At 42.6% G+C, this 56,521-nt stretch carries 55 protein-coding genes; 51 read left to right on the top strand and 4 right to left on the bottom strand.

The features are described from left to right. From AX660_RS17645 to AX660_RS17740, 20 genes are all read left to right on the top strand, one after another. On the top strand, nt 1-902 hold a 902-nt coding region (locus AX660_RS17645), incomplete at its 5' end, for a DegT/DnrJ/EryC1/StrS family aminotransferase (RefSeq protein WP_068379669.1). Further along, a complete protein-coding gene (pseF, locus tag AX660_RS17650) occupies nt 899-1,618 on the top strand; it encodes a pseudaminic acid cytidylyltransferase (protein WP_068379672.1) in 720 nt (239 codons plus the stop codon). The genes AX660_RS17645 and pseF, both read left to right, overlap by 4 nt. Further along, the gene (locus AX660_RS17655) at nt 1,611-2,699 is read left to right on the top strand and encodes a glycosyltransferase family protein (protein ID WP_068379675.1); all 1,089 of its coding nucleotides are present in this window, start codon (nt 1,611-1,613) and stop codon (nt 2,697-2,699) included. Before pseF ends, AX660_RS17655 begins: the two co-directional genes overlap by 8 nt. Then, entirely contained in the window at nt 2,692-3,744 is a 1,053-nt protein-coding gene (pseI, locus tag AX660_RS17660; protein ID WP_068379678.1) for a pseudaminic acid synthase, read from the top strand. Before AX660_RS17655 ends, pseI begins: the two co-directional genes overlap by 8 nt. 25 nt (nt 3,745-3,769) lie before the next feature. Continuing rightward, nucleotides 3,770-4,825, top strand: coding sequence for a UDP-2,4-diacetamido-2,4,6-trideoxy-beta-L-altropyranose hydrolase (pseG, locus tag AX660_RS17665; RefSeq protein WP_082768982.1), 1,056 nt, complete (start codon nt 3,770-3,772; stop codon nt 4,823-4,825). Then, entirely contained in the window at nt 4,818-5,384 is a 567-nt protein-coding gene (locus AX660_RS17670) for a GNAT family N-acetyltransferase (protein WP_068379681.1), read from the top strand. The genes pseG and AX660_RS17670 overlap by 8 nt, the downstream gene beginning before the upstream one ends. A gap of 25 nt (nt 5,385-5,409) precedes the next feature. Beyond that, nucleotides 5,410-5,652, top strand: a complete 243-nt coding sequence (locus tag AX660_RS17675; protein WP_068379684.1) for an acyl carrier protein — start codon at nt 5,410-5,412, stop codon at nt 5,650-5,652. Nucleotides 5,653-5,698: 46 nt separating this feature from the next. Further along, nucleotides 5,699-7,153: an AMP-binding protein gene (locus tag AX660_RS17680; protein ID WP_082768983.1), complete on the top strand. Its 1,455-nt coding sequence runs from the start codon at nt 5,699-5,701 to the stop codon at nt 7,151-7,153. 1 nt (nt 7,154) lies between these two features. Further along, nucleotides 7,155-8,273 (top strand): LuxE/PaaK family acyltransferase, encoded by a 1,119-nt coding sequence (locus AX660_RS17685; protein WP_235594775.1) that lies wholly within the window; start codon nt 7,155-7,157, stop codon nt 8,271-8,273. Beyond that, nucleotides 8,270-9,469 (top strand): acyl-CoA reductase, encoded by a 1,200-nt coding sequence (locus AX660_RS17690; protein ID WP_068379687.1) that lies wholly within the window; start codon nt 8,270-8,272, stop codon nt 9,467-9,469. The genes AX660_RS17685 and AX660_RS17690 overlap by 4 nt, the downstream gene beginning before the upstream one ends. A gap of 75 nt (nt 9,470-9,544) precedes the next feature. Further along, nucleotides 9,545-10,846 carry a phosphoenolpyruvate mutase gene (aepX, locus tag AX660_RS17695; RefSeq protein WP_068379690.1) on the top strand — a complete coding sequence of 434 codons (1,302 nt, stop codon included), beginning with the start codon at nt 9,545-9,547 and terminating at the stop codon, nt 10,844-10,846. Then, nucleotides 10,846-11,970, top strand: coding sequence for a phosphonopyruvate decarboxylase (gene aepY / locus AX660_RS17700; protein ID WP_068379693.1), 1,125 nt, complete (start codon nt 10,846-10,848; stop codon nt 11,968-11,970). The genes aepX and aepY overlap by 1 nt, the downstream gene beginning before the upstream one ends. After that, complete coding sequence (locus AX660_RS17705; RefSeq protein ID WP_082768984.1) at nt 11,970-13,055, top strand: iron-containing alcohol dehydrogenase; 1,086 nt, start codon at nt 11,970-11,972, stop codon at nt 13,053-13,055. The genes aepY and AX660_RS17705 overlap by 1 nt, the downstream gene beginning before the upstream one ends. 20 nt (nt 13,056-13,075) lie before the next feature. Continuing rightward, a complete protein-coding gene (locus AX660_RS17710; protein WP_068379695.1) occupies nt 13,076-13,993 on the top strand; it encodes a nucleoside-diphosphate sugar epimerase/dehydratase in 918 nt (305 codons plus the stop codon). 3 nt (nt 13,994-13,996) lie between these two features. Continuing rightward, the gene (locus tag AX660_RS17715) at nt 13,997-15,202 is read left to right on the top strand and encodes a capsular polysaccharide export protein, LipB/KpsS family (protein ID WP_068379698.1); all 1,206 of its coding nucleotides are present in this window, start codon (nt 13,997-13,999) and stop codon (nt 15,200-15,202) included. A 38-nt stretch (nt 15,203-15,240) separates the two neighbouring features. Then, nucleotides 15,241-16,008 carry a methyltransferase domain-containing protein gene (locus AX660_RS17720; RefSeq protein WP_082768985.1) on the top strand — a complete coding sequence of 256 codons (768 nt, stop codon included), beginning with the start codon at nt 15,241-15,243 and terminating at the stop codon, nt 16,006-16,008. A 73-nt stretch (nt 16,009-16,081) separates the two neighbouring features. After that, nucleotides 16,082-17,083, top strand: a complete 1,002-nt coding sequence (locus AX660_RS17725; protein WP_068379708.1) for a hypothetical protein — start codon at nt 16,082-16,084, stop codon at nt 17,081-17,083. Nucleotides 17,084-17,158: 75 nt separating this feature from the next. Then, nucleotides 17,159-17,836, top strand: coding sequence for an acylneuraminate cytidylyltransferase family protein (locus AX660_RS17730; RefSeq protein WP_068379711.1), 678 nt, complete (start codon nt 17,159-17,161; stop codon nt 17,834-17,836). Nucleotides 17,837-17,918: 82 nt separating this feature from the next. Then, nucleotides 17,919-18,575 carry a TylF/MycF/NovP-related O-methyltransferase gene (locus AX660_RS17735; protein ID WP_068379713.1) on the top strand — a complete coding sequence of 219 codons (657 nt, stop codon included), beginning with the start codon at nt 17,919-17,921 and terminating at the stop codon, nt 18,573-18,575. An 85-nt stretch (nt 18,576-18,660) separates the two neighbouring features. Continuing rightward, nucleotides 18,661-20,913 (top strand): N-acetylneuraminate synthase family protein, encoded by a 2,253-nt coding sequence (locus AX660_RS17740; protein WP_068379716.1) that lies wholly within the window; start codon nt 18,661-18,663, stop codon nt 20,911-20,913. Here the strand turns inward: AX660_RS17740 and AX660_RS17745 are convergent. From AX660_RS17745 to AX660_RS17755, 3 genes are all read right to left on the bottom strand, one after another. Continuing rightward, entirely contained in the window at nt 20,896-21,615 is a 720-nt protein-coding gene (locus tag AX660_RS17745; protein WP_068379719.1) for a phytanoyl-CoA dioxygenase family protein, read from the bottom strand. The two genes, AX660_RS17740 and AX660_RS17745, sit on opposite strands and share 18 nt — an antisense overlap. Then, entirely contained in the window at nt 21,616-22,380 is a 765-nt protein-coding gene (locus AX660_RS17750; protein ID WP_068379722.1) for a TylF/MycF/NovP-related O-methyltransferase, read from the bottom strand. A gap of 178 nt (nt 22,381-22,558) precedes the next feature. Then, entirely contained in the window at nt 22,559-23,437 is an 879-nt protein-coding gene (locus AX660_RS17755; RefSeq protein WP_068379725.1) for a class I SAM-dependent methyltransferase, read from the bottom strand. 242 nt (nt 23,438-23,679) lie between these two features. Between AX660_RS17755 and AX660_RS17760 the strand changes: the two genes are divergently transcribed. The 31 genes from AX660_RS17760 (at nt 23,680) to AX660_RS17910 (ending at nt 55,455) form a co-directional block, all read left to right on the top strand. Next, the gene (locus AX660_RS17760) at nt 23,680-24,483 is read left to right on the top strand and encodes a flagellin N-terminal helical domain-containing protein (RefSeq protein WP_068379728.1); all 804 of its coding nucleotides are present in this window, start codon (nt 23,680-23,682) and stop codon (nt 24,481-24,483) included. A gap of 195 nt (nt 24,484-24,678) precedes the next feature. Then, complete coding sequence (locus AX660_RS17765; RefSeq protein ID WP_068379731.1) at nt 24,679-26,130, top strand: sigma-54 dependent transcriptional regulator; 1,452 nt, start codon at nt 24,679-24,681, stop codon at nt 26,128-26,130. Between the two features lie 193 nt (nt 26,131-26,323). Continuing rightward, nucleotides 26,324-27,538: a sensor histidine kinase gene (locus AX660_RS17770; protein WP_068379735.1), complete on the top strand. Its 1,215-nt coding sequence runs from the start codon at nt 26,324-26,326 to the stop codon at nt 27,536-27,538. A 3-nt stretch (nt 27,539-27,541) separates the two neighbouring features. Beyond that, entirely contained in the window at nt 27,542-28,897 is a 1,356-nt protein-coding gene (locus tag AX660_RS17775) for a sigma-54-dependent transcriptional regulator (RefSeq protein ID WP_068379738.1), read from the top strand. Nucleotides 28,898-29,159: 262 nt separating this feature from the next. After that, a complete protein-coding gene (gene fliE, locus AX660_RS17780) occupies nt 29,160-29,498 on the top strand; it encodes a flagellar hook-basal body complex protein FliE (RefSeq protein ID WP_068379741.1) in 339 nt (112 codons plus the stop codon). 46 nt (nt 29,499-29,544) lie between these two features. Continuing rightward, nucleotides 29,545-31,215, top strand: coding sequence for a flagellar basal-body MS-ring/collar protein FliF (gene fliF / locus AX660_RS17785; RefSeq protein ID WP_407669404.1), 1,671 nt, complete (start codon nt 29,545-29,547; stop codon nt 31,213-31,215). Between the two features lie 78 nt (nt 31,216-31,293). Continuing rightward, nucleotides 31,294-32,334, top strand: a complete 1,041-nt coding sequence (gene fliG / locus AX660_RS17790) for a flagellar motor switch protein FliG (protein ID WP_068379746.1) — start codon at nt 31,294-31,296, stop codon at nt 32,332-32,334. A 32-nt stretch (nt 32,335-32,366) separates the two neighbouring features. Continuing rightward, nucleotides 32,367-33,152 (top strand): flagellar assembly protein FliH, encoded by a 786-nt coding sequence (fliH, locus tag AX660_RS17795; protein ID WP_068379748.1) that lies wholly within the window; start codon nt 32,367-32,369, stop codon nt 33,150-33,152. Next, on the top strand, nt 33,149-34,483 hold the full coding sequence (gene fliI, locus AX660_RS17800; protein WP_068379750.1) for a flagellar protein export ATPase FliI: 1,335 nt from the start codon (nt 33,149-33,151) through the stop codon (nt 34,481-34,483). Before fliH ends, fliI begins: the two co-directional genes overlap by 4 nt. A gap of 5 nt (nt 34,484-34,488) precedes the next feature. Next, nucleotides 34,489-34,935: a flagellar export protein FliJ gene (gene fliJ / locus AX660_RS17805; protein ID WP_068379752.1), complete on the top strand. Its 447-nt coding sequence runs from the start codon at nt 34,489-34,491 to the stop codon at nt 34,933-34,935. 207 nt (nt 34,936-35,142) lie between these two features. Next, complete coding sequence (locus tag AX660_RS17810; protein WP_068379755.1) at nt 35,143-37,353, top strand: flagellar hook-length control protein FliK; 2,211 nt, start codon at nt 35,143-35,145, stop codon at nt 37,351-37,353. Nucleotides 37,354-37,462: 109 nt separating this feature from the next. Next, on the top strand, nt 37,463-37,981 hold the full coding sequence (fliL, locus tag AX660_RS17815; protein WP_068379758.1) for a flagellar basal body-associated protein FliL: 519 nt from the start codon (nt 37,463-37,465) through the stop codon (nt 37,979-37,981). A 46-nt stretch (nt 37,982-38,027) separates the two neighbouring features. Further along, nucleotides 38,028-39,086 carry a flagellar motor switch protein FliM gene (gene fliM, locus AX660_RS17820; protein WP_068379761.1) on the top strand — a complete coding sequence of 353 codons (1,059 nt, stop codon included), beginning with the start codon at nt 38,028-38,030 and terminating at the stop codon, nt 39,084-39,086. Between the two features lie 16 nt (nt 39,087-39,102). Further along, complete coding sequence (gene fliN, locus AX660_RS17825) at nt 39,103-39,498, top strand: flagellar motor switch protein FliN (RefSeq protein WP_068379764.1); 396 nt, start codon at nt 39,103-39,105, stop codon at nt 39,496-39,498. 43 nt (nt 39,499-39,541) lie between these two features. Next, nucleotides 39,542-39,955, top strand: coding sequence for a flagellar biosynthetic protein FliO (gene fliO / locus AX660_RS23595; protein WP_068380049.1), 414 nt, complete (start codon nt 39,542-39,544; stop codon nt 39,953-39,955). Then, nucleotides 39,948-40,700 (top strand): flagellar type III secretion system pore protein FliP, encoded by a 753-nt coding sequence (fliP, locus tag AX660_RS17835; protein ID WP_068379766.1) that lies wholly within the window; start codon nt 39,948-39,950, stop codon nt 40,698-40,700. The genes fliO and fliP overlap by 8 nt, the downstream gene beginning before the upstream one ends. A 37-nt stretch (nt 40,701-40,737) precedes the next feature. Then, the gene (fliQ, locus tag AX660_RS17840; protein ID WP_068379769.1) at nt 40,738-41,007 is read left to right on the top strand and encodes a flagellar biosynthesis protein FliQ; all 270 of its coding nucleotides are present in this window, start codon (nt 40,738-40,740) and stop codon (nt 41,005-41,007) included. Nucleotides 41,008-41,013: 6 nt separating this feature from the next. Further along, on the top strand, nt 41,014-41,793 hold the full coding sequence (gene fliR / locus AX660_RS17845) for a flagellar biosynthetic protein FliR (RefSeq protein WP_068379772.1): 780 nt from the start codon (nt 41,014-41,016) through the stop codon (nt 41,791-41,793). Between the two features lie 11 nt (nt 41,794-41,804). Then, the gene (flhB, locus tag AX660_RS17850) at nt 41,805-42,929 is read left to right on the top strand and encodes a flagellar biosynthesis protein FlhB (protein WP_068379775.1); all 1,125 of its coding nucleotides are present in this window, start codon (nt 41,805-41,807) and stop codon (nt 42,927-42,929) included. A gap of 320 nt (nt 42,930-43,249) precedes the next feature. Further along, nucleotides 43,250-45,349, top strand: a complete 2,100-nt coding sequence (gene flhA, locus AX660_RS17855) for a flagellar biosynthesis protein FlhA (RefSeq protein WP_068379778.1) — start codon at nt 43,250-43,252, stop codon at nt 45,347-45,349. Nucleotides 45,350-45,383: 34 nt separating this feature from the next. Continuing rightward, nucleotides 45,384-46,709 carry a flagellar biosynthesis protein FlhF gene (gene flhF / locus AX660_RS17860; RefSeq protein ID WP_068379780.1) on the top strand — a complete coding sequence of 442 codons (1,326 nt, stop codon included), beginning with the start codon at nt 45,384-45,386 and terminating at the stop codon, nt 46,707-46,709. After that, nucleotides 46,706-47,575 (top strand): MinD/ParA family protein, encoded by an 870-nt coding sequence (locus tag AX660_RS17865; protein ID WP_068379783.1) that lies wholly within the window; start codon nt 46,706-46,708, stop codon nt 47,573-47,575. The genes flhF and AX660_RS17865 overlap by 4 nt, the downstream gene beginning before the upstream one ends. After that, a complete protein-coding gene (locus tag AX660_RS17870; RefSeq protein WP_068379785.1) occupies nt 47,572-48,303 on the top strand; it encodes an RNA polymerase sigma factor FliA in 732 nt (243 codons plus the stop codon). The genes AX660_RS17865 and AX660_RS17870 overlap by 4 nt, the downstream gene beginning before the upstream one ends. Before the next feature lie 42 nt (nt 48,304-48,345). After that, entirely contained in the window at nt 48,346-48,729 is a 384-nt protein-coding gene (gene cheY, locus AX660_RS17875; protein WP_068379788.1) for a chemotaxis response regulator CheY, read from the top strand. Nucleotides 48,730-48,762: 33 nt separating this feature from the next. Beyond that, nucleotides 48,763-49,527: a protein phosphatase CheZ gene (locus AX660_RS17880; protein ID WP_068379791.1), complete on the top strand. Its 765-nt coding sequence runs from the start codon at nt 48,763-48,765 to the stop codon at nt 49,525-49,527. Between the two features lie 12 nt (nt 49,528-49,539). Then, nucleotides 49,540-51,714 (top strand): chemotaxis protein CheA, encoded by a 2,175-nt coding sequence (locus AX660_RS17885; protein WP_068379794.1) that lies wholly within the window; start codon nt 49,540-49,542, stop codon nt 51,712-51,714. 50 nt (nt 51,715-51,764) lie between these two features. Continuing rightward, the gene (locus AX660_RS17890) at nt 51,765-52,886 is read left to right on the top strand and encodes a protein-glutamate methylesterase/protein-glutamine glutaminase (RefSeq protein ID WP_068379797.1); all 1,122 of its coding nucleotides are present in this window, start codon (nt 51,765-51,767) and stop codon (nt 52,884-52,886) included. A gap of 87 nt (nt 52,887-52,973) precedes the next feature. Further along, complete coding sequence (locus AX660_RS17895) at nt 52,974-53,753, top strand: ParA family protein (protein WP_068379799.1); 780 nt, start codon at nt 52,974-52,976, stop codon at nt 53,751-53,753. Then, nucleotides 53,750-54,454, top strand: a complete 705-nt coding sequence (locus AX660_RS17900) for a chemotaxis protein CheW (RefSeq protein ID WP_068379801.1) — start codon at nt 53,750-53,752, stop codon at nt 54,452-54,454. The genes AX660_RS17895 and AX660_RS17900 overlap by 4 nt, the downstream gene beginning before the upstream one ends. Before the next feature lie 24 nt (nt 54,455-54,478). Then, the gene (locus AX660_RS17905; protein ID WP_068379803.1) at nt 54,479-54,970 is read left to right on the top strand and encodes a chemotaxis protein CheW; all 492 of its coding nucleotides are present in this window, start codon (nt 54,479-54,481) and stop codon (nt 54,968-54,970) included. An 83-nt stretch (nt 54,971-55,053) separates the two neighbouring features. Continuing rightward, the gene (locus AX660_RS17910) at nt 55,054-55,455 is read left to right on the top strand and encodes a DUF2802 domain-containing protein (RefSeq protein WP_068379806.1); all 402 of its coding nucleotides are present in this window, start codon (nt 55,054-55,056) and stop codon (nt 55,453-55,455) included. 336 nt (nt 55,456-55,791) lie between these two features. On the opposite strand, the gene AX660_RS17915 is transcribed toward AX660_RS17910, so the two are convergent. Further along, nucleotides 55,792-56,521: hypothetical protein (locus tag AX660_RS17915; protein ID WP_162266432.1), on the bottom strand; the 730-nt coding region annotated here is incomplete at its 5' end.

Below are 56,521 nucleotides of genomic sequence, written 5' to 3' on the forward strand. Positions count from 1 at the left end.
GCGCCCGTTTTTGTGGGGCCGATGTAGACTTTGTCGATATTGATGCTGCAACCCGTAATATTGATGTGGTTGCCCTTGAGCAAAAATTACAGCTCGCGGCACAACAAAAAAAATTACCTAAAGCCTTGATTGTGGTTCATTTTGCTGGCTTAAGTTGCGATATGCAGAGCATCCACAAACTCACTTCTACTTATAACATCGTACTGATTGAAGATGCAGCCCATGCACTGGGTGGCGATTATGTGGGGCGCAAAATCGGTTGCTGTGAATATTCAGATTTAACTGTGCTGAGTTTTCATCCGGTTAAGTCCATTACTACCGCCGAAGGTGGCGCGGTGCTTACAAACAACTCTGCTTATTTCACCAAACTACAGCTTTTTGCCAAACACGGTGTCACCCGTGATCCGGCTTTGATGCAAGGCGAGAGTGATGGCCCTTGGTATTATCAACAAGTGGAGTTGGGTTATAACTATCGTTTAAGTGATTTACATGCTGCTCTGGGGATCACTCAACTTCAAAAACTTGATCAATTTGTGGCTAAACGCCGAATGCTGGCAGCTCGTTATAAACAACAACTAGCAGATTTACCCTTAACTTTGCCCTGTGAAGAAAGTTATCAAGATAGTGCTTGGCATTTGTATATGGTTGAATTAAACCAGCATGACCGCTTAGCAGTATATAAACACCTACATGAATTAGGTATTGGGGTAAATGTGCATTACATCCCCATTCATTTGCAGCCTTATTATCAAGCTTTAGGTTTTAAAGCGGGTGATTTTCCAGTAGCAGAACACTTCTATCACCATGCGCTGACCTTACCCCTGTTTCCCAGCATGACTGAAGAACAACAAGCTCAAGTCATTTCCAGTTTACGTCAAGTCTTACTTGAGAGGCGCGCGTGAAACTCGCGGTGATCCCTGCAAGGGGCGGCAGTAAACGTATCCCCCATAAAAATATTAAAGAGTTTGCGGGCAAACCCTTAATTGCCTATTCGATTCAAGCCGCTCAGCAGTCTGGTTTGTTTGATAAAATTTGGGTATCCACTGACGATGAACAAATCGCCGAAGTGGCGCTTTCTTATGGCGCCGAAGTACCTTTTATTCGCCCACCCGAATTAGCCGATGACTTTACCGGTACCACACCGGTAATTCGTCACGCCATAGAATATTGTCGCGAGCACTTTACCTTGCCTGAATATACTTGCTGTATTTATGCCACCGCCCCATTTTTGCAGGCGAAGTATTTACAACAAGGTTTTACCCAACTTAATGAAGATAACAACAAAGCGTTTGCGTTTTCCTGTACCACATTTGCTTTTCCGGTGCAGCGAGCCTTGATAAAACAAGGCTCGGGTGTGGCTCCGCTGTATCCCGAATATATTGCTAAGCGCTCACAAGACCTGCCCGAAGCTTTGCATGATGCAGGGCAATTTTATTGGGGGCGCAGTGTTGGTTTTATGAGTAATAAAAAGATGTTTAGCGAAGATGCTATTCCGATTGTATTACCTCGATACTTAGTGCAAGACATTGATAGCGCCGAGGATTGGCAACGGGCAGAACTGATGTATCAAGCCTATATGAGCACCAAAAACAATAAGGTCAGTAGCAATAATGAATGATGTAAACCTAAATATGCCTGAAAAAATTCTGCTGATCCGCATGTTAAACGAAGGTGATGTGGCCGCTATAGGTGTGCCTGCCTTACGCTTTTTTAGGCAAAAATTTCCGCAAGCCGACATTCATTTTTTAACTTTTGCTCAGGGTAAAGTCATCATCGAATTAGCAGAACCCGACACTACCATCAAAGTACTCGATCTATGGCCCGATGACTTTTTTCAAGCGATGGAGGTGTTTTTAGGCTTAGCTGAAACCATTATTGGTGAGGCCTACCAACAAATAGTTAATTTAGATACGGCTTTTATGCCATGTTTTCTCAGCCGTTTTTTGCAAGATGCTGGCGAACCGGTGAGTGGCAATTATCTGTCTATCTCTATAGAACAAATGCTTAGCCAAGTACGTGACCAAAGTTTGCAGGCTGACTATGTCAACGTCACCAGTGCATATATGGCAAGCAGTTTTTTTACCATGAGCCGCTGGCATACAAACTGGTGGGAGAGTGACTATTTGCCAGATGGTGGTTATCCCGAGTTTTATCTTAAGCAATGCTGTGGTTTTTCTGGCTTGTTAATGGATACAACAATAACTTTGGCTGCAGTTCAAACTAAAGCGCCGCTAAACGATAAAAAAACCGCCAAAGATAAAACGGTGGCTTTGTGTTTGTCGCAATCCGAAGATGGCTATTTGTATCCCCATAGTGAAGCCCTGCGATTAGCCTTACAAAGTAAAGGTTTTACCGTTATACAAGACAAAGAAACAAATAACTCAGTGAGCAATTTTTTGATCCTATTAAACGGCAGTGATCTGATGGTTGCCAAGCCTGGCACCAATAAATGGCTGGCTGATGCTGTAGGCTGCCCATGTTTATTGGTCAGTGGCGCTACTGAACCCAAAGTATTTATGCCTGACTTTGCGACAGATCCGACACCACCTTGCCCTGTGCATGGGGACAATAATGCAGGCGCACTGGCTTTTACCCAACTGTCTTCTCCTAAAGAATGCAATTGTGATGATCCTTGGTTGTTGGCCGATAACATAGAAGCTATTTTGTTAGATTCAGATGAAGATACCCAGCATGCTTGATATTCAACTTGGCCACATCACTATTGGGCCTAGCCATACTCCGTTTATTATTGCTGAGCTTAGTGGTAATCATAGTCAGCAATTAGACTTAGCTATTGCCATGGTTGAAGCTGCAGCTAAAGCCGGTGTTCACGCAATTAAATTGCAAACCTATACCGCAGATAGCATGACCTTGGATGTGGATACTGCCGACTTTGTAATCAAAGAACAAAACAGCCTGTGGCACGGTGAGAAACTCCATGCCTTATATCAAAAAGCCGCCACGCCCTATGAGTGGCACAAGGTATTATTTGATAAGGCCAAATCCTTGGGTATGTTGGCCTTTAGTTCACCTTTTGATGAAGCAGCAGTGGATTTTCTCGTTGACTTAGACGTGCCCTGTTTTAAAATTGCCTCCTTCGAATTAACCGATTTACCCCTTATTCGCAAAGCTGCGTCCAAGGGTAAACCACTGATCATGTCGACCGGCATGGCATCTTTGAGTGAAATCGAAGAAGCCGTCACTACAGCTAAACAAGCGGGTTGTTCAGACATTATTTTACTCAAGTGCACTAGCACCTATCCGGCAGAGCCGACCAATACTAATTTATTGACCATCCCCCATTTAGCTCAGGCTTTTGGCTGTCAAATAGGTTTGTCTGATCACACGGCTGGCATAGGCGTATCGGTTGCTGCTGTGGCTTTAGGTGCGACAGTGATAGAAAAGCATTTTGTACTGGATCGCAGTGCCGGTGGGGTTGATGCCGCGTTTTCATTAGAGCCTCACGAACTCACGGCCTTAGTGACAGAAACCGCGCGAGCGCAACTCGCTATGGGGCAAGTCGTTTATGGTGGCACCGTCGCCGAAGAAAAATCCAAACAATATCGTCGTTCTATTTATGTCGCTAAAGACATGCAAGCCGGTGAAATATTTAGCGCAGACAACTTACGTATCGTCAGGCCTGCCTTTGGTCTGGCTCCTAAACACTGGGATTCCGTCATCGGAAAAACAGCTAAAACAGCACTTAAAAAAGGCACAGCGCTGAGCTGGCAGTGGATAGCCTAATATGCAGTCGCAAGATGGATTGTAAGTGTTAATAACTAAGGTGGTATTTCGGGTTGATGCCAGTAGTAGCATGGGCATGGGGCATCTGTTACGTTGCCTGGCCTTAGCACAGGCATTAGATCAACACCCAGCGGTTAAGGCAATAATTTTTGTTATGTTGGCTGCATCAAAGCCTTTCGCCAAAAGCCGCACGGATTGGGTAGGCGACATCGTGATTTTACCCGCTGATTTACCACAACAAGCCGAGCCACAATGGTTAAGTGATTTTTGCCAGCGTCAGCAAGTTGATGTGCTTGCGCTCGACGGTTATCAGTTTGATGCTGATTATCGTCAGGCTCTTTCGAGTATTCCCAGCGTGTTTGTTTTGTTTGATGACATGAATAATTCTGGCGATTTATATTGTGATTTAGTGATCAACAGCGCCAGTAATGCTGATGCCTTGGAGTATCAAAGTACAGCCCCTCAAGCTAGTTTATGTTTGGGTGACAAGTATCGGATCTTACGCCGTGAATTTGTGCAAAAGGACTATTGTTTGCCTTGGGCTGAACGTGATGGTTTGGTCGTGGTGATGGGCGGTAGCGATCCTTTTAATGTAAGTTTGCAAATCTTACAGACTTTAGAACAACATAAATTTAGCCACCAGATTAAACTCGCTACCGGCGGTGCTTATGCACATCACGCTGAGCTAGGGGCTTTTTTAACACAGACAAACTTGCAAGTGGAACATTTGCAAAACTGCCAACAGATGGCGCAGTTATTTGGTGAGGCCAAATTAGTGATTTCGGCCGCGGGTGGTAGTCAGTTTGAGTTACTTGCCTGCCAGAGTCCGGCCTTGTTAGTGATAGTGGCGGCTAATCAGCGCAATGCCACGCAAGCCGCAGCTAAACAAGGTTGGTGTCAGGCAATAGATTATTGTGCCAAGCCTGATATCGCCGAGCTGGCGCAACGAACCTTGCAACTATGGCAACAAGACTTATTGTTAGAACAGATGTTTCAAACCGCAGGGCAATATGCTGATACTGCAGGGGCAGAGCGTGTGGTGACTGAGATCTTAAAGCGAGTTGAGACTAACCATGCCTAATAAATTACTGACACAATTGCAAGGCTATCAGGTCAGGCTTGATGCTGTTACCCAAGATGACTTGGAGATGATCCGCCAGTGGCGCAATGATCCCTCGGTCGCCCAGTTTATGTTGTCGCAAGAAAGTATTTCAACAGAGCAACAACAGGCGTGGTTTAAAAAAATTAGCCGCGACTTTAGCCAACAGCATTTTGTGATTTTTTATAAAAACGAAGCCATAGGTGTGGCCAATATCAAAGCCTATTATCAGGGTGAAACTTTAGATAATGCCCGAGTGATCGAGCCTGGTTTGTATATCGCCGATAACCGTTATCGCAACAATATTTTAGCCTTCGCACCAACGTTAGTGCTTAACGATTATTGTTTTGAGGTACTAGGCGTACAAGCTTTGCTGGCAGTGGTTAAAGCCGATAATTTGGCTGCTTTAAATTACAATACTAAACTGGGCTATCAAATTGAAAAACAAGCCGAATTAGTTGAAATCAGACTTAATCAAGCCGATTATCAGCATCATACTCATGGGCTAAAGGCTTTATTAAATCGGCCTGCCAGAAGTTAGTATTCAAGAATAATAAGAGACTTATATGCAAAATTTGGAAAAACTGAGCAAGGCCTTTACCGAGAGTTTGGGTATAGAGCCACAACAAGTTAGTGATACTCTGACCTATAACAGTATCCCGCAGTGGGATTCTACCGCCCACATGATCCTAATCGCGGAAATTGAGAATGCATTTAACTTAATGCTCGATACTGACGATATTATTGATATGAGTTCTTTTGCCCAAGCTAAAGCTATTTTGGCAAAATACGAAATCGATTTTAATTAGTTAGGTTTTAACGAGTCATCAGGCGCTGCTGATACGTTGCAGTGTTATGTTTTTGAACAACAACGAACCTCGATCAGCCACGACGGATATTATGCCTGTTTCTCAGTTTTTCTTTGATAATCTAGCGCGCTACGGCGAGGCACCGGCTGCTATCGAAGGTGAGTTGCAAGTCAGTTACCAGCAGTTGCAGGTGCGTTGTGCAGAATTTAGCCAGCAACTAAATCAAATAAACAAGCAGACAAATAGTCCGCAAAAACAGCTTATCTTCCTCAAAGCGCATAATAATATTGCTACTTTAGTCGCTTATTTAACTACCTTGCAAAACCGCCATGCTGTGTTGTTGCTTGACCCCGATATTGACCAATCTAAGCTCGATAAACTGATTGCAAGCTACCAGCCTAATCTGCTCATCGACTCGCAGACTATTGAGCAATGCCATAGTAAACCACTGGTTTTAGAGTCAAAACTGGCCTTGTTATTATCAACCTCAGGCAGCACAGGTTCGGCTAAACAGGTGTGTTTAAGTGCCGATAATGTGCAGGCTAATGCCCTGTCTATTGTTGAATATTTGCCGTTGTTAGCCAGCGACAAGACCATCACTACCTTGCCGTTTTATTATTCTTACGGTTTGTCGGTGCTTAACAGCCATTTGTTAGTCGGTGCCTGCATCGTATTTAACCAACATTCGTTAGTCAGCCGTGAATTTTGGCAGTTATTTAAACAGCATAATATCAACAGCTTTGCTGGTGTGCCGCAGAGTTATGAGATGTTGTTACGCCTGCGCTTTGAGCGCATGGATTTGCCCAGTTTGCGTTATTTTACTCAGGCCGGTGGTAAGTTGGCAGCGGATAAAATCCAGCCACTTGCTCGTTACGCTAACGCCAACGACAAACAGTTTTTTGTGATGTACGGCCAAACCGAAGCCACTGCACGTATGGCTTACCTTAAAAGTGAATTATGTGAGACTAAACCTCACGCCATTGGCCAAGCTATTCCTGGAGGGCAATTTAGTTTGCACGATGAGCATGGTGAGTTGATTACTCAGCCTGAAGAAAGTGGAGAGCTGATTTATCGTGGGACTAACATTATGTTGGGTTACGCCAATTGCTTAAGCGACTTGACTGAGTTTACACCCTTAAACGAACTTGCCACCGGCGATATTGCCTATCGGGATAGCGAAGGTGACTATGTTATCTGTGGTCGAATAAAACGTTTTATTAAACTTTTTGGTTTGCGTATCAATCTAGATGAAGTCGAAACTCTGTTGGCTAATAAAGGCCTTGAGTGTTATTGCCTAGGCGATGATACTAAGTTGCTGGTGGCACTTACAAATGACGTTGTCGCCCAACAGCATATTGATATCAATGAACTAAAAATGTGGCTGAGCAGGGAGTTGCAAATTAATCACAACGTAATCAATATCAAACCAGTAGCGCAGCTACCTTTAACCAATAATGGTAAAAAGGACTATCCGGCTGTGCTAACGATGCTGGACGATTGATATGCCCTTAGCGATGACAAACAACAAAAAAGCGGACTATGACTTGGCATTAAGTGAGTTAATGCGACAAGATCCGACGCTGTTAACTCAGGAGCAAAAAGAACAACATTTGTTGCCCTTGTTCAATTTTTTACATCAACATCATCAGCAACATTGCAGCGAATATCAAAATATTGTTGCAGCCAACGAGCAACAAATATCTGCTACAAACGTAGATGCATTACCCTTTTTAGCGGTCAGACTTTTTAAACAACTTAAACTGAGTAGCATTGCGCCAGAAGACATTTTTAAGGTATTACAGTCGTCCGGCACGACTAGTCAGACCGCAGCGCAGGTGATTCTAGATAAAGATACCAGCGCCAGGCAATCCAAAACTTTAGTCAATATTTTGCAGCGCACTATAGGCAAACAGCGTTTACCCATGTTGATCATTGATTCACCCAATATCGTTAAAGATCCTAAGTTCAGCGCACGGGCGGCAGGTATTCAAGGTTTGGCCTTTTTTGGTCGTGATCATGCTTATGCGCTGGATGACAACATGCAGCCTAACTGGCCGGTGATAGAGGCTTTTTGTGAAAAATATCACGAGCAGCCAGTATTGATTTTTGGTTTTACTTTTATGTTGTGGGCTTATTTTATTCAAGCCCTTAAACAACAAAATAGACAGCTCGATTTAAGCCAAGCCATTGTATTACACAGCGGTGGTTGGAAAAAACTCGAAGCGCAGAAAGTCGATAACGTCACTTTTAAGGCGGCAATTAAACAACGGATTGGCGCGCTAAAAGTACATAACTTTTATGGTATGGCCGAGCAGGTGGGTACTATTTTTGTAGAATGTTCCCATGGACATTTACATGCGCCCTTACTGGCCGACGTGATTGTGCGCAACCCTTACGATATGTCGGTATGTGGCATTGGCGAGCAGGGGATCATACAAGTGCTGTCTGCCTTGCCAACCAGTTATCCGGGTTTTAGTTTACTCACCGAAGATATGGGCAGAGTGACACAGATTGATACTTGCCCTTGTGGACACTTAGGAAAAACCATAAGCATCGACGGGCGTCTGCCTAAAACAGAAGTGCGTGGCTGTAGTGATACCCAAGCCGGAGCCACAGTATGAGTAACAACATGAGCCAGAATATCAAAGGTTTACACATATTGGCCCCCGACAACGGGTACTCAGTCGTTGACTGTGTTGACGCGACACCCTTTATGCCGTTTTCGTCCGAGGTTCTGGCTTTTATCGATGCCTTGTCAAAACAGCTACTTAAGCAAAGCGCAGCTAAATTGCAGCCTGAACTCGTTGCTTTGGGCTTTTGGTTGCGAAGTGCCCATATTAAGCAGCTCTCTAGCCAGCAAGCCGAGGGTTTACATAAAGCCCTTGGTGTGGTGCTGCATTTTACTCCCGCCAATGTCGACAGCATGTTTGTGTATAGCTGGGTGTGCTCTTTGTTAATGGGTAATAACAATATCGTGCGGGTAGCGAGCGCCGAGTCGGATGCTAAAAATAGCTTACTCAATACCCTTAATGTCTTGTTTGCCCAAGAGAAATTTAGCGAAATCGCCAAACGTAATCTATTTGTTAGCTACGACAAAGGATCAAGTTGCAGTGCGCAGTTATCCCTGTTGGCCGACGCTCGTGTTATCTGGGGCGGCGATGCCAGTGTTATGGCCATTCGCGCTTTAGCTAGCAAACCACGTTGTCGGGATATTAGTTTTGCCGATCGTTATTCGGCGGCGCTAATTAACGGTGATGCTTTAAATGAGCTAAGCCAAGTAGAAAAATTGGCCGAGCTACTCTGGCGTGATACCAAACCTCATGCTCAGCAAGCCTGTTCGTCCCCTCGGTTAATCTTCTGGTTAGGTAATACTGATAAACAAAAAGAAGTCTTTGCGCAAATAAACAAGCTGGCAGCTCAGCAAAATCCAGAACTGCAAAAATTTAATAACCATTTAGTAGTGTGCCAAATGATACAAAGCACAGGTTTAGCCGCACAAACTTTGGTGCAACAACATATCTGTGCCTTGCCCGTCACACACATTAAAGCTGAGTTTTTAGACTGGCATTTAGGTGGTGGTTTGTATTTAATCAAAAATTTAAATCAGCTTGATGAGCTGGCAGAACTGCTGGATGTTAAGCTGCAAACCCTGAGTTATTGGCAGGTCGACAAACCAGCATTATTAAAGCTTGTAGCCCAGCCGTCGATAAATGGACTAGACAGACTCGTTACTGTGGGGAGTGCGCTGGACTTTTCACTGAACTGGGATGGTTATGATCTACCACGCTTATTGAGCAGAGTTATCGAGATTAGTTAAAGGGTTTCTGTTCAAGCTGTCATTTAACAGAGTATTTAACAGAAGCATAAAATTCATTTTTGGAAATAAAATACAATGTCAAAAGTAGTCTATGTCGGCATGAGTGCAGATTTGGTTCATCCGGGCCATCTTAATATCCTCAAAGAAGCAGCCAAACTCGGTTCGGTCACAGTAGGCTTATTAACCGATCAGGCCATTGCCAGTTACAAACGTGTGCCTTTTATGGAGTTTGAACAACGCAAACTTGTGATTGAAAGCATTAAAGGCGTTGATAGGGTGGTGGCACAAACCACCTTAGATTATTCGCCTAACCTTGAATTACTTAAACCTGATTATGTGGTGCATGGTGATGATTGGCGCGAAGGTGTGCAGAAAAAAACTCGCCAGAAGGTAATTGATTGTTTAGCCCAGTGGGGCGGTGAGTTAGTCGAAGTGACTTATACCCAAGGTATTTCGTCTACCCAGTTACATCGTGCGATGAAAGAAATTGGCACCACTCCGCAAATTCGCTTGAAATCTTTAAAACGCTTGTTAGCGGCTAAGCCTTTGTTACGCTTTTTGGATATCCATAATGCCTTGTCGGGTTTGATCATCGAAAATACCAAAGTGCAAACCGAGCAAGGAATGCAGGAATTTGATGGCATGTGGGGCAGCAGTTTGACCGACTCCACAGCTAAAGGTAAACCGGACATTGAAGCGGTTGACGTGTCTTCACGTATGGGCACCTTAAACGAAGTGCTCGAAGTAACCACTAAACCGATTATTTATGACGGTGATACGGGTGGTAAAACCGAGCATTTTGTTTTTACCGTAAAAACCCTTGAAAGACTCGGTGTATCCGCAGTGATCATCGAAGATAAAACCGGTCTTAAAAAGAATTCGCTGTTTGGTACTGATGTTGAACAAACTCAGGACAGCATCGAAAACTTCAGCCTTAAAATTCAAGCTGGAAAAGCCGCTCAGGCGACCAATGATTTTATGATCATTGCCCGAATTGAAAGTTTAATATTGGGGCAGGGGATCGATCACGCATTGGAACGAGCGCAAGCATTTTTAAACGCCGGAGCCGATGGCATTATGATCCACAGTCGTGAAAAATCCCCCGATGAAATTTTTGAATTTTGTGATCGTTACAGCCAAATCGACAACAAAAAAACCTTGGTTGTAGTGCCATCCAGCTTTAATTCAGTATACGAATCGCAGTTGCAAGAAAAAGGCGTAAACGTGGTGATCTACGCTAACCAATTATTACGCAGTGCTTATCCAGCCATGGTTAATACCGCTCAGTCTATATTGCAACATGGTCGCTCTGCCGAAGTGGACAAACTGATGATGCCCATCAAACAAATCCTTGAATTGATACCCGGAGGAAAATAGTGATCCAGCCACAGCAGTTTTGTGACATTTTGCTAAACCACGGCATCGATTTTTTTTGTGGTGTGCCGGATTCCTTATTAAAAAACCTCTGTGCCTATGTGGATGATAACTTTGCTGCCAGTCAGCACATTATCACCGCCAATGAAGGTAATGCAGTCGCTTTAGCAACTGGCCATTATTTGGGCTCGGGTAAGGCGGCCATGGTGTATATGCAAAACTCCGGTTTGGGCAATGCCATCAATCCTCTTACCTCTTTAGCTGATCCTCAGGTATACAGTATTCCCATGTTATTGGTGGTGGGCTGGCGCGGTGAACCTGGTATTAAAGACGAACCCCAGCACGTCAAACAGGGGCAAGTTTCCGAGCAGCAATTAGCGATATTGGATATTCCTTATGTGGTGTTGGATAGCAGTTCTGATCTCACTCATGTCTTACCCAATTTGTTAAACACCATGACAGCACAAAACCGTCCTGTGGCCCTGCTTATCCGCGCAGATTGTTTTGCAGCTTACAAAAGTAAGAGCAAGACTACTTCAGCTTATAAAATGCAACGTGAACAGGCTTTAGGCATTTTGTTGAATATGTTTGCCCCGAGTGATGTGGTGGTGTCCACAACCGGTAAAACTTCCCGTGAAGTTTTTGAGCTCCGTAAGTCACAAGGTCAGTTGTGCAGTGATTTTTTAACCGTGGGTGGCATGGGGCATACTTCATCTATTGCCCTAGGAGTGGCATTAGCAAAATCAGATAAAAGAGTCATTGCCATTGATGGTGATGGCTCAATGTTAATGCATCTGGGCGCTGTGCCCATTATTGGTTGCCATGGCCCAACTAATTTAGTGCATATTGTTTTAAATAATCAAAGCCATGAATCGGTGGGCGGGCAACCTACTATTGCAGGCAAAATTGACATCGGACAAATCGCTCTAGCCAGTGGTTATAAAGCCTACTGGTGTGTGGATGATGAAACCGCTCTACAAGCCATTTGGCCGCAAGTCAGTGCGAGTAATGGACCGGTGATGTTGGAAGTTAAAATCGCCATTGGTTCGCGGGATGATCTGGGCCGACCTACGAGTACACCGATTGAAAACAAACAGGCTTTTATGTCCCATACTGGTAGCCTGTGATGATGCATTGGCAGCAAATCCAACAGCAATTTAATATCAGCGAGACAGATGATTTTATCTCACTGTTGACTGATTTACTGCCCCCCGGTAATACCCTGATAATAACCAGCGCCGGTTTTACCCGTCGAGGTCTGAGCCAAAAAGTTCTTGATCGTTTGCCGACTGATTGCGTGCTGTTATGCGACGAGATCACTCCCAATCCCGAATTGCTTGATTTACAACGCTGGGCGCAGCGGTATCAGCAAAATGAGATCAGCAATATTATCGCACTTGGTGGTGGCTCGGTGATCGACAGTGCCAAGGTATTGTGTGCGATGTTATCGCAACCTCACTTAAGTTTGATGGAGTTACTCGCGTCGAGCAATCCAGTCAATAATCTGCATCTTATTGCGATTCCAACGACCTCTGGCACCGGTGCTGAAGTCACGCCTTTTTCTACTGTTTGGGACAGTGCCGCCGTTAAAAAATATTCATTAGTGGGTATCAGTGCGGATAAGATTATCTTAGATGCCAGCCTGACTTTATCCTTGCCACATCAGCAAACTTTATATCCCGCTTTAGATGCACTGTCTCACGCCCTAGAATCATTGTGGAATAAAAACCGCACTATAAGCAGTGCAGATTATGCCGTTCAGGCGATTGAGGCTATTTGTCAGGCCTTGCCAGCAGTGCTCAAACAAAGTGATGATTTTGCTGCGCGCCAGACTTTGCAACGTGCTGCGTCCTTAGCGGGGCTGGCTATTTGCCAGACCCGTACCGCCATTGCCCATGCAATATCTTACCCGCTAACCGCCGCTTATGGCGTGCCTCACGGTCTGGCCTGTAGTTTTACCTTGGCGGCTATTATCAAAGAAGTAGGATCAGAGCAATTAAACTTATCGGTGGCGTTGGTCGATAAAGTATTAAATTTACTTAAATCCCTTGCTCTGGATAGTGAAATGGCCAAATTTGTTAGTTGGCAGATTTTACTCGAACAATTTGATCCAGCCTTAGATCCAGCCAGAGCAAGTAACTTTATATTAGAAATTCATGCTGCTTTGGTTGGTAGATTGATTACCCAAAGTCATATCTCAGCAGCGCTGTAGGCTTTAGTTAGGAAGGTATCATGAAAATTCGCACGTTATTGTTTGGTGCTGGCCCTGGTGCTCTTGTCTATATGGAAAACACCGCAGAACAAAGAGAATTTGTTGGCTTTTTAGATAACGATCAGGCTAAACATGGCAAACATTATCATGGTTTGTTGATTTATCCCCCTGCCTCAATCAATACACTGCAATTTGACCAAGTGGTTATTACCACCCAGTGGGCCTTGGCGGTGCAAAAACAACTGTTAGAAGAACTTGCTGTACCTGACTCCAAAGTATTATTGCCAGAAAAAAACAAACTCAAAAAGATCACCCCTTTTGTCCAACCTGATGGCATGGCACTGGGGCGCCAAATTGTAAAAAAAATTGCTGCACTGGCGCTAGATATGGACATTCCACTAGTCGCTGACTTTGGTACCTTGTTGGGCTTAGTCCGCGAGAAAGACATTATTCAATGGGATGATGATATTGATTTTTCGATTAAAGATGGTTATGCGCTAGAAGTTGAACGTTTATTAATGCGTTTTGTTGAAGAAAGTGATAGCAAGCTCAAATGGCGTATCTTTAAAGCTAAAAGTGGCCAGGGCGAAATCACTGGCATGTGGTTAAAGTTTACCGATCCACAACAGAAATTAATCGAATTTACCACTTCACTGTGTTTTAGACAGGTGAAAGACGACTTATCTTTGCATATGCCGAGTTTGGGTATGTGGTTTTCACCGCGCCAACATTTTGATTCGGTCGAGTATATCAACTGGCAAGATTGTACCATTCCGGTGCCATTTGATTATGCCAATTACCTGACCTTCCAATACGGTGACTGGCAAGTACCCAAAAAAGATATTCAGTTAAGTGATTATGCCAACCTGCGAGACGTTGAATTTAACGATATTAAGACCGCTAATCACTCTGCTGAAGCCATCTTGGAACAACACTGAGATATGTCGCCAACACTATTAAGTCTATTAAAAAAAGTTGTTGTGGTATCACCTGATAATTTACCACTGCAACCTGCGATGTTATTTGGCAGTGGCGGTTTTGCTCGTGATTTAATAAACAAATATCACGGCAAAATAAGCGGTATGCTGGAAAGTGAAGCGCGCATTGAACGAGGCGATTTACCTAATCTGGGATACCCATGGCTAAGTCCGGATAACGCTGTTGGAAACATTCTTCTGGGGACTAGTGTCAGCGCCTACCAGCTTGAACAACTTCAATTATTAGCCGCCTCTGGCGCTGATAATATAGAACAGATCTGGATTGCTGATCCTTACTTGAACGAGCGTAAACTGGCCAACATCGAAAGTGAAAAACGGATCTTGCTGATTGAACATGGCGCAGGCATTAAGCGGCACTGGCAGCATCTAATTCAGTTCAGGCAATATTTTAACCAGCGCGGCTACACGGTTAGTTCGCTTTGTCCACTGATGTTGTATTCTTCCGATGCTTATCGATTTGCAGCAGCGACTTTTATCTGGGGAGGCCAAAGAGATATTTATCGTATTGCCGACCCTTTGTTGCAAGGTATTAACCCGACCTATATAGAATATGGATTTTTCCCACAGTCTCAACATTATTATCTAGACAAAAAAGGGGTTAATCAGCACTGCTCATTAATGGATGATGATTTGTCTTGGGTGGATGAGCAACATCTTGGCAAGCTGGAACAAGTCAAAAGTGGCTTTTTACAGGGATACCGCCATCAATCTGCAGATTATGTGTTAGTACCCTTACAAGTGCCGGACGATGCCAATATTATCAACTGCTGCCGCTTTACTAATGGCATGCAGGAATTTATTGATTATATTGTTAATTATTATCCGACGAGCCAGAAAATCATGTTTAAAGCCCACCCTAAAGATCCCAAGCAGCACACCTATAATTATCGTGGCAAACATCATTCGGATGAACCTTTTCTTGTATTGCTGCAACACGCTAAGCATGTACATGGCATTACCTCCAGTACCCTATATGAAGCAGCGTTGGCGGGTGTCGATATTATTACCGAAGGGCTATCGTTGTTGTCGCGTCATCAAAATAATTTAACCAAGTTATTTGCAGCTATGGTGGATAGGCAAGTCCCTGTATCTGAAAATAACCTAAAGTATTGGTTAGATCGCTATAGCTTTAGTCGGGTAAATGGTTAGATTATCTGTGACAATTAGTTTCTATAAGCGAGGACTTTATGCTTTGTAGTCAATGTAAACGAGAGGTTTCGCAAAGAGATAATTTTTGCAGTAATTGTGGAGATAAATTAAGCCCGCACTATGCAAATAATAGCTATCTCCCAGAGCTCCAAGAAGAATTTAGACACTTGCAGTTTTCCGGACAAGGCATGCAAAAATTGCTAAACGATTATAATTTTGAAACTGTGTTAGATATTGGTTCTGGTGCTGGGCACCATACGGATCTTTTTATTAAGCATGGCAAACAAGTGACTGCCTTAGATTATGGAAAGTCTATCTACTTCGACAGACAGCAAAATGTTAAAAAATTACAAACGATTGTTGCAAACTTCAATGACTTTACGTTTGATCAGCAGTTTGACTGCATCTGGTGTTCGCATATTTTAGAACACCAACTAAATCCCCATTTATTTTTACGTAAAGTACATAGTTTGATTGTTCCAGGAGGCGTTTTAGCTATTACTGTTCCCCCTCATAAAAATACTATAGTAGGAGGGCATGTTACGCTGTGGAATGCGGGAATATTACTTTATCAACTTGTTTTAGCTGGGTTTGATTGTAGCAAGGCGAGTATCCTTCGCTATGGCTACAACATCAGCATTATTTTAAATAAGAAAACTATCAATGTACTGGATAAGGTTGCTTATGATTCAGGTGATATCCGACTTTTAAGAGACTACTTACCAGAAAATCTTAACTTCTATCCAAAAGCCAATGACGATCCTTTTGATGGTGATATTTTTGAACTCAATTGGTTAGTAAATTGAAGATAATATGGATCTGTATGTTCAATTTTGTCAGTCAAATTAATTCGATGTTATTTAAAGAATCTTACCTATTATGATCGATTTAAAGTTTAAAAAAGGCCTATACAAATATTATGCTCCGTGGCTTTTTAAAATTTATAAATTTAAAGCTTATATTTTTTTGTTAACAAAAAAGAGATCGTTATCAAATTTAGGATTTCTATCTCAGTTTTTCTGGGACCAATATCTTTCGGCAAAGTTTAGGGAAGAAATATCATCCGCTGGCGAGAGGGTGTTCGACGGAAAAATCATGTGTGAGGAACATCAGGGAAAGGCATATATTCTAGGATGTGGGGCGAGTATTAATAATCTGTCAATTTCAGATTGGGAAAAAGTAGGAAAAAGCTTCTCTATAGGCCTAAATAATTTTTATATTCATGATTTTGTGCCAAATATGTATTTTTGCGAATACATAAGTAACCCTGAAGCCAGAAACATGTTTTATACCTATCTGCTTAATAATGAAGCGAAAAAAAATTCTAAGGTTTTTCTCAACGGAAAAAGTGTTTTTATCAAGGGACATTTTGACTCTGATGCAAGTTGTATTAAGCCCTATTTTTATATGACAGATAAAATCAAAACCACTAATAAAAATTTACTTATTGATATCGTCCGACAGTATTTTGATGGAAGTAAAGAGAGCTGGCGTTTGTGTCACCAAATGTCTAATTTAGATACGGTAATCAATTATTGTGCTCGGCAAGGTGTAAAGGAAATATGTTTAGTTGGTATTGACCTGACTGATTCCGGTTACTTTTGGGACGGTGCTGAAAATGAAGCTTATGCCACGGCATCAGCATTTAGGAAATCAATTAATAAACAATTAAAATATGTCATGAGTCCAGACGGGAAACATGCAACCGCTTGCTCCAGTGTCGCTAAACATTTGGGCAACTTTACTATTGTAGAATACTTGGAAATTTTACAAATTGAAATACTAAGCCCTATGGGGATTCAAATGTATGTGGCAAACCCGAATTCTCTCCTAGCAGCGTTTCTACCATGTAGACCAGTTTCCGAGTTTCATCGTGGATAGCAGTAATATGGAGTATTTTAATTTACTGCCTCATTTTGTCTTGCTAAGTCTTTTGAATGAAGTTGATTGTTAAATATGAATATTGTAGCCATTATCCCAGCCAGAGGCGGCTCAAAAGGTATTCCACACAAAAATATCAAACTTTTGGGTGGTAAACCTTTGATTTCTCATAGTATTGAGCAAGCAAAGCAAGCAGCATATGTTAGCGAAGTTTATGTCAGTACTGATGATCCGATTATCGCAGACTCTGCCAGTGAAGCGGGGAGTCAGGTCATTGTCAGACCGGAAATTTTGTCGGGTGATACAGCCAGTTCAGAATCGGCCTTGTTACACGCATTAAACGAAATTGAGAAAAACCAGCATGTTGATTATGTGGTGTTTTTGCAATGTACCTCGCCGTTTAGAAGCTCTGCAGACATCGACGCTGCGATTGATATTATAAAGTCAGAAGACAGCGATTCTTTATTATCTGTTGTGACCAATCACCGATTTTTATGGCGTAAGACTGCAAACGGTGCTGAATCAATTAATTATGATTTTAACCACAGACCCAGACGACAGGATATGGACATTCAGTATATGGAAAATGGGTCGATATATATCTTTAAGCCCTGGGTGCTAAAAAAACTGGGAAACCGTTTAGGTGGCAAAGTGAGTATGTATGTAATGGATGAATACTCGGCTACTGAAATTGATTCGGAATATGATTTGACGCTTGCTCGGGCGATGTTTCAATCTCTGATAATTAAATAAAAAAGCAGGTTCACGTAAAAAAATGTTATTGGTTTAACTCAGAATTTTGCGTGCTTTGTCAGCTTTGGTTTAGGTTTATAATATGAAAAAAATTCTTGATTATCAGATGGATAATCCATTTGAATATGAAAATGGTTTCTATATCACTTCGCATCCCAGCCGAATGGGAAAGCTCTTAGCTCACTATGAGTTGTATAAATTAATTACGCATTTACCGGGGCATATATTTGAGTTTGGTGTACATAAAGGCTGTTCGCTTATACGCTTTGCAACATTTCGTGAACTGCTTGAATCTCCTTATTCAAGAAAAATATACGGTTTTGATACTTTTACGTCTTTTCCTAAAACTGACAGTGATCTGGATAATGGTTTTATCGATATGTTTGCCGAGGTGGCTGGTCAACCTATTTCTAAAGCTCAACTCATGGCATGTTTGGATTCTAAAAAACTGCTTAACATTGAACTGATCGAAGGCAATATTCTGCAATCTCTGCCCGAATTTATTGCAGCAAGACCTGAAACAAAAGCGGCGTTAATTCATATCGACGTTGATGTTTATCAACCCAGTAAAGTGATTCTGGAAGAAATGGTAAAACGTATGGTTCCTGGTGGAATCATAGTTTTGGATGATTACGGTACAGTAGAAGGTGAAACCAGAGCGGTAGATGAGTTTTTTAATCATCACGCCAAAGTAGAAAAGCTACCTATCTCACATATTCCCTGTTTTATTCGGATTTAATTATTTGCGGCCGATATATATTCATTCTAATTGTGACTTAATACCTGTTCTGTAGCCGCTTAAGTGCTGCTTAAAAAGGATAAATGTGGTTGTAGATAAAGAAATATCGAAATATCTGGTTTTAACTAATGAAACTATCACCAAGTCATTAGAAAAATTAAATCAGAATAAACTACAAATATTGTTTGTAGTTGATAGCCACGGGCGTTTGCGTGGTGCATTTACTGATGGGGATTTTCGTCGCTGGGTATTAGAGCAGGCACAGATAAATCTTAATAACAGTGTCCAGGAGGTAATGAACCCCAACTGTCAGTCTTTCCTGGAAGATACCGATTTTTCCATTATTGAAGAGCACATCAACGACCGCGTTCGTTACGTTCCTTTATTAGATAATCGGGCCAAAGTCGTAGCGATTGCTTCTCGCCATACAGGCGTGATTACCATTGGCAATTATGCGATCAGTAAATCGAGCGCCACTTTTATCATTGCTGAGATAGGTAATAATCATAATGGCAGTTTAATTACCGCTAAAAGGCTGGTGGATGAAGCCGCCCAAGCGGGCGCCGATTGCGTTAAGTTTCAAATGAGGGACTTGCAAAACCTCTATGTTAATCAAGGCAATTCAAATTCCTTTGATGAAGATCTTGGTTCACAGTATGTATTGGATCTCCTAAGTAAGTTTCAACTAAAAGACGTTGAATTTGCTGAGATCATTAAATATTGTGAAACCAAAGGTGTTATACCGCTATGTACACCATTTGATAAAGAAAGCGCTGATAAACTAATACAAATGGGCATTTCTGCTTTTAAGGTAGCTTCAGCAGATTTAACCAATCATCAATTACTTAAATATTTAGCAAAAAAACGTTTGCCGTTAATTGTTTCGACGGGCATGGCAACTGAAAATGAAATCAGAATTGCCACTGATTTATTGCGTTCAGAAGGTATCCGTTTTGTATTGTTGCATTGTAATTCGACTTACCCTGCACCATTTAAAGATATTAATCTGAATTACTTACCGCGTTTAGAGAAGTATTCCAATGCTCCAGTAGGCTATTCAGGACATGAGCGTGGGATCCACGTTGCGGTTGCTGCCGTGGCAATGGGGGCAAGGGTCATTGAAAAACATTTCACACTAGATCGAAATCAGGAAGGCAACGATCATAAGGTAAGTTTGTTACCTGCAGAATTTAAAGAAATGGTACAGGCAATTCGTCAGATTGAATTAGCTTTTGGTGAGGATACTCCGCGTAAATTGTCACAAGGTGAGATGATGAATCGCGAAAATCTTGCTAAGAGTATCGTGGCGCAGAAACCCATTCAGCAAGGTTGTAAGATTGAAGCTGGCATGTTGACAGTAAAAAGCCCTGGCAAAGGATTAGCTCCTTATTATATGGATCAACTCATTGGCCGTCCGGCAGTAAGGGATATTAAAGAAGGCGAGTTTTTGTTTCCCAGCGATATCAATGAAAAGTCACAGCAACTATCCAGAAATTACCGGTTTACTCAACCATTTGGTATTCCTGTTCGATACCACGATGTGGCCTTATCACTGCGTTCTAATTTTAAAGTGGTGGAATATCACTTTAGTTATAAAGATTTATTATTAAACCCACAAGACTATGTGGTTGAATGCAGATCCCAGAAGTTGATTGTGCATGCTCCTGAGCTCTTTGAAGGTGATCATCTGTTGGATTTAGCCAGTATCGATGAAGATTACAGGGCTTTATCAATAGGACATTTAAATCGGGTATTTGATTTAGTGCGAAAATTAAAAGTGTTTTATCCTGCCAGCCAAACTGTGCCTGTTGTTGTAAATGTTGGTGGGTTTTCCAGTGATCACTTTTTAAATGCGGATGAAAAACAACAACGATATGGATTATTTGTTGAAAGTTTGTCACAACTTAATTTGCAAGATATTGAGTTTATGATCCAGACCATGCCGCCTTATCCATGGCATTTTGGTGGGCAGCGTTACCACAATCTTTTTGTTGACCCAGATGAGATTGAACAAGTTTGCCAACGCTATAATTTAAAAGTGTGTTTGGATGTATCACATAGTTGGCTGGCGTGTAATGAATACCACTGGAAAATCGCAGACTTTTTTGAACGTATAGGAAAATATGTACGACACCTTCATATTGCTGATGCTGCTGGAGTTGATGACGAAGGTTTGCAGATTGGTGAAGGAGAGATTAATTTTGCACAAATATTTCAATTAATGAATGAACATTGCAGTGATGCTTCATGGATCCCAGAAATCTGGCAGGGTCATAAAAATCATGGCGAAGGCTTCTGGGATGCATTTGAAAAACTAGAATCAGAGGTTGTGCAATAAGTCGTTTTTGTCGGATATCCTAAAAAGCAGAGTGCAGCGAACACCTGAATTCTTATTTATTCCACTTCTGTGTTTGGTCAGAAAAGTAATTACCTGAGATTGACCCTCTAGGGTTTCAAGTACTTCGTAGGTTTTTGGAGCGGAACAAATGACACGTTTGTGTCGTTTATTTATTTGATCCATAAATACTGATTTGTGTTCGGCTAAGCCATCAGTATGAGAAAATGGGCCAACAACTAACGCTCCATCAGACTCAGTGCAGTTAAATACAGGAGTCGACACAACAAGACTGTTAACAGAGCAATTGCCCTTTTCAAGAAAGTAGCCTGCCTCCTGATGCCACGGAAGATTAAGACGCACCTGATCTTCTGTGAAATGTGTTGGTAAATCCAGTCTGAAGTGGGGGAAGGCAATAACAACGTCTTTTGTTGCGCATTTTAAAAGGGAAGCTGAAAATTCGACGACTGACTCAGAAGACATAATTTTTGCGAATTCAGATGAGTTCATAAAATTGTCAGCGACTAAGGCGGGTAGCTTGCTATTTTGCTTTCTTTCGTCAATCAGTTTTTTTGAAAATTGCTGTTCCGAATAACAAGCAACCTGGTCAAATAAAAACTGTTGAGATGTATTAATTATATCTGCGCTGTCCCATTTTTCGATTGAATAGCCTTTGGGATTGTTTTCAAGGTAAGTCATTTTCACTTAATATCCTTTGCGGCAATAAGCAGCCATAGAAGCACACCACACTCTTTTGAGTTCCACATTTTCAAGACCCAATACTTCACGTATGGCTATGGTTTCGCCCGGGTAATCATCGTGATTAAGTTCGTCAAAAATCAATATTGAACCTTTTGCCATTCTATCCCATGCGAGTTTTATAGCATCTTTGGTTGGTTTATAGAGATCCAAATCCAGATGTAATAAGCCAATTGTAGATGCAGGATGTTCTTCTAAATATTTAGGGAAGGTTTCAGAGATATCCCCTTTTTTTAACAATACTTTTGGGATGTTGCCGATCATTCTATTGCCATCAAACATTTCAATAGCTGATTGCAGCATATCGAAGCTGTCATAATGCAAACCACCTGCTTTCATATGTGCTGCGGAGGAGGACTTATCTTCAGTAGAAGGCTCTGTGAACCCTTCAAATGTGTCAAATCCTACTATTTTTCTGGTGTAATGATGGGGTTCGAAAATAGAAGAAAAATGCGCCATCGCCATTAGAAAATTCCCACCGGCAACCCCACACTCAATTATATTACCGGGAATGTCTTTGACCAGATTCCAATATTCATATGTTTCAATAAACCGGGTCATATGCTGACGAGTACTAAACACAGGTAGGGTATCGGCAATCTGGTGAGGTTTTATCATCAAACTATCAATTGTTTCAGACCGTCTTTCATACCAAGATAATTGGCTTTCGGTATTTCTGGTTTTTTCTATATTATCGGTAGTCTTTTGCATAGAGCCAATCTCGCTGAAATGTATTTTAAAATTGTTGCGATGAATGAATTACGTACTGAAATCACTTGCATTTAAATCTAAAGCTTACATATGCATGTTTGGCATACCAAGTCTAATGTGTATCGGCAATAGCAAAGAATTCTTCATACTGATTAGGTCACGTAATACATTTATGTTTTTACGCGGACGCAACTGCAATCAGTGTATCTGTTGCGTCGATGCCAGCCAGCATGTTTGCATAAGCGGATTCTAACTCAGTAGTTCTGAGCTGTGCCCATTCGTTATGACCACCGGGTTTGGAACGTGAAAGCCAATAAAGGTGGTTAGCCAAAGGGTAACGCTGAAAACCGCTTATCGTTATATCTTTAAAGCCTGCTTGTTCAAGGAAGATTTTTAAGCTGTTTCTGGTGTGTAAAATTAAATGCTCACTCCAGAAAGTAAAAGCCTTAAAAGATTCTAAATTCAATTTTGATAATAGAAAGTCGTTGGCGTGTGGTACTTCCAATACAATTTTGCCTCCTTTATTCATTTTGCTATGGATTGTTTTAAGGCTCTCCAACGGAGCCGTAAAATGCTCAAAAACATGAAATAAGGTCACAATGTCGATATCGTCAAAGGGTACACTGTCAATCGTTTCAAAAACCGTGTAACCCATATCGTTGAGCACGTTTCTAGAGGCTGTCTGTGGTTCTACCGCATAGGTACTAGCCGCATATTGAGTTAGTAAATCGAGAATTCCACCCGCTCCAGTTCCAACATCCAGCCATTTCTTGCGTGTTACAATATTTTTAAATTGCTGCGTCCTTCTCTCGTTATCTTCACTACAAGCTTTTAACGCATTAAGCCTATCTTCAGCTCCCCAATATTTAAAATTATCTTTTTCTTCGTAATGATTTAAATTCATATGGTTAGAGGATGACAAAAATATCACACCAGACTTATTGCATTTGAGTACTTCAATATCATCTCGATCTCGTACCCTAGGATAGTATGGAGCAATCGAACTTTCGTCACAGATGCCAAGAGAGTTAAGTTGTGTTCTGATTAAATTTGTCATTTATTGGATTCCAATTACCTTCAACGGTTTATTTTTATTAGTCTGACCTGACAATAGATAACAATATTATCGCCCTGAACCAATTTAATTAGAGCCGAATTAAGTAATAATATTTATTTGGTATTAAAAACTATACAAGGGTATTTGTCTGTAATGGGCTTTATATTAACTTTTGGGGGATCTTTTGCTATCCTTGCCCCTAGGTAAAGTGTCAGCTAGTTGGCTGATAGAGGAGATAATCCATGATCAATCTAAATACCAATTCCAATGCATCTTTGTTGAATCAGGTGCAACAAAAACAAGAATCAATTTTTGAGAAACTAGCATCAGGTAAGCGCGTTAACGGCGCGGCCGACGGCGCAGCTGCACAACAAATTATCGACAGACTCACCAGTCAGGTTGAGGGTAATCGCCAAGCTATTGCGAATACTTACGATGGGATCTCCTTAACCCAAGTGGCCGAAGGTGGTTTGTCGGGGATTAATGAAGATGTTAATCGTATCCGTGAATTATCCGTGCAGGCAGGCAATGGATTGTTAAGTGATGGTGACCGTAAAGCCTTGCAGGCTGAAGTGACACAGTTACAAGAAAATATTTCACAAACTATCAAACAAACCGAATTTGCCGGTAAACCTCTGTTAAGTGGCGAAGGCAATATTGATTTTCAGGTTGGGGCAAATTCTGGTCAAAAAATCGGTGTAGGCACTAAAGATGTTGCTGCGGGTTTAAACGATATTTTAAATGTTGACTTAAGTACTGCTCAAGGAGCAGAAGATGCCTTAGCCGCTGCCGATAGCGCCATTGAGTATGTTGGTAGTGCCCGCTCAGATTTAGGTGCCTTGCAAAATCGCTTTGAAAGTAATGCCCGTAATTTAAGTCAGGCTGATGTTAATGTGGCAGCAGCACGTAGTCGTATTCAAGATACCGATTATGCTCAAGCAACTTCAGAAAGTGCTTCGGCCGATATATTGAGCCAAGCGACCATTGCGATTCAACGACAAGCAAATCAACAACAAGGTCAGGTGCTAAGTTTACTTAATGGGTAAAATAGCCTAAAAAACCAACCTGCAATTAAAGAGCAAAGTATTTGCTCTTTTTTTTGCGCCAACTTTGTATAAAGTTCATACAATCAAACAACTGATTAAAGTTAAGCCAGTAAATTGTGTTGCTATCCCGCTTTGAAAAGCTAAAATTACATTGCTTACATTGAGTTACGATAAAAATAATAGACTGAGGAAGGCATGAGCAACATCTTGATTATTAGTTCCCAAGTAGATCGAGCCAATAATCTTTGTACTATCCTGACCTTTCTTGGTGAATCCTTTGAATGTGTTTCTTTTTCTGAGGCTATGGCTCTTTTACGTCAAGAAGGCCTACGTCAAAAAGATGGATTTAGTGCGGTATTAATTGATGCATTGGATCCCCAGTTAGCGCTTGATATCTGCGAAAAGTTTCCGGTACTGCCTTTTGTTTTGGTGGGCACAGCAGACGACTCTAAGGCTAAAAATAATGTCGTTGGTACTCTCGTTGAGCCGGTGACTTATCCTGGTCTAACGAAAATGTTACATCGTTGTCAGGAATACCTGCGTCATCAGCCAAATCTTAAAACCAGTGTTAATAATAAAACCCGTTTATTCAGAAGCCTAGTGGGTAAAAGTTCGCAGATCCAAAGTGTGCGCCATTTGATTGAACAGGTTGCGCCCACTGAGGCCAATGTATTGATCCTTGGTGAGTCTGGCACGGGTAAAGAAGTCATCGCACGTAACGTGCACTTTTTATCCAATCGTACAGAAGCTACTTTTATTCCTGTTAATTGTGGGGCTATTCCTGGCGAGTTACTCGAAAGTGAATTGTTTGGTCATGAAAAAGGCGCTTTTACCGGTGCAGTTAATTCCCGCAAAGGACGTTTTGAATTGGCTGAAGGCGGTACCCTATTTTTAGATGAAATTGGTGATATGCCGTTGCAAATGCAAGTTAAATTATTGCGGGTTTTGCAAGAGCGCACTTATGAACGAGTAGGTGGCACTAAGCCGATTAAATGTGATGTACGGGTGATTGCGGCGACTCATCGTGATTTAGAAAACATGATTGAACAAGGCCAGTTCCGTGAAGATTTGTATTATCGTCTGAATGTATTTCCAATCGAAAGTCCGGCCTTGCGAGAGCGTAAAGAAGATATTCCTTTGTTACTGCAAGAGCTTATTACACGCCTTGAAATAGATAACGCTCAAATCCGTTTTACCGAAAATGCCCTGACATCCTTGATGGAGCATAATTGGTCGGGTAACGTTAGGGAGCTGTCAAACCTAGTTGAACGTTTGATGATTTTGTATCCCAATCAGCTTATCGATTTACATGATTTACCGCATAAATATAAACACCTAGATGTGGAGCCCTACCATCCAGATTATCCGCAGGAATTGTTAGAGCGCGAAGCGATCAATGCGATGTTTGGCGACAGTAGCGACACCGAAGATGAGGTGGGTTTTGCTGAACTAGACGATCCGGCTGCTAAAGCCTTGCCTGCTGAAGGGCTTAATCTTAAAGAATATATTTCTGATCTTGAGGTCAGTTTAATCACTCAGGCCTTAGATGGCCAGGACTGGGTGGTAGCACGTGCCGCAGAAGTATTGGGCATGCGCCGAACAACCTTGGTTGAAAAAATGCGTAAGTACAACATCAGTAAGGATTGAACAGTCTTTGTTCAACCTTTGTTGACCCTTTATTCCAATTTAGCTGAGACTCCCTCTATAGTGTCAGTTCATTGACGCTTTCCTGACTTACGATTAGTCGTAACTTATTGATTTAAAAAACAAACTACTTTGGCATGCCATGTGCAATGCCTATGCTGTGACTAATCTGTCTAAGTTTTGACGAGAGGACAATATGGCAAGTAGTGGTTTGTTAATCGATAGGCTTACGCGGGGTTTAAATGGCTCTGTGTTATCACTGGCAGAGCCCAACAATACCGCCAATAAACTATGTTCTGCGCAGGAGGATATCCCGCAAGCGGAGCAATTAGCCTATTTGCGCCAAGAAACCGCGCGCCTTAACCATATTTTGCAGGTTATGCCTGCTGGTGTGGTGGTGATTGATGGTAATGGTGGCGTGAGGCAAGCAAATCAATTAGCCAAGTCATTATTGGGCGAACCTCTTGAAGGTGAACTGTGGCGAACTATTATTCAGCGCTCGTTTAAACCTCAAGCCGATGATGGACATGAAGTCTCTTTGTTTGATGGGCGTAAGGTAAAACTGTCGATCACTCCTTTAATCAATGAACCTGGACAGCTCATAGTATTAACCGATTTGACCGAAACCAGACAATTGCAGCAGCGTATAGGCCATCTGCAAAAGTTATCATCTTTAGGCAAAATGGTGGCGTCATTGGCCCATCAAATCCGTACTCCTTTGTCTGCTGCCATGTTGTATGCAGCCAATTTATCTAACAATACCCTGAGTAAAGATGCCCGTAATCAGTTTGCCGACAAACTGTTATCTCGTTTACGTGACTTAGAAAGTCAGGTCAATGATATGTTGTTGTTTGCCAAAAGTGGCAGTGAACAAGTGGTTGGTCAGTTGTCTTTGCAAAGTTTATTGCAAGAAGTGCAACTAGGCGCTGAAGTGATGCTGACTAAACAACAAGCCGTATTAACTGTTAATTTACCCGAACCAGACATTCTCGTACTGGGTAACAAAGCGGCACTGGCAGGAGCCCTGCAAAACCTTATTCATAATGCGCTAGTGTTTACCCCAATGGGTGCACAAATTACCTTAACTGCTTGTCGCGATGAAAGTCAGGCAAAGTGGGTGAATATCTCCGTGAGCGATAATGGCCCTGGGATTAAAAAAGAACATCTTAAACAAATATTTGAACCGTTTTTTACCACTCGCAGCCATGGTACGGGTTTAGGTTTGGCAGTGGTTAAAACCGTCGCCCAATCCCATCATGGTAAAGTATCTGTGAGTAATATCGTCGGTGGTGGCGCGTGTTTTACCTTGCGCTTACCGGTGTTATCCGAGTTAAGTCAATTAGCTCAATCTAATGTTCAATTTCACAACAAAAAGTCACAACCAGAATTTGCCACAGTGGCGAGGAACTAAACTATGTCGCAAGCCAAAATCCTGATAGTAGAAGATGATGCGGGGCTCAGAGAAGCCTTGGTCGATACTTTATTACTTGGTGGTTATCAAGTGGTGGAGGCCGACAGCGGTGAGCAGGCTATCATTAAACTTTCCGAGCAATCCGTCGATTTGGTGGTCAGTGATATTCAAATGGCTGACATGAATGGTTTAGCCTTGCTGCGCAATATTAAACATCGTTACGCCAACATGCCGGTATTGTTAATGACCGCGTATGCCACCATCAATGATGCCGTGCAAGCCATGCGTGACGGCGCAACCGATTATTTGTCTAAACCTTTTGCGCCTCAGGTATTACTTAATTTAGTGGGGCGTTATGCACCTGCCCACAAAGTGGAATCACGTAATCCGGTGGTGGGTGATCCGAGTAGTTTACAGTTGTTAGAGCTTGCGCAAAAAGTCGCGCGTTCAGAAGCTACCGTGATGGTACTTGGCCCCAGTGGTTCAGGCAAAGAAGTATTAGCTCGGTATATTCATGATCAGTCGCTGCGCAGCCAACAAAGTTTTGTGGCAATAAATTGTGCGGCCATCCCCGAAAACATGCTCGAAGCTACCTTGTTTGGTTATGACAAAGGCGCCTTTACTGGTGCTATTCAGGCTTGCCCCGGTAAGTTTGAACAAGCTCAGGGCGGTACTATTTTACTCGATGAAATCAGTGAAATGGACTTAAGTTTACAAGCTAAATTATTGCGGGTACTACAAGAAAAAGAAGTTGAACGTTTAGGCAGCCGCAAGACCATTTCTTTAGATGTCAGAGTAATAGCAACCAGTAACCGCAACCTGAAAAAAGCGGTTGAAAAGGGTGAGTTTAGAGAAGACTTGTATTATCGCCTCAATGTATTTCCGCTTATGTGGCAACCATTGGATAAGCGGGTAGGGGATATTATTCCCTTGGCCGAGCATTTAATTGAACGTCATTGCCAAAAACGTGGCAGTGCCATTCCCAGATTAAGTGCGGCAGCGCGCAGTAAGTTGTTGCAACATAGCTGGCCCGGTAACGTGCGGGAGTTGGAAAATGTCATCCAGCGTGCGCTAATTTTGGCAGAGTCATCACACATCGACGCACAGGATTTGATGATTGAACAAGATAACCAGTTTGCGTCCATACCGGCCAGTAGTTCATTTGAAAAGTCAGAAGACGACAGCGACAGTAAGTTAGGTTCTGAGTTACGCCAACAAGAACATCAGATCATTTTGGATACCCTGCAAAGTTGTAAAGGGCGACGTAAAGATGTGGCTGAACGTTTAGGCATTAGTCCACGTACCCTGCGTTATAAACTGGCCAGAATGCGTGAAGTAGGTATCGAATTACCGGCTTGATTACTTGTTGGCCGTACGATAGAAATGTTTAGCGTGTGTAGTTTAGGTCGCCATCTTGGCGACCTTTTTTTCGTCGGTTTAAAAGCACCAGTCAAGACTTTGACAGTGTTAATGTCGTTTGTTTAACTATGTAACATTATGATTTTAATGGTTATTTATTGATTTTTTAATGGGCTTCATCTTGGCACTTGCTTTGCTATGTATCCTTACAAAGGGTGATAAACCCGCTAACTAAGCTAATTCAGGTAGCAGGAGCAATATAATGGATATCAAGGCGCAATCTTTATATCAAGAGTTCCAAAATATGGCCAGCCAGAGCCAATTGGGTCTGGGTGAATTACCAAATCTGCAAGGCTTGCAAGGCCATAATCCGGCAGGAGCCAATTTTGCTGACATGTTAGGTCAGGCACTTAATACCGTGAATAGCATGCAAATAGAGTCAAAAGACAAAAGTATGGCCTTTGAAATGGGCGATAAAAGCTTAAGTCTGGCTGACGTGATGGTAGTCAAAGAAAAAGCAGGTATTGCTTTTGAAGCCACAGTGCAAGTTCGCAACAAAGTACTTGATGCTTATAAAACTATTATGAATATGCCGGTTTAGGAGTTAATAAGTGGCTGAAGCAACGGGTACAGGTACTGAATTAGCGATGAGTGGCATGGGATTAGATTCCTATGGCAATGATGCTGTTCCTGAACAAAAATCAGGTTTCATGGATTCCATCGGTGGCGCAGATACTATGCGTCAGGTGGTATTAGTAATTGCGCTGGTTATTTGTGTGGCGATTGCCATCGTGATTTTTTTATGGGCACGTCAACCTGACTATCGACCTTTAGGTAAAATGCAAACCCAAGAGTTAGTTGAAACTCTCGATTATTTTGATCAAAACCAAATTGATTATCGCCTAGAAGGCAGCACGGTACTGGTTAACAGCGAACAGTATCAGAGCATTAAAATGGGTATGACCCGCCAAGGCATCGCCCAGGTAGACTCTGCAGGTACCGAAATCATCATGCAAGACATGGGTTTTGGGGTAAGCCAGCGGGTTGAAAAAGAGCGTCTTAAACATGCTCGTGAAAAACAAATAGCCAGTACCATCGAAGAAATGACAGGTATTACCCGAGCTAAAGTACTGTTGGCTTTACCGGTAGAAAACGTGTTTGCTCGTCGTGAGAAAAAAGCCAGTGCTACTGTGGTTGTGACTGCAAGACGGGGTTCGGCCATAACAAGCCAAGAAGTTAATTCCATCGTAGATATTGTTGCCTCAGCAGTACAAGGCATGGAACCATCGCGGGTGACGGTTACCGACAGTAATGGTCGTTTACTTAATTCAGGCTCACAAGATGCCGAATCTGCACGTTCACGTAAAGAATATGAATTAGAAAAACAGCGTGAGAGCGAATACCTCGCCAAAATTGATTCTATTTTAATCCCAGTGTTAGGTTTGGGTAATTACACCGCGCAAGCGGATGTGAGCATGGATTTTACTGCAGTTGAGCAAACACAGCGCAGTTACAATCCTGACTTACCTGCCGTGCGCAGTGAGATGACAGTGGAAGATACGAGTACTGGTGGTGTGATTGCAGGCATTCCAGGTGCTTTAACCAATCAACCACCACTTGATTCGAATATTCCTGAACAGGCCAATGGCAGTAGCGCTCAATCTGCGGTACCTGGGCGCAATCTAAAAGAAGCGACTCGCAATTACGAGCTTGATACTACCGTTAGCCATACTAAACAACAAACAGGGGTTATTCGCCGTTTAAGTGTTTCGGTCGCCCTTGATTATGTGTCGACGACTGCTGCCGATGGTACACAGTCTACAGCACCGCGCGCGCAAGCCGAGTTACTCGATATCCGCCGTTTATTGCAAGGTGGTATTGGTTTTGATGTGACTCGTGGTGATTCACTCGAAGTAGTCAGTATTCCCTTTAGCCGTGAACTTGATTTTACCCCGATTGAAATACCGTTTTGGAAAGATCCAGAGATGTATCCCCTAATGAAATTGGTTGGGGCGATACTGGTAATTATCTTTTTGATCTTCTTTGTCTTGCGCCCTATGGTAAGCAAGCTTATTAATCCAGAAGATGCTGCTAAAGATGATTATGACGCTGATGATGGCTTAGATTTAGGTGATGATATCACTATGTTGGCGCAGGAATTTGATGAATCTCAAGTGGGCTTTGCCCCAGACGGTACCTTCAGATTACCTGACTTACACAAAGATGAAGACTTATTGCGTGCGGTTAGGGCGCTGGTTGCCAATGAGCCTGAACTATCATCGCAAGTGGTTAAAAACTGGATGTTGCAAGATGAATAAACTGCATTGGATTAGGGGTATAATGCCAACGTCCGTTTTACTGGCATCATCCGTTTTACTAAATATTGAGAGTTAAACATGGCTGAAAGCACTGAAGTCGCAGAAAAACCCGGTTACGATGTTAGTAAACTGGAAGGCGTGGATAAAGCCGCGATCTTGTTGTTAAGTTTGACCGAAGATGATGCGGCGCAAATCCTCAAACACCTTGAACCAAAACAAGTACAACGTTTGGGTCAAGCGATGGCGCAGATAGATGATATGACTCAGGCCAAAATTACCGCCGTTCATCGTCATTTTATTGAAGAAATTCAAAACTACAGCACCATTGGTTTCCAAAGTCATGACTTTGTTAAACGTGCATTGACCTCGGCCCTAGGTGAAGACAAAGCCGCCAACTTGATTGATCAAATATTGATGGGGACCGGCGCTAAAGGTCTGGATTCACTTAAATGGATGGACTCTAAGCAGGTTGCCAGCATTATTCGCAACGAGCATCCACAGATCCAAACCATTGTTATGTCTTATTTAGATGCTGAACAATCTGCTGAAATTTTAAGTCAGTTCCCAGAAAAAGTGCGTCTCGATTTAATGATGCGGGTGGCTAACTTGGAAGAAGTACAACCAGCAGCCTTGCAAGAACTAAACGAAATCATGGAAAAACAATTTGCCGGTCAAGCGGGTACTCAAGCCGCGAAAATGGGCGGCTTGAAGTCTGCCGCAGATATTATGAACTACCTAGACACCAACATCGAAGGCCAGTTGATGGATGCTATTCGTGAGCAAGACGAAGAGATGAGTCAACAAATTCAAGACTTGATGTTTGTATTTGATAATTTGGCTGACGTTGATGATCGTGCCATTCAAGCGATTTTACGTGAAGTACAGCAAGATGCCTTACTTAAAGCCATTAAAGGTGCCGACGAAGAGTTACGTATTAAAATTACCAAAAATATGTCTAAACGTGCAGCTGAGATGTTGTTGGATGATTTGGCTGCTATGGGTCCTGTACGTATCAGCGAAGTCGAAACGGCACAAAAAGAAATCCTCTCCGTGGCACGTCGTTTGGCTGATGCCGGTGAAATTATGTTAGGCGGCGGCGGTGGCGATGAGTTCTTATAAGCCATTAAGTTGCCTAAGCATAGAGCCACTATATGAGTGATGAAACACCAGTTAAATCATGGGAACTGCCCACTATTGAAGACCCACGTAATGGTGCAGACGATGGCACTACTGATGTGTTTAATCGCCGTCGTGATTGGAAATACGAGCCGCCCGAAGAAGAAATAGAAATACTGCCACCCACAGCGCAAGAAATTGAGGCCATCCGCTCAGATGCTCAAGCCGATGGATTTACTCAGGGCCAGCAAGAAGGGTATGCCCAAGGTTTACAAGAAGGGCAAACACAAGGACATGAGCAAGGTTTAGCCAAAGGGCTTGAAGAAGGCACAGCACAAGGTTTAGCCGCGGGGCAGGAGCAGATTGATACTCACCTTGCAGCATTGGCTAAACTAATTGAAAATCTACAAAAACCAGTAGCTAAGGTAGATAAAAATCTCGAAAAAGAATTGGTATTATTGGCTGTCAGTTTAGCCAGAGCCGTGATCCGCACTGAAGTTAAAACCAATGAAGATTTGATATTTCAAGCTCTCAGTGAAGGCCTTAAAGTTTTGCCAATTCAGGAATCACGTTATCAAATTCATTTAAATCCGGCAGATATAACACTGGTTACCGCCCATTTCAGCGCAGAAGAAATCGAAAAACATCACTGGAACCTGATTGAAAATCCAAGTTTTAGTCGTGGTGGTTGTGAAATCATTACCGACTCTAATGCGGTAGATGTGACGGTAGAGCGACGAGTTAGAGATGTACTTGACCGTTTTTTACTTGAACAGGGTTTAGGTCAGGTAGACGTTGAGTCAGAAGATCCTGAGCTATGAGCCAAGCCCTGCTGAATAAAATCAAAGAGTTACAAGAGCAAGTGCCACAGCCGCCTATCGTTGCCGCCGGTAAACTGGTGCGTGGTATAGGTTTAACCCTAGAAGCGGTAGGTTGCCAAATGCCTGTGGGCAGTCAATGCCTGATCAAAACCGTCGATGGTGAAATTGAAGCCGAAGTTGTTGGTTTTGCTGATGCGATTACTTATTTAATGCCCACCACCGCCGTAAAAGGCATAGTGCCAGGCTCGCGAGTTCAGCCCCTTAATCGTGAACAAGGGCTTGCAGTTGGCATGAGTTTGCTCGGCCGCGTAGTTGATGGTAATGGCCAGCCGCTAGATGGTTTAGGCCCGATTAAAGCTGAAAAACGTGTGCCCTTAACTCGTCCTCCGATGAATCCCTTAAGTCGTAAACCGATTAAAACTCCTCTAGATGTAGGTGTGAGAGCCATTAATACCTTAGTTACTGTTGGCTCAGGCCAACGTATGGGTTTGTTTGCTGGCAGTGGTGTCGGTAAAAGTGTCTTGATGGGCATGATGACTCGTGGTACCAGCGCCGATGTGGTTGTGGTTGGATTGGTCGGTGAGCGGGGGCGGGAAGTTAAGGAGTTTATTGAAGATATTTTGGGTGAAGAAGAACGCAAAAAAGCGGTGGTAGTTGCCGCTCCCGCAGATACTTCACCGCTAATGCGTTTAAAAGGCTGTGAAACCGCCGTGACTATCGCTGAATATTTTCGTGATCGCGGTTTGAATGTATTGTTGTTAGTGGACTCATTAACCCGTTATGCCATGGCCCAGCGTGAAATTGCCTTAGCCGTGGGCGAACCGCCGGCCACAAAAGGTTATCCACCTTCGGTGTTTGCCCGTTTACCAGCTTTGGTTGAACGTGCCGGCAATGGTTCAGAAACCCAAGGCTCGATTACCGCCTTTTATACGGTACTAACGGAAGGCGATGATTTACAAGATCCCATAGCCGATGCCGCCCGGGCTATATTAGATGGGCACATTGTATTATCGCGCAGTTTAGCCGATGCCGGACATTATCCTGCCATTGATATCGAGGCATCTATCAGCCGGGTTATGCCGATGGTGGTAAGTCCTGAACATGTGCAACAAGCCAGACGTATCAAACAGGTTTATTCGACTTACCAGCGTAACCGCGATTTGATCAGCATTGGCGCTTATACCCGCGGCAATGATCCACGTATTGACTTGGCAATCAGTGCTGAACCTGCGATAAATGCTTTTTTAAGTCAGGGCATGCAACAAGTTATTGCCTTTGATGATTCACTCAAAGCCATGCAAAGTTTAAGTTCTGGTTTGGGTAAAGGTTAAGTCAGATGTCGATTGCGCAACTCCAAATGGTGGCCGACTGGGAAAACCAGAAAGAACAAAAGTTATTACGCACGTTTCAAACTGCCCAGCAATATGTGCAGCAAAACAAACAAAAACTCGCCGGATTGGAGCAATACCGTTTAGATTATTTACGTCAGGCTCAATCCAAAGCCAAACTGGGTATGGCGGCTACCACTTATGGTCAGCATCAACAGTTTATCGGTAAGTTAGATAAAGCCTGTGAACAACAAAGCAAAATTATCAGTAACGCCGTGTTAGTGGCCGATCAACGCCGCATGCAATGGCTAGGGCAACAAAAAAAACGTAAAGCCGTAGAGATGTTATTAGCCAAACAACAGCACAGTCTGTATTTGCGCGAAGAAAAACAAGAGCAACAAATGTTAGATGAATTAGCCTTACAACGTTTTGTGCGACAACCTCCGAGATATTGAAGCTAACCAGCTACTCTCATTTATAGCTACTTTGCTAAGTTGGAACAGACCTTGCTGATACCTATCAAACACAGTGGTTTTAGCTGTTGAAATTGGCAATAAAGGGTTGATATCTGACATGAATTACCGTCTACATACAGTGATTGATCTGAATTTCAGGGTTTGTGTTATGGGTTTAATTCATTTAAATCAGGGAGTTAACATAAAATGATGCAACAAGTTGCCTCCGCTAAAGCAGATGTTGCCGCTTTTGCCGCCTTGCAGGGTAGTAGCGAACAAACAGAATCAAACCTCGCTTTTGATCAAGTATTAAAACAGCAACAAACTGTTGTGCCTGCTGCGAGAAATGTTGCTACTAAAACCACCTCAACTCCTGTCGCTAATAAAGCCCTTGAACAGAAGCAAACGGGTGTCCTTGATTCGTCAAACAACAACCATAAAAAAGCTGAGCCATCATCTGTTGCAAGCCAAAGTAACAAGCAAGAAAAACCGCAAATTCAAGCTGCAGTAGAGCCTCCAATTGACCAAGAGCCAGTCGCCTTGGACAAAGCCAAATCCCTTGATGACAGCAGCGCTAAAGAAACCTTGGTGCAAAGTAACGAGCAGTGGATTGACCTAGTCTGGAGCTTACAAGATATATCCTTAGACCCAGAGCAAACTGGAATAACGGAACTCACCACTAGTGATGATGTCATTGCGCTTGAAGATATAAATGATCTGCAAACCTTGCAGCTTTGGTTAGCAACTAAGGACGACAAACTAGCCGCTTTAGCTCAACTTATGGAAGCAAAGCCAACGGTGGGCACTTGGTTCGCTGGCACTGAGAATACAGAATTACAGAAACTGTTTAACCAAGTTTTAACCATGGCTAACGTTACTCCAACTGAGGTGACAACAACCAATGGCAGCAATATTAATCAAGAGCTGTTAGCTGTTAGTGAAGATATTAGTTTACTGTTAAAAAATAACCGTTTGAGTGCAGCTGAGCTTGAGTTGTTAAATCAAGCTTTAAGCCAAAGCCTTAAGCAAAATACACCTCTGGACCCAGAGCTTAAAAATTTACTTCAGTCAAAATTAGACTCAGTCCAAACTCTAACAGTAGAGCCGGGTAAAAACGCCAAAGAATTACTGGCTGATAAGCCGATTATCGTTGTGCCACAACGAGATGATGCAGGCAATATACTTGAAGCCAATGCCGCTAAAATAGCGTTGCCTGTGCAAACCGCTAAAGAAGTTCTGCAAAGTTTGTTAGATAAAATAAACGGCACAGCTAATACATCTACTGAGGTTAGTGTCGCGATACAAAGTAGTAACGACAGTCAGGATGAAGACGAAGCTGTATTCAATAAAATGATGACTGCGCTGTTAGAGCGTTCATCTACTACAGGGATTTCAACTACTGTTACAAATGATAAATTGGCTGTGTCAAAAGAGTCTGTTAATGGCAATAATCCGGCAATGCTTAAAACCACAGCAGCAGAAATAGCCTCTGTCAGTAATGCTGAACTTAAGGCTTTGTTGACATTATCAGACGATGAATTAGATGCAGCGCTGACTTCGGTCGCACAACGTATCGCAGTATTGTTGCGGGACGAGAGCAAAAGTGCCAATAGTGCCGTTGTTAAAACGAGTAGTGATCTTGGAAATACTAGCTCTAGTAAAGATGTGCTAGCCGCTCTTAAGACTGGGCTTGCTGAATTTAAAGATCAATTGGCCGCCGGACATGAACCGGGCATCGACTTAAAAGCACTAGTTACTCAGGCTCTGGAGAAAACCACTGATAGTACGGTGGTGGCTAAAGTAGCGGAAGGTTTGGATAAAACACTACGTACACTGAGTCAGAGTGTCTCAGCTTTAAACCAACTTAACGATAGTGCCAGTATTAATCAGGCACTTAATACCGCCGCCTTGGATAGTCAGATGACGCAGGCTGAACAACACAAAACAATGCAACTTAACCAGTTTGACAACAAGTTAGACAAAGCCCTGAATTTACATAAACCAGAAGGTCATCAGCAATTAGCCGACAAAGTACGTTGGATGGTGAATACCGGTAACTTGATTGCAGAAATACGCTTAGATCCAGCTGAACTGGGCTCGGTACATGTAAGAGTGTCACTGTCAGCAGAGTCTGCTACTGTTAACTTTGTGGTGCAGTCACAGCAAACCCGTGATGCGCTTGAAGCGGCAACACCAAAATTACGTGAAATGTTATTGGAAAAAGGCATCGAATTGGGCCAATCAACAGTAAAACAAGACAATCAGACTAAGCAGGATAACCAAGGACAGTCAGGTCAGCAGGCCAAAAATGCGGCTAGCGGTCTGGCAACTGGCGAGCTTGGTGAAGATGACACAAGGTTATTGGACAATACCAGTTCAAAGAGTGGCTCAACTAATGCTATCGATTATTTTGTCTAAGTAATATTTATCTTGGCAAGTAACTTGTCATTTTTGATAGCTAACAGATAATAGCCGCATTTTTACCTGAGTTACTTACCTAACTTAGTTACCTACTAAAGAGAAAGGCATGGCTGAACAAGAACTGAAAATGGAAGAGGGTGGTAAAAAACGTAAACTGATCATCATTATTGTTGTGGCAGTGGTGGTGTTGGCTGGAGCAGGAGCCGCGGCATTTTTCTTGCTTGGTGATTCTGAACAGACCCCTGCGGCTGCAATGGATGGCAGCGATGGAACTGGAGCGCGGGCCAACCAAACTCCAGCAACAGGCTCGGCTCTTTATGTTGCCATGCCCAGACCCTTTGTATTTAACGTACCAGGTGTTGGCCGTGATCGTTTAGTCGAAATAAAGGTTCAGTTAATGTTGCGTGGTTACGATAACGAAGAACAGGTTAAAATGCATATTCCCTCTATTGAAGGGGCATTATTACGGGTTTTCAGTACGGCTAATGCCGATGATTTAGTTACCGAAGCGGGTAAAACAGCGATTCGTGACAGTGCTTTGAAAGAAGTGCAGAAAAAAATGCAGGAGCTCACCGATAACCCGCTTATTGAACAAGTACTATTTACCGGTTTTGTCATGCAATAAGCATAAATGAACAAGAGTTAACAAAAGAGCACAAGAGAGAACACTATTGAGTGATTTATTATCCCAAGACGAAATTGATGCGCTTTTACATGGTGTTGATGACGTTGAGGAAGAAGATACAGGTGGCCATGAGTCAGATGGTTCGCTGTTAGAGTACGACTTTTCTTCACAGGATAGGATAGTTCGTGGGCGTATGCCCACCTTAGAAATTGTTAATGAACGTTTTGCTCGGCATATGCGGGTTAGCCTGTTTAACATGATGCGACGTTCGGCTGAAGTGTCAATCAATGGCATTCAGATGATCAAGTTTGGTGAGTACATTCATACTTTATTTGTACCAACCAGCTTAAATATGGTGCGGTTTAGACCCTTAAAAGGCACAGGTTTAATTACCATGGAAGCCCGTTTGGTGTTTATCTTGGTGGATAACTTTTTTGGTGGTGATGGGCGTTACCATGCCAAAATCGAAGGTCGTGAATTCACCCCTACCGAGCGACGTATTATTCAAATGTTGCTTAAGCTGATATTTGAAGATTACAAAGAAGCTTGGGCACCAGTTATGGATGTTTCTTTTGAGTATTTAGACTCAGAAGTAAACCCAGCTATGGCCAACATTGTTAGCCCTACAGAAGTGGTGGTAATAAGCTCTTTTCACATTGAATTAGATGGTGGCGGCGGTGATTTCCATGTTTCGTTGCCTTATTCCATGCTTGAACCCATTCGTGAATTACTTGATGCCGGTGTACAAAGTGATAAGGAAGATACTGATCTTAGGTGGAGCAAAGCGCTCAGAGACGAAATAATGGATGTAAAAGTTGAGCTGTCTACCCATATGATGGATGTTGAGCTGACATTACGCAAAATTATGGAGTTTAAACCTGGCGATATTATTCCGATTGATATGCCGCAACATATCACAGTGTTAATTGAAGATTTGCCGACCTTTAGAGCGAAGTTGGGTAAATCTCGCGAAAGTGTAGCGTTAAAAATTACTGACAAAATTCCGCGTCCGACTTCAGTTAAGTCGGAATTGCAATTATTAACCAAAGGTGGTCGCCGGATTGACAGCGATTCCGAATTACAAGGTCTGGAATTAGACCTGTAGCTTGAAGGAGTAGAATATGAGTGGTGATGACGAGTTAGATGATTGGGCCGCAGCCATGGCTGAACAAGCTGACGAAGAAGGCAAAGATGATGGTGCCAGAGTAGCGGAATTTGATGAGCTGGAAGAGGATCGCGAAATCACTCCGGCCGAGAAACGCAAGTTAGATACCATATTAGATATCCCTGTTACTATCTCAATGGAAGTGGGGAGAAGTCATATTAGTATTCGTAATTTGCTTCAACTTAATCAGGGTTCAGTGGTGGAATTAGAGCGTGTGGCGGGTGAACCATTAGATGTTTTAGTTAATGGCACGTTGATTGCTCATGGTGAGGTAGTAGTAGTTAACGACAAATTTGGTATTCGCCTCACCGATGTTATTAGTCAAATCGAAAGAATCAAAAAACTCAGGTAGTAAATTACCTTTAAAATCATTGGCTTGGATTGCTCCAAGCCTAATGTTAAACCTCTCTTTTAGTGCTCATGCTGAGCCACAAAGTCTCTCAAATCCAACATCTGTAGTGTCAATTTTCCTCTCTCTACTGCTGGTAGTGGGGGTAGTTTTTATGCTGGCTTTTATAATGCGACGGTTTAACGTCACTCACTCAGGCTCATCACAATTAAAAGTGGTGGCCTCGATGATGGCGGGTACCCGCGAGCGCGTAATGGTGATTGAAGTGGGCGGTGAGCAACATTTAGTGGGAGTTACCGCCCACAACATCAATCATCTGGCTAAACTGGCGCAGCCCTTAACAGACAACAAACCAGCCGACAGTGACAACTTTAAAGACAAACTGGCGCTGTTTATGGCTGGCAAACTGAACCCTCAAGCAGGCTCTGCCAATAAGAAGGCGGGCACTCAAGATGAATAATAAATACTGGTATTTAATCTTACTGAGTTTGGTACTGTTTTCAGGCATGGCAGATGCTGTCCCTGGTATTCCGGCACTCACCGTGACTGACAATGGCACAGGTGGTCAGGACTACACCATGACCCTGCAAGTGCTGGCTATCATGACAGCCCTGAGCATGTTGCCAGCCTTTGTGATGATGATGACGTCCTTTACCCGCATTATCATTGTTTTGTCAATTTTACGTCAGGCTATTGGTTTACAGCAGTCCCCTTCTAATCAAATCTTAATCGGTGTTAGTTTGTTTTTGTCGATGTTTATTATGGCGCCGGTGTTTGAAAAAATTAATGAAACCGCGTTACAGCCTTATCTAAACGAAGAGATCACGTCTATCCAAGCCTATGAACTGGGTAAGGAGCCTTTAAGGGCCTTTATGCTGGCGCAAACCCGGGTTAAAGATCTGGAAACGTTTGTGCAAATTGGTGGCATGGATGGACAGTTTGAAGATCCACAAGACGTACCCATGAATGTTTTGATCCCTGCTTTTGTAACCAGTGAATTAAAAACCGCCTTTCAAATTGGGTTTATGTTGTTTATTCCCTTTCTCATACTCGATTTAGTGGTGGCCTCTATCTTGATGGCCATGGGTATGATGATGTTATCGCCAATGATTGTGTCCTTGCCCTTTAAACTCATGTTGTTTGTATTAGTGGATGGTTGGAACTTAATTTTTGGCACCTTAGCCAACAGTTTTGGTATGGGTTAGTGATGACTAACGACAGCAAAAATAAGAGGGGCGAACGATGAGTCCAGAGGTATTTGTTGAGATCCTCCAAGAAGCCTTACATATGGTGATCTTGCTGGTATCAGCCATCATCTTACCCAGTTTGTTTGTGGGTTTGATAGTGGCGGTGTTTCAGGCAGCCACCTCGATTAACGAACAAACCATGAGTTTTTTACCTCGTTTGATAGTGACTCTGTTGGCATTAAGTTGGGGTGGACATTGGTTGGTTAATAAACTGATGGATTTTACCTTCACTATGGTTGAGCGTATTCCTGAGGTTATAGGTTAATTTAGGATGGAAGTAGCAAGCACAACCATCATGCAGTTTTTGGCAGACTTATTACTGCCTTTTATGCGTGTGACTGGTTTATTTGCCGCCATGGTGGGTTTGAGTGCTAAATCGGTACCGGCCACCACACGTACATTGTTAACCCTATTTCTTACCATATTAATCATGCCGCTAGTCCCACCTACACCTATTGCAGATCTGTTTTCCGTTGGTACTTTTTTATTGGTGATGCAGCAACTCATCATCGGCATCTCGATAGGTTTTATTTCGAACATGGTGCTCAATACTTTTGTACTCGCAGGGCAAATTGTGGCGATGCAAACTGGTTTGGGCTTTGCGTCCATGGTTGACCCAGTAAACGGTATTAACGTACCTGCAGTGGGGCAGTTTTATTTGATTTTAGCGACCTTAATTTTTTGGGCCTTGGACGGTCATCTGGCCATGATCCGCATGATAGTCATGAGTTTTGAAGCTCTGCCCATAGGTGAGGCATGGCTGACGGGGGAGCAGTTTCGTGAAATTGCACACTGGGCGGGTTGGATGTTTGTCTCGGCGGTAACCTTGTCACTGGCACCTATTATTTCTTTGTTAATTGTTAATCTGGCTTTTGGCGTGATGACCAAAGCGGCGCCGCAGCTCAACATTTTTAGTATAGGTTTTGCCATCGCACAAATTATGGGCCTGTTTATTATCTGGCTTACCTTAGACAACCTGCCACATCACTTTGAAGTGTTATGGGACAGGGCTCAGTTGTTGATGTGTCAACTGCTGCAAGTCTGCCAATAAGGAGCTGAGTCATGTCTGATGCCCATGATAAAACCGAAGACCCTACGTCCAAAAAACTCACCGACACCCGAAAAAAAGGACAAATCGCTCGTTCAAAAGAATTATCGACAGCACTGGTATTAGTTTCTAGTGCGCTGGCCTTGATGTTTATGGGCTCTTACATTGCCGAGGCCATGTTTAAAATAAGTCAACGCACTTTTACCTTATCTAGAGACGAAACCTATGACTATAACCATATGTTTCAGGCTTGGGGACATGCCTTAGAAACTGTCAGTATGTCGGTTTTATCCTTTTTGGTGATCATCGCCATCGCAGGCATTTACGGTAATATTGCTTTGGGCGGTTACAATTTTACCTGGGAATCTGCCTCACCCAAAGCCAGTAAAATTAATCCGCTTGCTGGTTTTAAACGCATGTTTGGCATGAATGGTCTGGTGGAACTCCTTAAGGCGCTGGCAAAATTTGTGGTGGTTGCTGCTATGGCGTATCTGGCAATGGTTATTTTTCATGATGAGGCTCTACATATTGATATGGAGCTTTATCCAATGAACTTATTTCATGCTATGGATTTGATCTCGTGGGGCTTTTTGATCATGTGCTGTGCCCTGATCCCGATTGCGGCCTTTGATGTTCCTTATCAGGCCTGGAAACACGACAAAGAAATGAAAATGTCTAAACAGGAAGTGAAGGACGAACGTAAAAACTCAGAAGGTGACCCTCAAGTTAAAAGCCGCATCCGCCGTTTGCAATATCAAGCAGCCGCTAAACGTATGATGCAACAAGTTCCTACTGCAGATGTAGTGGTGACTAACCCGACTCACTATTCAATTGCGTTAAAATACGATCAAATGGGCACCACAGCCCCTATCTTAGTGGCCAAAGGCGTAGATGAATTAGCCATGCACATTCGTAAAATTGCTAATGCCCATGACGTGCCCATTGTGGAATCACCCATGTTAGCGAGGGCGATTTATTATTCCACCGAAGCAGACCATCCCATTCCCGAAAAACTGTTTATGGCAGTAGCCCAGGTGCTGGCGTATGTTTATCAATTAAAAGCCTACAAAAAAGGCAAAGGCAAACGACCCAAAGCGCTGCGCAAAGACTTGCCGATACCACCAGAGTTGAGACGCTAAGCGCTAGGCTGCTCTTAGTTATCGCTGCGCGACCGCGACTATTCGCTGCGCCTTGTCTAGACGTCCTGTCTGGCCATTTGACAAGGTACAAACAAAATCGGGTAAGTTGGAGTCGCAGTAATAAATGCCTTTCTTCGATTCAGTGTGGAGTTTAGGTTTGTCTTTTGTAGGAACGACTTTAGTCGCGATCTTCATTTAGTGAAACTTTGCTCTTGTTGATTTTTGTATGGAATATAAGCAACTAACACTAAGTTTTTTCATCTTGGCTTACTAGTTGCAAAATGCTTGTTAACGTAGTCTTAGGTGTCAAATTTTCGTCCATGCAATTAGCCTCCTATTTTGGTCAATTCGATAAAAAACAACTGAAATCAGCGGCTTCTGGTTTGGGTGCTCCAATCGTACTCTTGGCTATTATGGGCATGGTTATTTTGCCCATGCCTGCTTTCCTGTTAGATATCCTGTTTAGTTTTAATATTGCCTTGTCGCTAGTGGTTATTTTGGTATCGGTATTTACCAAAAAGCCGGTGGACTTTGGCATTTTTCCACTGGTTTTGTTAATTGCGACGGTATTACGTCTTGCGCTGAATGTGGCCTCTACCCGTATCGTATTGCTTGAAGGTCATGAAGGTGCAGATTCTGCTGGTAAGGTTATTCAAGCCTTTGGTGAAGTGGTTATTGGTGGCAACTATGCCGTTGGTATCGTGGTATTTGCGATACTGCTTATCATCAACTTTAAAGTAGTGACCGCCGGTGCAGGCCGTATCTCAGAAGTAAGTGCGCGTTTTACCCTAGATGCAATGCCGGGTAAACAAATGGCGATTGATGCTGATTTAAATGCGGGTTTTATCGATCAGGATGAAGCTCGTAAACGCCGTATGGAAATCACCAGTGAAGCGGATTTTTATGGTTCGATGGATGGTGCGTCTAAATTTGTAAAAGGTGATGCCGTAGCCGGTTTATTTATTATGTTAATCAACATAGTGGGTGGCTTGTTTATCGGCATGATCCAACATGATTTACCTTTTAGTGAGGCCATAGAAATTTATACCCTGCTGACCATTGGTGATGGTTTAGTGGCGCAAATTCCTTCACTACTGTTATCTGTGGCGACAGCGATTATCGTTACCCGCGAAAACGACTCCCAAGAGATGGGACAGGAACTGACCAGACAATTAGGTAACCAAAAAGCCTTGTATATTACAGCTGGCATATTGTTTGTCATGGGTATAGTGCCGGGCATGCCTCATGTGGCCTTTTTGGGTTTTAGTGCTGTAGTGGGAGGTTATGCTTATTATGGTTACTGGCGCAGTAAACAAGCGGAAAATGAACCTGAACTATTAAGCAATTTACCTGAGCAAAGTCGTCAACCTGCGGAAATGAAAGAGCTGGGCTGGGATGATGTGCAACACGTGGACACCATAGGTTTAGAAGTCGGTTATCGTTTAATTCCTCTAGTAGATAAAGCGCAAGGTGGCGAGTTATTGACACGTATAAAAGGGGTTAGGAAAAAGCTATCTCAAGAGTTAGGCTTTTTGATCCCGCCTGTACATATTCGCGATAACTTAGATTTAAATCCTAACAGTTACACTATCTCGATGTTAGGCGTGACAGTGGGGGAGGCTGAACTCAGTCATGATGATGAACTGGCGATTAACCCCGGTCAGGTATTTGGTAAGGTGGAAGGTAAAGCCACTAAAGACCCAGCCTTTGGACTGGATGCTGTTTGGATCCGTGCTAGTCAGCGTGAACATGCACAAACTCTGGGTTATACCGTGGTTGATGCCGCAACGGTTGTCGCTACTCATCTTAGTCAGTTACTCACCAATAATGCTTATCAATTATTGGGCTACGAAGAAGTACAGCAGCTATTGGATTTACTCGCGAAAAACAGTCCTAAATTAGTTGAAGGCTTGGTACCAGATATTCTCCCCTTAGGTACCGTGGTTAAAATCTTGCAAACCTTATTATCTGAAGGTGTACCTATCCGCGATATGCGCAGCATAGTGCAAACCCTATGTGAATATGGGCCTAAGAGCCAGGATCCTGACGTATTAGTGTCAGCGGTGCGCATCGCTTTAAAACGTCTAATTGTGCAGCAAATCAATGGTGGAGCTAACGAAATTCCAGTCATAACTTTGGCACCAGAACTGGAACAGATGTTGCACCAGTCCTTGCAAGCCGGTGGTGCTGATGGCGCAGGGATTGAGCCTGGTCTGGCCGAACGTTTGCAATCTTCCTTAGGTGATGCAGCACAACAACAAGAATTAGCGGGCGAGCCTGCCGTATTGCTCACATCGGGCATGTTACGACCAGTTTTATCTAAGTTTTTAAAACACTCAGTTAGCGGTTTACATGTGTTGTCGTATCAGGAAATCCCTGATGACAAACAAATTAAAATAGTCAGTGCCGTCGGCAAATAATGCGACACGCTAAAATGGCACTCAAGGGGGCAAGGTGAAAATCAGACGTTTTTATGGCAAAGATATGCGCGACGCACTTAAACAAGTGAAAGATGAACTTGGTGGTGATGCTGTGATTATGTCAAACAAGAAACACGCTGATGGGGTGGAGATTGTCGCGGCTTATGATAAAGAACCATCTGCCAGTGCAAAACCTAAGCAAGCTAAATTTGCCGGTTCCACCGCACCTTATCAGGGACAAACCCCAACCTTGAGTGAGATTATTGGCGATTCAGGCCCTGATAGTTTGCGTGCTTTATTGGAAAAACAATCAAAAGCCAATACCAATGCTGAACCTAGAGCCAAAATTGAACCCGTCATCCAAGAAGCTAAAACTGAAACTACGCTAAAAGCACCAAAAACTACAGTGACTCCAGTCCAGCAATATGAGCAAAAATCAGCGTTGGACGATATGCGCATGGAGCTCAGTTCCTTGCGTAATATATTGCAGTTTCAGATTGCTGGTTTGTTAAAACAAGATAAAAGTCGTAAACATCCTTTACATGCTTATTTAGTCTCAAGCCTTGAGCAAATGGGGATCTCCACACGTTTAGCCGAAGAAGTAGTGGCTTACGCGCCAGATAACGCGGATGAGCGGCAGGCTTGGCTGTTTTTACTCAAACTACTGGCTAACCGCCTACCTATTGGTCATGATGATATATTGGTGAATGGTGGTGTAGTCGCCCTGATGGGGCCTACAGGCACAGGTAAAACCACCACAATAGCTAAGTTGGCTGCGCAAGCAGCACACAAATATGGCGCTGAGCAAGTGGCGATAATTACCTTAGATAATTATCGTATTGCCGCGTTTGAGCAAATTGCTACTTATGGCCGGATTATTGGTTGTAACGTTAAAAAAGCGCAAAGTAGTGAAGAATTAGCTGATTTATTGTTTCAATTCAGAAATAAGCGCCTAGTATTAATAGACACTGCCGGTTTTGGGCAAAGAGATGTTAGATTAATCAAACAGTTAGATACCTTAAATGGCAATGTCTGTGCTAACATCAAAAAGTTCTTAGTATTACAGGCGAATTGCCAATATCAGGTTATTCAACAAAGTATCAAAGCCTATAGTCCAGTGGCGTTACATGGCTGTATTCTCACTAAATTAGATGAGTGTTATAGCCTAGGTGAAGTGATTAGCGCAGCGATAGAACATAAGTTGCCAGTATGTTATTTAACCAACGGGCAGCGGGTTCCAGAAGATTTACAAGTGGCAGACACAAAATTTTTAATTAGCAGTGCTGCGAAGCTTTATAAAAAATATGGTTTAATTCATACTACGGAAAATTACCCACATAATGCAGCAGTGGCAGTATGATTGAGGATCAAGCGAGTAGCTTAAGAAGAATGAATCAATCTAGATTAATCAAAGTAATTGCAGTAACCGGTGGTAAGGGCGGCGTAGGTAAAACTAACGTCACACTTAACACGGCTATTTCCTTGGCACAACAAGGCAAAAGAGTCATGGTACTCGATGCTGACTTAGGTTTAGCTAACGTCGATGTATTACTCGGACTACGCGTTGAAAAAAATCTATCTCATGTGCTTTCCGGTGAATGTACTCTTGATGAAGTATTGGTTGAAGGACCTTATGGTATCAAAATAGCGCCAGCAACATCGGGTAGTCAGTCAATGACAGAGCTCACACCCATCCAACATGCTGGGTTGATTAGAGCTTTCAGCGAACTTAAATCACAAATTGATGTATTGATTGTTGATACCGCAGCAGGTATTTCCGATATGGTTTTGAGTTTCTCTAAAGCCTCACAGGACATACTGATGGTGGTATGTGATGAACCTACCTCATTAACCGATGCCTATGCATTGATTAAAATTCTGAATAAAGAACACGGCGTTTTTCGCTTTAAAATAGTCGCCAATATGGTGCGCTCAATGCGTGAAGGTGATGAGTTATTTAGTAAATTAACCAAAGTGACTGACCGTTTTCTGGATGTTGCCTTAGAGCTAGTAGCCGTTATTCCTTTCGACGAGAACGTACGTAAATCAGTCAGAAAACAAAAGGCGATAGTAGAGGCTTTTCCTACCTCTCCCGCGGCTATGGCAATTCGTAAGTTAGCTAAAAAAGCCATCGAATGGCCAATTCCAACTCAACCAGGTGGACATTTGGAGTTCTTTTTAGAACAACTTGTCAGTGGTAAAAAAGTTATGGGCGAGCATCGGTGAGTAGTAAAGCCGCAGCTTACCAGCAAATGGCTGATAAAAATGAATTGGTAGAGCGGCATGCACCGTTAGTCAAACGTATTGCTCATCACTTGTTAGCGAGATTACCTGCCAGTGTATTGGTTGATGATTTGATTCAGGCGGGTATGATCGGCCTGTTAGAAGCATCGCGTAATTTTGATGGTAGCAAAGGTGCTAGTTTTGAAACTTTTGCTGGTATACGTATCCGCGGCTCAATGTTAGATGAAATCCGTAAAGGTGACTGGACTCCTCGTTCTGTTCACAAAAATGGTCGTGCTATTACCGAGGCTATTAGGCAGGTAGAGCGTGAAACCGGAAGGGATGCTCGCGATGTGGACGTGGCAGAAAAACTACAAGTTGGCATAGACGAATACCACCAGATGTTGCTTGAAGTTAATTCAGGCAAGCTGATTGGAATTGAAGATTTGGGCGTCACTGAAGATGTGGTCACCAATGAACAAACCAAAGGTTCAGATACACCATTTGAAGATTTATTACAGGGTTCATTTCAAAAAGCCCTCGCTCATGCTATTACTACTTTGCCTGAGCGAGAGGCTATAGTACTTTCTCTTTATTACGATGAAGAATTAAACTTACGAGAAATTGGTGAAGTACTGGATGTGAGTGAATCCAGGGTCAGTCAAATACATAGTCAGGCTATGCTGAAACTTAAAGTTCGCATGCAATCCTGGCAAAATAACGAAAATTAATAGTGCATTGCAGACGGGGTAGACCCCTTACCGGAGGTAGTTTTGGATAAGAATATGAAGATTCTTGTTGTTGATGATTTCTCAACAATGCGTCGGATTATCAAGAACTTACTTAAAGATCTTGGCTTTACGAATATACAAGAAGCAGATGATGGCAATACTGCCTTACCTATGTTGCAACAAGGTGATTTTGACTTTGTGGTAACTGATTGGAACATGCCAGGCATGCAGGGGATCGATTTACTTCGGGCGATTAGGGCTAATCCTAACCTGAAACATATTCCGGTATTAATGGTGACTGCAGAAGCCAAAAAAGAACAAATCGTAGCGGCTGCGCAAGCAGGGGTTAACGGTTATGTTATTAAACCCTTTACTGCGGCTACACTTAAAGAGAAATTGGCAAAAATATTTGAACGCTTAGGTTAAATTCAGGCTGCCCTGATTAAGAGGAATGACTGTATGAAAACCACTAGCGATGCTCTTATTTCTTTGCAAGATGCAAAGTTGCTTGTTGAGTTATTAGAACAAGGGGACAACGAAGGCGCTAATAATTTACTGGACGCTGTCGGAGTACATAATTCAGTAGAACTATTTGCTGAAGTAGGCAAATTAACTCGTCAATTGCATGATTCACTGAATAATTTTCAGCTTGATCCACGCATTGTGGATATGACTAAAGAAGATATCCCTGACGCAAAAGCCCGTTTAACCTATGTTATCCAAGCCACGGAAGATGCGGCAAATAAAACCATGGATTTGGTTGATTCATGTATGCCTATTGCAGAAAAACTGCATGAGGGTATTAGTGGATTGTTGCCAGAATGGAAAAAGCTGATGTCCCGTGAATTGCAATTAGGTGAATTTAATCACTTGTGTAAAAAAATGGATCAGTTTTTAGAAACTGGCAGCCAAGATTCTGCAAAATTAACTGGTTTGTTAACCGAAGTGCTGATGGCGCAAGGTTATCAAGATTTGACGGGGCAAATTATTCGCCGTGTTATCGAACTGGTTAAAGAAGTTGAAGACAATTTAGTCTATATGTTAACGATGTTTGGTGGGATTGAGCCAAAAGACGGTAAACCGCGTAAGGAAAGGCCTAAGAAATCAGACAATCAGGCCGATATGATAAAAGCAGAAGGACCGATACTAGATGCAGAGAGTCGTGAAGACGTTGCATCTGACCAGGTTGATGTTGACGATTTGCTTTCGAGTCTTGGTTTTTAGGGGTACGAGCGTATGGCTTTTGATGTGGATGAGGATATATTACAAGACTTTCTAGTAGAAGCTGGAGAGATCCTAGAGCTATTACAGGAACAACTGGTTGATCTAGAAAATAATCCAGAAGATGGCGGTTTGCTTAACGCTATTTTCAGGGGCTATCATACCGTCAAAGGTGGCGCAGGATTTCTATCCTTAACCGAACTTGTTGATATTTGCCACGGCGCGGAAAATGTTTTTGACGTGATGCGCACTGGCCAACGCACCCTTACTCCTGAATTGATGGATGTCATACTTCAGGCTACAGATGAAGTTGTGAAAATGTTTAGTAGTGTGAAAGCCGGAAAACCTTTGGTTGCGGCAGAACAAGACTTACTTGATACCTTACACCGCCTCAGTCGCCCAGAATCCGAAGATGAAGTAGTTGATGATGAAGAGTCTGTGGCGCCATCCACAGACGAAGACCATGAACCCGTCGCGGTAGTTGCAGAAAAAGAATCAGGTGATTTTAGCGAAGATGAATTTGAAGCTTTGTTAGATGAACTACATGGCAAAGCTGCCCCAGGTGCTAAAGACGCCGTTGTTGAGAAAAAATCCCCAGCTAAAAGTGGTGCAGACGAAGACATAAGTGATGACGAGTTTGAAGCTCTATTAGACCAGTTACATGGTAAAGGCCAGTTTAAAGCCGAAAACGAAGTACCCCTTCCCGCTAAACCAGTAGAAGCTGCTAAATCCAATAAAGCCAAATCCGGTGATGACGAAATTACTGATGAAGAATTTGAAGCCTTGTTGGATCAATTACATGGTAAAGGGCAGGCGCCCGATACCGTTGAAGCAGAGAAACCGGCTGCACCTAAACCTACTGAAAATAAACCTGCTGCCAGTGCCGCTAAACCTGTAGCGCCAGTCGCTAAAAAAGCGCCAGCGCCAGTAGTGAAAAAAGCTCCTGAAAGTGCCCCCGCTAGCGGCGATTCTGACAGTAAAGAAGATAAAAAATCAGGTGGCGCACCACAGGCCGAAACGACGGTCAGGGTGGATACTAAACGTCTTGATCAAATTATGAATATGGTCGGCGAGTTAGTATTAGTGCGTAATCGCTTGATTAGCCTAGGTATTAATATCAATGATGAAAGCATGTCTAAGGCAATTGCTAATTTAGATGTGGTAACCGGTGATTTGCAAGGCGCGGTGATGAAAACCCGCATGCAACCGATTAAAAAGGTGTTTGGCCGTTTTCCAAGGGTTGTGCGTGATTTAGCTCGTACACTGAAAAAAGAAATTACCCTTGAGCTTGAAGGTGAAGAAACCGATTTAGATAAAAACCTAGTAGAGGCTTTGGCCGACCCCTTGGTGCATTTAGTCAGAAATTCAGTCGATCATGGTATTGAAATGCCAGAAGATCGCAAAGCTGCGGGCAAACCTACCATGGGTACGGTTAAATTAGCTGCTTCGCAGGAAGGCGATCACATACTGCTTACTATCACAGATGATGGTAAGGGCATGGATCCCGAAAAGCTCAAAGAAATTGCCATAAAACGTGGTGTTATGGATGCCGATACCGCGGCCAGAATGACAGACGTTGAAGCATTTAACTTGATTTTTGCTCCGGGCTTTTCAACAAAAACAGAAATTTCTGAAGTGTCGGGTCGTGGTGTTGGTATGGATGTGGTGAAAACCAAAATCAACCAACTTAATGGCACAGTAAAAATTGATTCTAAAATGGGCGTAGGTACGATATTAGAGATTAAAGTGCCGCTAACCCTAGCGATTTTACCTACCTTGATGATAGTGGTAGGGGAGCAAACCTTTGCTCTACCATTGGGTTCGGTAAATGAAATTATTAACGTTGATCCAACTAAAACCAATACGGTTGATGGGCAATTAACGATGATCGTTAGATCAAAAGCTATTCCCTTGTTCTATTTACGTGAATGGCTAACCAGAACACCAGGTAAACACGGTATTATCGACAAAACTAAAGGTCATGTTGTTGTGGTACAAATTGGTACTAAGCAACTCGGCTTTGTGGTTGACGCCCTCATTGGGCAAGAAGAAGTGGTAATTAAACCCCTTGACGAACTATTGCAAGGCACTCCCGGCATGGCAGGGGCAACCATAACCAGTGATGGTGGTATCGCCCTCATTCTCGATGTTCCTGGTTTGCTAAAACGATATGCGGCTAAGCGGGGTTAACAGCCCCTGCAGTCTTTTTTACACATAAATTAACGTTAGTTAAGGCTTAGATGGCATACCGAATTTTAATTGTTGATGATTCAACATTTTTTCGCCGTCGTATTACTCAGATCTTGCAAGAAGATCCCGAGTTGCAGGTAGTAGGTGAAGCAAAGGATGGTATGGAAGCCATCAATTTAGTTAAGCAATTGAAACCAGACGTGGTCACCATGGATGTGGAGATGCCGGTGATGGATGGCATTTCTGCGGTAAAACAAATCATGGCCCAATGTCCGGTGCCAATTATCATGTTTTCCTCTCTTACCCAAGATGGTGCTCAAGCCACGCTGAATGCTCTTGATGCAGGCGCATTGGATTTTTTGCCTAAAAGATTTGAAGATATCGCGCTGAATAAAAAAGAAGCCGTGGCTTTACTGCAAAACAGAGTGAAGACCTTAGCGCGTAAAAATCCCGGCTTAGGTCAACGTCCACTGGCAAGATTAAGGGAGTCATTGCAACCTGCGGCTGAACCAAAACCCGCTCTACATTCATACACTAGTAGTTTTACCCAAACTAACAATGTGAATACCGCGGCTCGTTCTGGACTTAAAAAGTCATATAAATGTCTAGCCATTGGCACGTCTACTGGCGGTCCTGTGGCCTTGCAAAAGATTTTGATTGATTTGCCTGCCACTTTTCCTTATCCAATTATCATGGTGCAGCATATGCCCGCTGCTTTTACTGAGGCGTTTGCCAGTCGACTTAACGAATTATGTAAAATTAATATCAAGGAAGCGCAGCACGGTGAGATGTTGAAAAAAGGCGTGGCCTATTTAGCGCCAGGTGGACGGCAAATGACCATTGAAGGGCATTCAGGCTCCGCACATATTAAAATTTCTGAGCCAGAGCAATTTCCTCAGGCTGCATATAAACCTAGTGTTGATCTCACTTTTGACTCATTGGCTAAAGTGTATGGTGGTGATGTTTTAGGTATCATCTTGACAGGTATGGGCGCAGATGGTCGTGAAGGCTGCCGTACATTAAAATCTAGAGGCGCCAGAATTTGGGCTCAAGATGAAAAAAGTTGTGTGGTTTATGGCATGCCACAAGCAGTTACCGTGGCCAATATTTCCGAAAATAATTTTGATATATTGCAAATGGCCAGTCAGATTAAAGCAGAAATGCTGAATTAAAGTAACGTGACTCTTTGGACGATATAACTGTTTTAGTTTAATTGAACACTACATTGTACATCGTAAATAATAAGATAAGGCTTAAATGTGATCGTCTGGACTGTAGCTAATCACAAAGGTGGAGTAGGTAAAACCACAACTACTGTCACCTTAGGTGGGCTGTTAGCGCAAGTTGGCAAACAAGTCATTTTGGTTGATACCGATCCGCAGGCTTCGTTAAGTTATTATTTTGGGGTTGACTCAGAACAATTGTCTAGCAGTTTGTACGATGTGTTTATGAGTGGAAAAACGTTAACTAAAGAAGATGTGTTGGACTGTTTGTGTCCAACCAAGTTGGACTCCTTGTTTATTTTGCCTGCGACTATGGCCTTGGCTACCTTGGATCGAAAAATGGGTACCCAAAATGGCATGGGCCTTATCCTCAAAAAAGCCTTAAATTTAGTCGCAGACGAATTTGAATATGCCATTATTGATTGCCCACCGGTATTAGGTGTGTTGATGATCAATGCTCTGGCGGCTTGTGATCGAGTCGTCATTCCTTGTCAGACTGAGTTTCTGGCTTTAAAAGGGCTAGAACGCATGATGCATTCCATGGAGATAATGCAAAAATCGCTCGGCAAAGAATTTGCGTTTACCATAGTGCCGACTATGTACGACAGGCGCGTCAATGCGGCAACCGAAGCGTATAAAACGCTTAAAGCGACTTATGGCGATGGTGTTTGGCCTGGGGTAATACCGGTGGATACACGTTTCAGAGACGCGAGTCAGGCACAAAGCCCCCCTTCGGTTTTTTGTGCTAAATCTAGAGGTGTTTTTGCCTATGGAAAATTACTTAAATTTATTTTGGAGTGCAACGTAGCAGCATGAGTGGCAAGCCTTTCGCGAATGAAAATGTCATGGAAGACTACATGTCAGCTTTGTTGACCGAAGAGCCTGTGGTTGAAGTACTACAAAAACATGCTATTTCACATTTATTGGAAACAGCTAAACCAGCAGCACGCAGTGAACCCTTTGTGCCGCAACTCGCTCCTCAACAGGAACAAATTAAAGTTATTGACGTTGAGGTCGAAAAAACAGCTACAGTAACAAAGAAAAAGACCGTCAAAAAACAAGCTGTAGTGCCTGAAGAGGGTTTTCAAGCATTGTTTTTCGAAATTGCCGGTTTAACCTTAGCGGTACCTTTGACCGAATTAGGTGGTATCCATCAAATCGAAAGTATCAATCCCTTGTTTGGTAAACCTAAGTGGTTCAAAGGGGTTATGTTGCACAAAGAGCATAAATATAACGTAGTAGATACTGCAAAGTGGATAATGCCAGAAAAATCCGCCGAAAAACTGGCAGAAAGTGCAAAATATCAATATCTTATACTATTAGATGAGAGTGGTTGGGGACTGGCCTGTGAACGTTTAGTCAATACCGCCACTTTACAGCCAGAAGATGTTAAATGGCGAAGTGCCGATGCGAGTCGTCCATGGTTGGCCGGCATGGTTAAAAATAAAATGTGCGCCTTGGTTAATGTGCAGCAACTTGTTGCCATGTTAAACCAAGGTATCAGTAGTTATGATTAACCCTAAGGGGTTGGAGCAATTGCAATGAGTAATAACAAAAATTCAAGTAATAAAGTCACTGCTGGTGATGACGTTTTGCAATGGGTTACCTACAAGTTGGGTGAAGAAACCTATGGAATTAATGTTATGCAAGTGCAAGAAGTATTGCGTTATACCGAAATTGCTCCTGTACCGGGTGCACCAGACTACGTATTAGGTATCATTAACTTACGTGGCAACGTGGTTACCGTTATTGATACCCGTTCACGTTTTGGTTTGCCTTCTTCAGACATCTCAGACAATAGCCGCATTGTGATTATCGAGTCAGACGATCAAGTCGTAGGTATTATGGTCGACAGCGTTGCCGAAGTGGTTTATTTGAAGGCATCCGAAATTGATAGCGCCCCTAATGTTGGCACAGAAGAGAGTGCTAAATTTATCCAAGGTGTGAGTAATCGTGACGGTCAACTGTTGATCTTGGTGGATTTAAATAAACTGCTCAATGATGATGAGTGGGATGAAATTACCAATATTTAATCCTAACTGCATCTGACCTGTGATTATCAATAGCTTGCGACCAACTACGGCATCCCAGTTGTTATTTATGATTAGTGGCAGCTATGCCTGAGCTGCTAATCATAGGGCTTGGCCTTGTACTGCTATTAACCTTCTGTGGCCTAACATGGTTTATCTTAAGCAAGTTCAAGCAATTAAAAAATCGGTTGTCTGAGTCAGACGACGCCATGCGCCAAACCCTCGAAAAATTAGCCCAACTTGATGATGAACTGCACGAAATTCGTAGTGGTAATCAGGCGCTGGGCAAAAAGGTCAAAGAACTCATCGTTAGCATCAACGGCTTGGATGACAAACAACAAAAACTTGCTGAACATGATCCGCAAAGTCGCTTTTATCAAAAAGCCGCAAAATTAATTGCCGGAGGTGCCACACTAAACGACGTTATGCAGGAATGCGATTTACCCAGAGCCGAAGCCGAGTTGTTATTTAGCCTGCATCAGCGTTAAAAGTCGTTTGCGCAGTATGTTTTTTCTGCCTGTTAATTTGCACCCAAAGTAGTTCCAGTTTCAAATATTATTTGCATCAAACATTGAACCATGACTTACAAGTTGAACTGAAGTGAATTTTGGCTTTAACAAACCACTAAGTGGATCAATTTTTCAATGCAATGCTGGATCTATTTCTCATACAAATTAACAACTATAAACATAATGAGTCAAAGCGCTCGGACTCAGCAAAGCTTCGCTGGTGTTTGAGCTGTATTAGTTTGAGCGTGTTAACATTTTAGCGAAAACCTATTGAGATTCTCAGCCCTTACCAGACTCTCCACATATTGGTTTAGTTCACTTTACAATATTGACAAAATAGCTTTTTCTTAAACTGTCACTGCCATAATTAAATTGAACCTTAGATACATTTGAAATTTCAAAATCGCCACTATTAATAGGGCACTTGTAACTAAAATTGTAAACATTATTATTGTCTTCAACATTACTAAGAATGGAGGATAATTTTCGCAAACCCATTATACCCCAATCTTGTTCAATTTTTTTGCAGTTCAATTTCTTGTATTCACCATTTTTACTGAAATATTCATAATTTAGAGAACCTCCAAATGAATGAATTACGACAAAATATTGAGGTGCTTTCTTCTCATCAAATATTGGCTCACCCCAGGAGGATGGAAAGATTTTTTGAATGGGTCTACTTTCATCGTCTTTGGTCAAAATATAAGCCTGTAAGGCAAAGGATTCAGAACTATATAATTTATATATCTCTCCGTATTTACTTGGTAGCTCAATGTTGATCCATTTAGAATTATCTGTCCTAATATTGACTACAGCTTTGGCATTGTAACTTCCGTCAAAGCTCATTATTTTAATATATAGCAGCTTAATTTCTGGTGTGACAAAAATATATAGGCCATTTTGTGAAGGGGTTGCCGCTTTACCTTCAACTAAATATGAGGGTGAGATTGAGGGGGGCAAATTTATGCGTATCTTCGAATAAGTTTCTTCAAAACTTGAAACTGAATAGCGTTCAGTTGCAATGACTCTACTAATAAAATCATCA

The organism is Paraglaciecola hydrolytica, assembly GCF_001565895.1.
GTDB classification, from domain to species: domain Bacteria; phylum Pseudomonadota; class Gammaproteobacteria; order Enterobacterales; family Alteromonadaceae; genus Paraglaciecola; species Paraglaciecola hydrolytica.

What these genes read in the sequence shown, in the direction of transcription:
- AX660_RS17655 (WP_068379675.1), top strand. Translation starts at nt 1,611, where the DNA reads ATGAATGATGTAAACCTAAATATGCCTGAAAAAATTCTGCTGATCCGC.
- pseI (WP_068379678.1), top strand. Translation starts at nt 2,692, where the DNA reads ATGCTTGATATTCAACTTGGCCACATCACTATTGGGCCTAGCCATACT.
- AX660_RS17670 (WP_068379681.1), top strand. Translation starts at nt 4,818, where the DNA reads ATGCCTAATAAATTACTGACACAATTGCAAGGCTATCAGGTCAGGCTT.
- AX660_RS17675 (WP_068379684.1), top strand. Translation starts at nt 5,410, where the DNA reads ATGCAAAATTTGGAAAAACTGAGCAAGGCCTTTACCGAGAGTTTGGGT.
- AX660_RS17680 (WP_082768983.1), top strand. Translation starts at nt 5,699, where the DNA reads ATGTTTTTGAACAACAACGAACCTCGATCAGCCACGACGGATATTATG.
- AX660_RS17685 (WP_235594775.1), top strand. Translation starts at nt 7,155, where the DNA reads ATGCCCTTAGCGATGACAAACAACAAAAAAGCGGACTATGACTTGGCA.
- AX660_RS17690 (WP_068379687.1), top strand. Translation starts at nt 8,270, where the DNA reads ATGAGTAACAACATGAGCCAGAATATCAAAGGTTTACACATATTGGCC.
- aepX (WP_068379690.1), top strand. Translation starts at nt 9,545, where the DNA reads ATGTCAAAAGTAGTCTATGTCGGCATGAGTGCAGATTTGGTTCATCCG.
- AX660_RS17705 (WP_082768984.1), top strand. Translation starts at nt 11,970, where the DNA reads ATGATGCATTGGCAGCAAATCCAACAGCAATTTAATATCAGCGAGACA.
- AX660_RS17710 (WP_068379695.1), top strand. Translation starts at nt 13,076, where the DNA reads ATGAAAATTCGCACGTTATTGTTTGGTGCTGGCCCTGGTGCTCTTGTC.
- AX660_RS17715 (WP_068379698.1), top strand. Translation starts at nt 13,997, where the DNA reads ATGTCGCCAACACTATTAAGTCTATTAAAAAAAGTTGTTGTGGTATCA.
- AX660_RS17720 (WP_082768985.1), top strand. Translation starts at nt 15,241, where the DNA reads ATGCTTTGTAGTCAATGTAAACGAGAGGTTTCGCAAAGAGATAATTTT.
- AX660_RS17725 (WP_068379708.1), top strand. Translation starts at nt 16,082, where the DNA reads ATGATCGATTTAAAGTTTAAAAAAGGCCTATACAAATATTATGCTCCG.
- AX660_RS17730 (WP_068379711.1), top strand. Translation starts at nt 17,159, where the DNA reads ATGAATATTGTAGCCATTATCCCAGCCAGAGGCGGCTCAAAAGGTATT.
- AX660_RS17735 (WP_068379713.1), top strand. Translation starts at nt 17,919, where the DNA reads ATGAAAAAAATTCTTGATTATCAGATGGATAATCCATTTGAATATGAA.
- AX660_RS17750 (WP_068379722.1), bottom strand. Translation starts at nt 22,380, where the DNA reads ATGCAAAAGACTACCGATAATATAGAAAAAACCAGAAATACCGAAAGC.
- AX660_RS17755 (WP_068379725.1), bottom strand. Translation starts at nt 23,437, where the DNA reads ATGACAAATTTAATCAGAACACAACTTAACTCTCTTGGCATCTGTGAC.
- AX660_RS17760 (WP_068379728.1), top strand. Translation starts at nt 23,680, where the DNA reads ATGATCAATCTAAATACCAATTCCAATGCATCTTTGTTGAATCAGGTG.
- AX660_RS17765 (WP_068379731.1), top strand. Translation starts at nt 24,679, where the DNA reads ATGAGCAACATCTTGATTATTAGTTCCCAAGTAGATCGAGCCAATAAT.
- AX660_RS17770 (WP_068379735.1), top strand. Translation starts at nt 26,324, where the DNA reads ATGGCAAGTAGTGGTTTGTTAATCGATAGGCTTACGCGGGGTTTAAAT.
- AX660_RS17775 (WP_068379738.1), top strand. Translation starts at nt 27,542, where the DNA reads ATGTCGCAAGCCAAAATCCTGATAGTAGAAGATGATGCGGGGCTCAGA.
- fliE (WP_068379741.1), top strand. Translation starts at nt 29,160, where the DNA reads ATGGATATCAAGGCGCAATCTTTATATCAAGAGTTCCAAAATATGGCC.
- fliF (WP_407669404.1), top strand. Translation starts at nt 29,545, where the DNA reads ATGAGTGGCATGGGATTAGATTCCTATGGCAATGATGCTGTTCCTGAA.
- fliG (WP_068379746.1), top strand. Translation starts at nt 31,294, where the DNA reads ATGGCTGAAAGCACTGAAGTCGCAGAAAAACCCGGTTACGATGTTAGT.
- fliH (WP_068379748.1), top strand. Translation starts at nt 32,367, where the DNA reads ATGAGTGATGAAACACCAGTTAAATCATGGGAACTGCCCACTATTGAA.
- fliI (WP_068379750.1), top strand. Translation starts at nt 33,149, where the DNA reads ATGAGCCAAGCCCTGCTGAATAAAATCAAAGAGTTACAAGAGCAAGTG.
- fliJ (WP_068379752.1), top strand. Translation starts at nt 34,489, where the DNA reads ATGTCGATTGCGCAACTCCAAATGGTGGCCGACTGGGAAAACCAGAAA.
- AX660_RS17810 (WP_068379755.1), top strand. Translation starts at nt 35,143, where the DNA reads ATGATGCAACAAGTTGCCTCCGCTAAAGCAGATGTTGCCGCTTTTGCC.
- fliL (WP_068379758.1), top strand. Translation starts at nt 37,463, where the DNA reads ATGGCTGAACAAGAACTGAAAATGGAAGAGGGTGGTAAAAAACGTAAA.
- fliN (WP_068379764.1), top strand. Translation starts at nt 39,103, where the DNA reads ATGAGTGGTGATGACGAGTTAGATGATTGGGCCGCAGCCATGGCTGAA.
- fliO (WP_068380049.1), top strand. Translation starts at nt 39,542, where the DNA reads ATGTTAAACCTCTCTTTTAGTGCTCATGCTGAGCCACAAAGTCTCTCA.
- fliP (WP_068379766.1), top strand. Translation starts at nt 39,948, where the DNA reads ATGAATAATAAATACTGGTATTTAATCTTACTGAGTTTGGTACTGTTT.
- fliQ (WP_068379769.1), top strand. Translation starts at nt 40,738, where the DNA reads ATGAGTCCAGAGGTATTTGTTGAGATCCTCCAAGAAGCCTTACATATG.
- fliR (WP_068379772.1), top strand. Translation starts at nt 41,014, where the DNA reads ATGGAAGTAGCAAGCACAACCATCATGCAGTTTTTGGCAGACTTATTA.
- flhB (WP_068379775.1), top strand. Translation starts at nt 41,805, where the DNA reads ATGTCTGATGCCCATGATAAAACCGAAGACCCTACGTCCAAAAAACTC.
- flhA (WP_068379778.1), top strand. Translation starts at nt 43,250, where the DNA reads ATGCAATTAGCCTCCTATTTTGGTCAATTCGATAAAAAACAACTGAAA.
- AX660_RS17865 (WP_068379783.1), top strand. Translation starts at nt 46,706, where the DNA reads ATGATTGAGGATCAAGCGAGTAGCTTAAGAAGAATGAATCAATCTAGA.
- AX660_RS17880 (WP_068379791.1), top strand. Translation starts at nt 48,763, where the DNA reads ATGAAAACCACTAGCGATGCTCTTATTTCTTTGCAAGATGCAAAGTTG.
- AX660_RS17885 (WP_068379794.1), top strand. Translation starts at nt 49,540, where the DNA reads ATGGCTTTTGATGTGGATGAGGATATATTACAAGACTTTCTAGTAGAA.
- AX660_RS17890 (WP_068379797.1), top strand. Translation starts at nt 51,765, where the DNA reads ATGGCATACCGAATTTTAATTGTTGATGATTCAACATTTTTTCGCCGT.
- AX660_RS17900 (WP_068379801.1), top strand. Translation starts at nt 53,750, where the DNA reads ATGAGTGGCAAGCCTTTCGCGAATGAAAATGTCATGGAAGACTACATG.
- AX660_RS17905 (WP_068379803.1), top strand. Translation starts at nt 54,479, where the DNA reads ATGAGTAATAACAAAAATTCAAGTAATAAAGTCACTGCTGGTGATGAC.
- AX660_RS17910 (WP_068379806.1), top strand. Translation starts at nt 55,054, where the DNA reads ATGCCTGAGCTGCTAATCATAGGGCTTGGCCTTGTACTGCTATTAACC.